Genomic DNA, 56,348 nt, shown 5'->3' on the forward strand with positions numbered 1-56,348 from the left:
CGCCTCAAACAGCTTTACGCGGAGCTGAGCCTGGAGAATCAGGTCATTAAGGAGGTGTTGCGAAAAAAGTAACCACCCCCACGGCCCGGCGCGACGTAGCCCACTACGCCCGCGGGCGGGGGCTGAGCCAACGCCAGGCGTGTACGCTCGTGAGCCTGGCCCGCAACAGCTATGCCCCGCCACCTGGTGGGGGCCATGGGGGCATCCAGCCCGCCGATGCGGACCTGGTGGGCCACTTGCAGGCCTTGGTCACGCGCCACAGCGGCTGGGGCTTTTGGAAGTATTACTACCGGTTGCGCAAGCAGGGCGTACTGGTCAATCACAAGCGCTTATGGCGTATCTATCAGGCCATGAGCTTACAGCTAGGCAAGCGGCGCAAAAAGAAACGCCTGCCCGAGCGGATCAAGCGACCCTTGCAAGTTCCCCCACAGCCCAATGTCTGCTGGTCGCTCGACTTCATGAGCGATGCCTTAACCGATGGCCGCCGCTTCCGCACCCTCAACGTGGTGGAAGACTGGAACCGGGAAGTGCTCGGTATCGAGGTTGATTTCTCGCTGCCCGCTGTGCGCGTTGTGGCCCTGCTCACAACGCTGGTTAGTCACTATGGCTTGCCCGCCCGGATTCGGGTGGACAACGGCCCCGAGCTTGTCAGCCAGGTCTTGCAGACCTGGTGCCAGGACCACCAGATTGAGCTGCACTGGATTCAACCCGCCAGTCCGACCCAAAACGCCTATATTGAACGCTTTAACGGCTCGTTTCGCCGCGAACTGCTCAATGCCTACCTCTTCACCAGCCTGCGTCAGGTGCGGGAACAGTGCCAGAGCTGGCAGTATGATTACAATCACCTGCGGCCCCATGAGACCCTTAACTTCTTAACTCCCATTGAGTTTCGTCAAGCTGCCTGACCTCTACTTTTGACTGGCTCACTTACAGGGGGAGTCTACACGTGCGCGTGAAAACCAGGGCTAGGGCAGTACAGGCAACGGGCGCAGCTAGGTAGCCTATGCGACCTAGCTGCGCCCGATAATAGTATGTGGCTAGCTACGACGGTCAGCAACAGTAATTCTGCCAGCCCTAGCGGGGTATACCATTGCGCAACAGTTGGCATAGAGCGTGCATGCTAGTGGTCTGACAACTTAGTTTCGTCAGTTTTTTTGAATAATTCTGCGTACCTGTTTTTCAATTTATCGCGGGCCTTTTCGGTGGTGAAGGACCAATTGACTTTGACCGCTGCCGCATTTCGTTTGGTCTGCCAACACAGGGCTTCTTCTTCGAGGCGTTGCTGGGTGCCGATGCGGCGGTCGAGACACTGGCGGGAGAGGGCCGAAAACTCGATTTCGGCCATGTTGAGCCAGGAACCGTGCTTGGGCGTGAAGTGAAATTCGAGCCGGTGGCGCAGGTCGCGGGCCGTATCCAGGGGCAGGTGTTCGTAAAAGGCCCCGTAGGAATGGGTCGCGTAATTGTCTTGCACGAGCTTAATTTTCGAAGCATCGGGGTAGTGGGTTTGCACGAGCCAGTCCATGAACTGGGCGTAATCGGCCTTGGTTTTAGTCGTCGTGACCTGCAAATGGCGCTGGCCCGTGTCGAGGTTGTAAGCCAGCAGGACGTTGCAGACGCCTTGTCGCAGGTACTCCTGGTGTTCTTTGGCCGGGGCGTTGGGTTTGGGCGGCAGCGGCGTGCGCACGTGGTCGAGCAATTGGCAGGGCCGCTCGTCGAAGCACAAGCGCACCACGCCCGCTTCGGCCGGCTGCGCGTATACGTCGAGCACGTCTTCCAGATTGGCCAGGTACTCGCCCGTGATGGTGCCGATGCACCACATCTGTTTTAGCCAGGGTTTGAGCTGGCTTTTTTTAACACCTGGCGAATCGTTTCCTTGGAAACAGCCGGACCGTAGTCGAGGCAGACCAGGGTTTCGTTGAGCAGCGAGAGCGTCCAGCGGGCCGCACCGGCCGGCAAGTCGCTGCACGCCAGGCTGGTGATGCGCGCTTCCAAGGCCGGCGTTACCTTCGGCGGCTGCCCGCTGCGCGGGCGCTCTTCCAGCGCCTGGGCCAGCCCCCCGGCCAGGTAGCGGCCCTTGAGGCGGTAGTACTGGGTGGGGAAATGCCCCCTTCGGCCTGCACGGCGGCCGCCCCTTTGCCGCGACTCATGGCCAGCAGGGCCCGGGCGCGTGCGATTTTGCGGCTCTTGTGGGTGCCTTTTGTGACAATCGCCTGCAATTTAGCGGCATCGGCAGGCGGTAAGTTGACGGGTTTGGCGAGGCGGGGCATCAGCAAAAAACGGATGGTGTCCTCCCGTTACCGTTACAAACGGAATTAAGTTGTCAGACCACTAGAATGCTATGGGCAGAACAAGAATGTACAGGCTAAAAATGCTCAATAACTCACTGATGTTACGCAGTCAGAGTCGAGTTCTGCCCGTTTAATAAGCTTATGACGACTTGCACACTGGACCTGTCCACGGATTATTTGTTGAGTTTGCCGGGTCCGACGACGGCCACTGGCTTGTCGCGCTTGGTCGACGGGGCCTTGAGCCACGACCATATCACGCACTGGCTGAGCAGCACGGTGTGGGACCCGGCCGCTGTCTGGCGGCATGCCAAGCCGCTGATTCGGCAGGCCGAAGCCCGGCGGCTAGCCGAGGAATTTACGGTGCTCATCGTGGATGATTCCATCCTGGAAAAGGCCCACACCGATGCCAACAATTTGGTTTTCAACCACTAGGACTACAGCCATCGGCGCCACGTGAAGGGCCTGAATTTCGTCAGCCTGCGCTACCAGGCGGGGGAACTGGCCCTGCCACTGGCCGTCGAGCTGGTGCGCAAAACGGTCGCGGTCTACCAGGGCCAGACGCGGAAAACCAGCTACCAAAGCCCTTTTACCAAGAACGAATACCTCCAGCAGATGTTGCGCGTGGCCCAGCCACAAGTGGCTTACCGCTGCCTGCTGGCCGATAGTTGGTACGCCTCAGCCGAGAACATGACCCTGGTGCGGGCCCTGGGCCATCACTTCGTCTTTGCCCTCGAATCCTCCCGCACCGTGGCCCTGAGCGAAAGGGCGCGGATGCAAGGCTAGTTTCAAGCCGTGTAGACGCTGGCTTTTTCCGATGCGCAGCTGTTGCGCGTCTATTTGCGGGCCGTCAAAGAGGCGGTGCTCGTGAGCAGACAAGTCTTTACAAACCAAGACGGCAGCCAAGGGGTATTGTATCTGGTCAGCAGCGACACCGACTTGGACCAAGCCCAATTGACCACGATTTACCAAAGACGGTGGAAAGTGGAAAAATACCACAAGTCGCTCAAACAAAATGCATCGATGGGCAAAATGCTGACCACGCAGGCCAATCACTTTTTTGCCGTCCTGCTGGCTTATGGCAAACTCGAAGTACTCAAGCTCAAATGGGGCATCGGTCATTTTCGTCTCAAAGCCCAAGTCTACGCTGTCGGCGTAAAAGCCATGTTCCAGCAACTTGCCCAACTAAGTGCGTGACATCAGGTAGTAATGTACCGTGTTCCAGCATGGGAACTTGCTGGGCAAATCGCGCTAGCCACAGCCGTTTTTGAGTACGTATAAAATGCCGTTTACCACTTCCAACAAGGGCCATTTGCTGCGCCGACGCACGGTAATCAACGGTTCGGTGCGCTGCCAGTCTGCTAACCCCAAATCAGAGATTTATTTATTTATTCCCATTTATGATGACTGAAAGTATGTCATCGTAAATTTAATCTAAACAGCTTCTAAGTAAACTTGCGCTCGATGAGCTTGAGCAATTTACCAATGTGCTCTTCCTTGCGCGTCCAGTCGTAGCGCTGGGCGAGTTCATCGGTCAGGTAGGCGCGGGCCTGCTCGGCGGTGGCTAGTGCGTCGAGGTGTTGGACGGCAGCGTGATACTCCATGTTTTCGCCGTTGAACAACTCGTTGATGAAGCTGAAACGCTGATTGATGGAGATGGCGGCGCGTAACGTTTCAACCTTGGGGGCCGCGTACTCGGCGGGCCGGGCGGGCGTGGCGTGGGCGCGCAAGGTTTCGGCCAGTGGCTGGGTATCGCCCTGCGAAGCTTTTAATTTCTCGTAGAGCGGCACGTTGGGTGCGGGCGGTAGCGCAACGCTCTCGGCCGGTGGCTCGGTTGCCACCGGCGCCGCAGCGACGGGTGGGGCTGCGGTTGTGGGTACTGGCGGGGTGGCCACGGGTCCGTCCTCCAATAAGTCGGCGGTGGTAAGGGGTAGTAGGGTGCTTAGGGTTTCGACGAAGCGTTGCACGGCGTCATGGGCTCGGTAGTTGGCCGCGTGGTAAAGCTCGAAGCGGTGGCCCAAAAACTCCGCCGAGAAACCCTCGGTGGTGTCGGGTAGGTTGTCAACGAAGCCTTGGTAAAATTTTTTGTTAAGGTCGATGTAGCGCAAGTTATCGCGCAGGCTTGCTGGAGCAATGGGTTCCGGGCCGCTGAATAGCAGGTGCTGCGCCGCGGCAGCCGGGGCCGTGGCCAGACCTAGTGCCCCCGCAATGGCTTGGGCCAGCAGCGGCTCCAGGGCGGCGCGGTCGAGGCGGATGTGGCGCGAAAGCATATTCATTAGCTGCGCGAGGCTGGCCTGCACGGGCGCGGCGTCGAAATCAAAATACGGGCTGCGCAGGTGGGTGGCCTCGGCTTGCCACTGCGTGAGCAATTGGCGAAGTACCAGTAGGTTGAGCTGGCGTACGGGCGTGAAACGCAGCAGGGCGGGGCCGTCAAGCGTGGCGGCGGGCTGGGTGCCGAAGTGCTGGTCGCAAAGCCGGGCGGCGAGGCGGTGGCCGTACTGCGCGCACTTGGCGGGGCTATATTTGTCGTTCATTTCAGGCGAAGTTCAAGCGCCGAAAGTTAGGCACAAATGCCCCTGCTGACGATAGAGAACTTACCCGGTGCGGTACTGGAAGTATCCGCTGGAGCTACGCTGCTGGCCGCCCTGCACGGCGCGGGCTTCGATTGGATGCACGCTTGCGGGGGGCGCGGGCGCTGCACCAGCTGCCGGGTGCAGGTGCGTGCCGGAGGCGCGTGCCTGGGGCCCCCCACGGCGGCCGAGGTGCGCTACCGGACCGCGGGCCGCCTGGCGCCCGACGAGCGCCTGGCCTGCCAGGCGCGGCTGCTGGCGGGCGAGGTGCGCGGCCGGGTGCCGGTGGCCACGCAGTTACCCCACCAGCGCTACGACGGCTAGGGCAAGCGGCGGCTGGGGCCCCAGGGCCGTAATTTGTGCAACAAACCAGGGCGAGCGGCTTTTGCTTGTAATGCATTGTTTTTGCTTTAATTAATTGACTGCGTGTTTATTGAAACCAGAGTTGGCCCCCGGTTTACTGCCCCGCACCGGGGCTGGGTAGAAGTGGTATGCGGGTCCATGTTCTCGGGCAAAACCGAGGAGCTGATTCGCCGGCTCACCCGCGCCCGGATTGCCCGGCAGCGGGTTGAAATCTTTAAGCCGGCGCTCGACACCCGCTACCACACCCAGGATGTGGTGAGCCACAACGCTAACAGTATCCGCTCGACGCCGGTGGCGCTGCCCGACGAAATTTTGCTGCTGGCGGCGAGCTCCGACGTGGTGGGCATTGACGAGGCGCAGTTTTTCGACGCCTCGCTGGTGGACGTGTGCAAACAGCTAGCTGACCAAGGCACCCGCGTCATCGTGGCCGGGCTGGACATGGACTTTCTTGGCCGACCCTTTGGGCCCATACCTGCGCTGCTAGCCACGGCCGAATTCGTGACCAAGGTCCACGCCGTGTGCGTGTGCTGCGGCGAGCTGGCCGCGTACTCGTTCCGCATCGCGGCCAGCGAAAAACAGGTGCTGCTGGGCGAAACCGATTCGTACGAAGCCCGCTGCCGCCCGTGCTTTCTGTCGGGAATGCAGGAGCGGCCGGGGGCCCCAACGGCGGCGGCGCGCCCGCACTAAACCAGTGGGCCCGGCGTTGGCAACGGCGGCGGGCTTGCTCTAATTCACCGTTCCTGAGGCCCTGCCGTATGCCCCATTTCGCTCGTTTGCTGGTTGTGTTATTGCTGCTGGCCCCTTTGCTGGGGCCCCGGGGGGCGCGGGCCCAGAACACGGCCGGCTACGGCGACTGGCAGCTGCACCTGCCCACCAACCGCCCCCTGCACCTGGCCGATGCCGGCAACCGCGTGTATGTGGGCACGGAAAATGCCTTCTATTTCATTGATAAAACGCTGAATACCACCCAAACGCTCTCCAGCCGCGATGGCTTGAGCGACGTGGGTGTGGCGGCTTTGGTCTACGATTCGGTGGGCCACCAGACGGTGGTGGTGTACCGCAACAACAACGTGGACTTGCTGGGCGACAACGGCCAGGTGCGCAACCTGCCCGATATCCTGCGCAAGAGTATCCAGAGCGACCGCACCATCTACCAGGCGGTGGTGAGCGGGCGGCGGGCCTACTTATCCGCCGCGTTTGGGGTGGTGGTGCTGAACTTGGACCGGGTAGAGGTGAGCGATACCTACAGCGCCATTGGGCCCGCGGGCACGGCGGTGCGGGTGTACGCCACGGCCGTGGCTCACGATACGCTCTTTGCGGCCACGTCGGCGGGCTTGCAGGTAGCGCGCATGGCTGATAACCTGCTCGACTACCGCAGCTGGGCCGTGTACCAGCCGGTGCCGGTGGTGGCCAGCGGCTACGAAGCCTACCGCCAGTTGGCCACCCAGGGCCCCCACGTGTACGCCACGGTGGACAACGGCGGCGGCATCTATGTGTTTCGAGGGGCGGCCAACGCCTGGCAGCCCGTGGCCGCGCCCTACACAAACCGCGCCCGGCAGCTGCGCAGCTCGCTGCGCGGCCTGCTGCTGGCCGGCGATGCCTACGGCGTGTACCGCCGCGACGCCGCGGGGACGTTCCAACTGCTGGCTGGCTCGGCCGGCTCGGGCGATTACGTAACGGACGCGGTGTACTCGGCGCGCGACGGCAGCTACTACGTGGCCAATTACCTGGCCGGGGTGCAGCGGCTGCGCGCGGGCCAGGCCCCCGAAACCTTCGCCGCCAATGGCCCCGCCACCGGCTCGGCCTATAGCTTGCTGTCCGACGCTCATACGGGCATTACGGACGTTTTTACGGGCGGCTACACCGACCGATACTTGCCGTTTTTCCGCCGCGAGGGCTTTTATGAGTACACGGTGGGGCAGTGGATCAATATCAACGGGGCCCTGCCGGCGGTCATGTACCCCAACCCGTTTGACGTGGCGCGGGGCGCGCGCACGGCCGATGGCACGCTGTATGTGGCCAGCTACGGCAACGGCTTGCTGGAGTGGAAGGGCCCCGGCCAGTTCCGCACGTTCACGGAAGGCACGTCGGGCAGCCCGTTGCGCCGCACCATCGCCGCCAATGACCCCAGCTACATCAGCGTGCGCGTGACGGACCTAGTCCCCGATGCCACTGGCGGCGTGTGGGTAGCCAACCAGCACCGCCAAGTCGGCGTTTCGGGCCTGTTTCGTTTCGACCCCGCCGCGGCCACTTGGAGCGCCATTCCGTACTTCAACGGCTCGCAAAACCTGGACCGCCTGGCCATCGACAACCTTGGCCAGGTATGGGCCTCTGAAGCCCGGCAGGGTGGCGACGGCCTTTGGGTGGTCGACCCGAACACCAGCGCGACCCGCAAGTTTTCGCTGGCCACGGACCCCGCCACGGGCAGCGACGTGATTCTGCCCGCTATTTACGACGTGGTGAACGACCGGGCGGGGGCCGTGTGGGTGACCACGGCGGCGGGCGTGGCCGTGCTCGACGACCCCAGCGGGGCCCTGGCGGGTACCAGCACGTTCCGGCTGCCGGTGGTGCAGCGCGGCGAGGGCAGCCGGTTTCCGGTGCTCTACAGCGAAGTGGTGAAATCGGTGGCCGTGGACGGGGCCAACCGCAAGTGGTTTGGCACCGACAACGGCCTGTGGCTTTTCAGCGCCGACGGCAGTGAGGCCCTGCTGCACTTCACCACCGCCAACAGTCCGTTGCCCTCCAACCGCATCAACGACGTGGCCGTGAACGACAAAACTGGCGAAGTGTGGGTGGCTACCGATTCGGGCGTGCTGGCGTACCGCGGCGGGGCCACCGTCACGGAGGGCAAGCCCAGCTGCGCCCAGGTATTCCCAAACCCCGTGCGGCCCGATTTTGCGGGCCTGGTGGGCATCGGCGGGCTGGCCAACAACGCGCTGGTGAAAATTACTGACGTGGCCGGCCACCTCGTGTACGCCACCACGGCCACTGGTGGCACCGTCACCTGGAACCTGACCGACCCCGACGGCCGCCGCGTGCGCTCGGGCGTATACCTGGTGCTCACCTCCGATGCCAATGGCCAGAACGGCTGCGTGAGCAAAGTGGCCGTGCTATCGAAGTAGGGCCCCGCGTGGGGCCCCACGGCGGCCTTTCCTTTCACTACTTTTTCCGTCAAGCGCCATGCTGGTCAAAACCCGCGGCATCGTCCTCAGCTTCCTTAAATACCGCGAAACCAGCATCATTGCCCGCGTCTACACCGAGCAGCTGGGCTTGCAGAGCTACGTGGTGAACGGCGTGCGCAAATCCAAGCCGCCGGGGCGTATTGCCCTCTTTCAGCCCTTTACGCTGCTCGAATTGGTGGCCTACACGTCGGTTCGCGGGGGCCTCACGCGGCTGGCCGAGTTCCGCTGCGCCGAACCCTTCCAAACCCTGCCCTACGACGTGGCCAAGAGCAGCGTGGTGCTGTTCCTGTCTGAAGTGCTGGGCCGGGCCCTGCGCGAGGAGGAGGCCGACGCGCCGCTGTTTGCATTCCTGCACGACCACCTCCTGGCCTTCGACCGGGCCGCGGCGGGCAGCGAAAACTTTGCGCTGCACTTCCTGCTGGAACTGTCCACGTACCTGGGCTTCGGCACCGAATCGGGAGCTGAGCTGACCGACCAGGTGGCAATGGCCGGGCACGCGCCCACCGGCCGCACGGGCCCCACGGGTCCCGCTGTGCTGCACCTGCGCGAGTTTGCGGGCTACTTCGACGAGCTGCTGCACGGCCAGGGCCCCAGCACTATTCCCAACGGCCGCGTACGCCGCGAGCTGCTGAACGTGCTGCTGCGCTACTACCAGTTGCACGTCGAGCAGCTGGGCGAGATTAAATCGCTTGATATTCTCTCGCAGGTATTGGCCGAATAAGACGAGTAGTAGGCCACGAGGCCGTCATGCTGAGCGCAGCTGAAGCATCTTTTCCACATAACTGACCCAATTGATGGGTTTACCCAGCGGGAGAGATGCTCCGGCTGCACTCAGCATGACGGCCTCGTGGCCCATTAATACCCCCTTACTTCACGCCCACCAGCTCCACATCGAAGCGTAGCACGGCGTTGGGTGGGATGTCGGCCCCGGCGCCGCGGGCCCCGTAGCCCAGCGGCGAGGGGATGAGCAGCACGGCCTTGCTGCCCTTGGGCAGCGCCGCAATGGCCTGGTCCCAGCCCACGATGACCTGGCCCCGCCCCAGTGGGAATTCAATCGGCACGTTGCCATGCTGGGCCGAGGCATCGAACACTTTGCCCGTGGCCAGCACGCTGCCCTTGTAGAGTACGCTCACGGTCTGGCCTTTTTTGGGCAGGGCCCCCTTGCCGGTGCGGGTGAGAACATAGTAGGTGCCGCCGGGCGTTTTGCGGGCCACCAGCTTGTTCTTTTTAAGGTAGGCCTGAATCTGGGCGTTGTCCTTGAGAAGCTGCCTGGCCGAGGCGGCGGCGTCTGTTTTGACTTGCTCGGTGCGCAGTTTTTGCTCGCGGGCAGCCATCTCCTCGCGGCTTACCAGCTCGAAGGCGCGGGCCGATACCACCAGCACGTTGCCGGCCTGCTTGATGAAGGGCGGCACTGGCTGGCCCTGAAACGTTTTGGCGAACAGCGTATCGGCTGGCAGGCGGAACACGGCGCTGTCGCCGGGTAGCAGCAGGGCCACCGCTTCCTCCAGGGTGCCGCGGGGCGGTGTGGGCAGCAGCGGAAACGGCTGCGGCTTGGGTTGCAGGCGGCGGCTGCTCATCAGCACCGAATCGCGGCCGGTGCGGAACTCCAGGAACACGGTGAGGAGTTGGCCGGCGCGGCTGGCGTAGGGCGCGTCCGTCGGCACGGCCAGGGCCCGAGGGGTAAAGCGCCCGTCGGGGCCCTGGCGAAATAGCTGGTAATCAATGCCGCTGGCGGTACGGCCGGCGCTCGGCGCGCTTGGTACCTGGGCCTTAGCCCAATGACCGGTCAGCAGCGCGGCCGTCAAAATCATCCAAAAACGCATGGCGTAGCGATTAAATAAAGGGAGTAAAAAGAACAAAACGGCCCGCCGGGGCCCCAGCCTGAAACGAACGCACCCCGCCCCGCAGCAAGCGCGGAACGGGGTGCGCAGCAACCAGCGCCGCCGCCGCTAGGGCGAAACGGTCACGATTTGCATGTCGAACAGGATGGGGGTATTGCCTGGAATCGAGCCCGCGCCCGACGGCCCATAAGCCAAATACGACGGGATGAGCAACAGCTTGCGGTCGCCCTGACGCATGAGGGCCACTCCTTCCGACCACCCCGGAATTAGGCTGATGGCCCCCACGGTGTAGTCGAAGCTTTTGGACGGCGCGTTGTCGGAGGTGTCGAATACGGTGTTCTCCGTGGCGGCGCTCACAAACTTGCCGGTGTACTTCACGCTCAGCTTTTTCCCGGTGGCCACTTGCGGGCCCATGCCCGTGGCAAGCGTCACCAAGTACAGGCCCGAAGTGGTGCGCTGGTAGTCGGAGGCGATGTAGTTGTGCCGCTTCAGGTAATCCCGGATGGTGGTGTCGTCAACGGCGTTGACATCAACCACGTCGGCTTTGCTACAGCTCCACAGCGCCGGTAACGCGCACAGCAGGAGCAGGCACAACTGGATGGCCGGGAAGCGAAAACGGGCAAAAAACGATTTTAGTGACACTGTTGCTGAGGGAAGTACCAAGCTTATTTAACGTCTACCAGCTCCACGTCGAAGCGCAGCGGGGCGTTGGCCGGAATATCAGCCCCGGCGCCCTGCTGCCCGTAGGCCAGCGTCGACGGAATCAGGAACGTGGCCTTGCTGCCTTTGTTGAGCAGTGCCACGGCCTCGTCCCAGCCCGGAATCACTTTGCCCTGGCCGAGCGGAAACGAGAACCCTGGGTGTTTATCCGACGAATCGAACACCTTGCCGTCGAGCAGCATGCCGGTGTACTTCATGGTCACCGTCTGGCCTTGTTTGGCCAGGGGCCCCGCACCGGGCGCCGTCACGATGTAGTAGATGCCCGAAGGGGTCTTTTTCAGGCCCGCCAGGTTTTTGCTTTTGGCGTAGGCTTGCAGCGCGGCGTCGTCCTTTTTCAATTGGTCGCCGGCGAAGGCCATCATCTGGCGCTGCTGCTCGGCCATCATCTTCTGCTGCAAGTCCTGCTGCATGGTCATGGCGGCGGCCTGGTCGATGAGGCCGCGGGTGGCCACGTGCAGCACCACCACGTTGCCGGCTTTTTTGAGGAAGGGGGGCACAGGGCGGGCCGGGTTGGGGCCCTGGGGCTTGAAGAGCGAGTCGGCGTTGAAGCGGAACACGGCGCTGTCGCCGGGCATTAGTAAGGCAAACGCTTCCTCGGGGGTGCCCTTGCGCTTCACTTCCTGCAACGGCAGTGGCACCAGGGCGCCCTGGAACTTGGTGCGGGTGCTTTCCAGCACCGAGTCTTTGCCGGTGCGGGTGTCGATGTAGGCGGTCAGGAACTTACCCACCCGGTTCTTGTAGGTCGGGTCGGCGTCGCCGCTGATGTCGCGCCGCTCGTACTTGCTGCCGACTTTTTTATAGATTTTGTACTCGATGCCCGATTTCGTTTTGGCGAAGTCGCCGCCACCGAGCTTATTGCAGGCCGCGGTGGAGAATAAAAGGCCCAGCAAGCCGGCCCCCAGGGCCAGGTGCCGCCCAGAGCGGAAGGAAGAACGCATGAACGTGCTAAAGGATGAGGAAAAACAAAGTTGGGGCAACCGGTGGAAGCGCAAAGGTAAGCGCGGGCTAGGCTACGGGCGGCGCGGCGGCCACGGGCTCGCTCACCAGCTGCTCCTTGTGCTGGGGCAGCAGGCCCAGAAAGCGCTCAACGGTGGGCCCCAGGGGCAGGTAGCTGATGCCGCCGGCGGCGTTGTGGTGGCCGCCGCCCTCGAAGTGCTGGCGCGAAAAGTCGCTCACCGAAAAATCGCCCACCGAGCGGAAGGAAATCTTCACGGCCGAGCCGCGGTCGATAAAAATGGCGGCGAATACGATGCCCTCGATGCTGAGCGCGTAGTTCACTAAGCCCTCGGTGTCGCCGGTTTTGCTGTCGTAGGCGCGCAGCTCATCGCGGGTGATGGCGATGTAAGCAGTATTGAATTCGCGGTTGACGACCAGCTTTTCCTTGAGCACGAAGCCCAGGAAGCGCAGCCGAATCTCGGAGTGCGAGTCGTAGATGCGGCGGTGCACGGCCGAGAGGTCGACGCCGGCGCTCAGCAGCTCGGCGATGATGAGGTGCACGTTGCGCGAGGTGCTGGGGTGGCGGAACGAGCCCGTATCGGTCATGATGCCCGCGTACAGGGCCTCGCCCATGGCCCTGGTTATCTGGGCCTGGTCGCCCAGGTCGCGGATGATTTCAAAGATCAGCTCGGCCGTGGCCGCCGCCTTGGGGTTCGAGAAGCTGATGTCGGCAAACGCCTCGGGTTGCTGGTGATGGTCGATGAGCACCTTCGTGCCGGGGGCATTGCGCACGTATTCCCCCAGCTCGTTGATGCGGGTCAGGCAGCTGAAATCGAGGCAGAAGATGACTTCGGCGCGTTGCACCAGGTCGCGTACCTGGTGGTCGTTCTGGCGCTTGTCGTACACCACCACCTCGTCGTTGCCGCCCATCCAGTTCAGGAAGGCCGGGTAATCGGAGGGCGTGACCACGGTGACGTGGTGGCCGTGCTGCTTGAGGTAGGCCGCCCAGGCAAGCGACGAGCCGAGGGCGTCGGCGTCGGGTTTGTGGTGGGTGGTGATGAAAACTTGGCGGGGCTGCGCGAGCAGCGCCTGTAGTTCGGCAAGGGGGGTGGTCATCGACAACGTAAGAAGCCTGGGAATCAACTAAGGGCCGGGCCCTCGGGGCCAAGTGGGCGGCAAAAGTCGGAAGAAATCCGTTCCCAACAGCCAAAGTCCCCCCGAAGGTTCGCTGCGGCTGGCCCAACGGGGGCCCGCCCGGGCCGGCGCGCCGCCCGGGTTGTGGTTACTTTTGTGCCCTCAACCGTTTCATTTACTCTTTTACCACACCCCTCCCGCCCCATGGCCACCAACCGCACATTCACAATGATTAAGCCCGACGCCGTTCTGGAAAACCACATCGGCGGCATTCTGGGCATGATGGAGGCCGGCGGCTTCCGCGTCGTGGAGCTCCAGAAAATTGCCTTGACGGCCGAGCGCGCCGGCGAATTCTACGCCGTGCATAAGGAGCGCCCCTTCTACCAGGACTTGGTGAAGTACATGTCGAGCGGCCCAATTGTGGCCGCCGTACTAGAGAAAGACAACGCCGTAGCCGACTTCCGCACCCTCATCGGGGCCACCAACCCTGCTCAGGCCGCCGAAGGCACCATCCGGAAGAAGTACGCCAAGAGCATCGAAGCCAACGCCGTGCACGGCTCCGACTCCGACGAGAACGCCCAAATCGAAGCCGACTTCTTCTTCGGTAAATAGTTTGCCGGAGCCCCTGGCTTTGCCGTTGGCTTCCGGTAGTTGCCGAGCCCCTAGACCAACAAAAAACCCGCGTTGCACGCTGCAACGCGGGTTTTTTGTTGTACTGAAAATAGACTTTTTTTGTACTAAATATGTATTGACGAGCTTATCTCGTACGACCGAAATCCGGTGCGGGCTCGTTCCGCTGCTTCGCCAGCAAAGGCGACATTTGCAACGGATGAGCAGCGTGTTGGGAAAAGGGCCGGCCTGCTACGCTTGTTCAACGGAAAGTAACCCAGCGGGCACGCTTTCGGTGGGTTGCGGCTCGTGTTCGTGTTTGAACAGAAAGAAGAATAACACGGCGATGCCCAGCGCGTACAGCGCAAACGTCAGCCAGATGCCGTGCCAGTCTTTAGCCCCGTCGGCGTAGGTAAAGTATTTCTGAATCATCACGCCGCTGAGCGAACTGCCCAGTACGGCCCCGAACCCGTTGGTCATCATCATAAACAGGCCCTGGGCACTGGCCCGCATGGTAGGGTCGGCTTGGTTTTCGACGAATAGCGAGCCGGAAATATTAAAAAAGTCGAAAGCCATACCGTACACGATGCACGATAAAACAATCATCCACAGGCCGGTGCCGGGGTCGCCATAGGCAAACAGACCGAAGCGCAGCACCCAGGCTACCATGCTGAACAGCATCACCTGCTTAATGCCGAAACGCTTGAAGAAGAAGGGAATGGCCAGGATGAACAGCGTCTCCGAAATCTGGGAGATGGACATGATGATGGCCGGGTACCGCACTGCCAGCGTGTTTTTGTAGGCGGGCGCAGTGGCGAAGTCGTGCAAAAAGGTGTCGCCGTAGGCATTGGTGAGCTGCAACGCCCCGCCCAGCAGCAGGGCGAAGCCAAAGAATACCGCCATTTTGCGGTCTTTGAGCAGCGTGAATGACCGCAGTCCCAGGGAATCGACCAGGCTTTTGCTCGGGCCACTGCCCAGTTGCGGCGGGCACTTAGGCAGCGTGAAAGAGTACAGGCCCAACAAAAAGGAGGCCGCCGACGCAACGTAAAACTGGTTTGCGGACGTTTCGAAGTGCAGCAGGCTGACGGTCCAGAGCGCCACGACGAACCCAATGGTGCCCCAGACACGGATGGGTGGGTAGTCCTTGAGCACGTCCCGTCCTTCTCTTTTGAGCGCCGAGTAGGCCACGGCAATCGACAGCGCCAGGGTGGGCATGTAGCAAATCATGTTCAGCAGCATCACCCAAAACATAGTCGAAGGATTATCGACCAGGGGCACGGTGAAAAGCACCACGCCGCCCAGCAGGTGCAGCACGCCGTAGAGCTTCTCGGCGTTCACCCATTTATCGGCGACGATGCCCATCAGCGAGGGCATGAAGATGGCAGCAATGCCCATCGTGGAAAAGATGGCGCCGAACTGCGCCCCCGACCAGTGCTTGGTTTGAAACCAGTACGCCCCAATGGTTATCAGCCACGAACCCCAGATGAAAAACTGGAGAAAACTCATCACGATAAGGCGCAGCTTGGTGGTCATGCGGAGTAAATCAAAAGAAATAGGGAAGTCCTTTGCGCCTAAAGTTACATTATAAATAAGACAGGCCTAGCGGCAGCTGGCGGCCGGGGCCCTGCCGGACAACCGGCCGCCAGCCGCCGGCCCGGTCGCCGGGCACCCGGCTGGGCCGACCATAAAAAGAGCCCCTCCGCAGCGTGCGGAAGGGCTCTGGTCGTGTTTTGCACGGCTCGTGCTTACGCGGCCGCGAAGCGCTTGTTCACCTCGTCCCAGTTGATGAGGTTGAAAAAAGCGGCGACGTAGTCGGGCCGGCGGTTTTGGTACTTCAGGTAGTAGGCGTGCTCCCACACGTCGAGGCCCAAAATGGGCATGCCCTTGCAGCCGGTGTCGGGCATCAGCGGGTTGTCCTGGTTGGGCGTCGAGCAGATTTGCAGCGAGCCGTCGGCCTGCTTGCACAGCCAGGCCCAGCCCGAGCCAAAGCGCGTGGTGGCGGCTTTGGTGAATTCTTCCTTGAACTTCTCGTAGCTACCGAACGCTTTGGTGATGGCCTCGGCCACCGCCCCGGTGGGCTGTCCGCCGCCGTTAGGCGAGAGGACGGTCCAGAACAGCGAGTGGTTCCAGTGGCCGCCGCCGTTGTTGCGCACCGCGGGCGGCGCGGCCGCAATGTTGTGCAAAATCTCTTCAATGGATTGGCTCTCCATCGCTGTGCCGGCAATGGCAGCGTTCAGGTTCGTAACGTAGGCCTGGTGGTGCTTCGTGTAGTGAATCTCCATCGTTTGTGCGTCAAACGTGGGTTCCAGCGCGTCGTAGGCGTAGGGCAGCTTGGGCAGTTCGAAAGCCATAGTTGAAAAGGGTAAAGTGAAAGAAAATGCACCGCTACAACCGCCAACTGCCCCGTGGGGTTGCCGGCAGCGCGGCGGCCAAAGGTAGCCTTATCTACGCTTGGCGCGGAAAAACGACTGAATTAATGCGGCGCACTCGGGGCCCCGCACGCCGCCGCGCAGCTCGGTGCGCGGGTGCAGCAGGGGCCCGTGCCGCCGAAACCCGGTTTTCAGCTCTTCAGCTCCGTACACCACGGCCCGCAGCTGGGCCCAGGCGCTAGCCCCGGCGCACATCACGCAGGGCTCCACGGTCACGTAGAGGGTGCAATCGGCCAGGTATTTATTGCCCAGGTGGTTGGCGGCGGCCGTCAGGGCCAGCATCTCGGCGTGGGCTGTCACGTCGCGCAGGCGCTCAGTCTGGTTGTGGCCCCGGCCAATAATTTTGTTTTCCAGCACCACCACCGCCCCGATGGGAATTTCGCCGGCCGCCAGCGCCGCGCGGGCTTCTTGCAGGGCCTGGGCCATGAAGTCGTCGTCGGTCATGGCGCGCAAGGTTTCGCAAGGTAAAAATAGGTTTCGCGGAGGAAGCCTCAACCGGGACCCCGGGGGCCCTACTTCAATACGATGGCTCCCATCACGGCCTGGGCCACGGGCTGCCACTGCGCCTGCTCGGCGGCCGGCGCGTCGAAGGTGAAGATGTACATCTGGTCCTTCACCACCGTGTACTGCACGGCCTGGTACTTGCGGATGGATGCTAGCTGGTCGCCGCGCCGCGTGTCGGCCACCGTCGAAACGAACTCAAGCGACACAAAATCGTGGCCGTGCACCTGGCGCACTTCCTGCTTGCTAAATTCCACCTTCGAGTACAGGCGCTGGATGCTGGCCTTGTAAATCTGGAGCAGCACGTTGTAGTCGGGCGTCTGGAAATCGGTGGGCCGCACGGCCACGCTGAAGTTGACGCGGCCGTTGGGGCTGCTGTACACGGCCAGCGGCTTGCGGGCGGCGGGGTACTTGGCGGCGATGCCGTCGTCGGGCAGGGGTGCGAAGCCCTCGGGCACGCCCACCGTCAGGCCGGGCAGCTTGGTGGTAACGAGCTTGGGGCCCGGCGCAAAACCGGCCAGGCCCAGCACGAGCAGCAGCAGCGAAAATAGTCTCATGAACAAAAAATAAGCCGCCGAAAACTACTGGCGCACCGTGGGGTACTTCACGCGCACCTTCTTCCAGTACACATAGTTGCCGGTTTTTGCCTCAACCAGGTACGTGCCGGCCGGAATTTTGCCTAGCTCCACGGGGGCCCCGGTGTTGGTGGCAGGGTTGAGCGGGGTGGTGTAGACGACGCGGTTTTTGTAGTCCGTCATCGTGAGCACGCCCGGCTTGGTGAACTGCTGGGTGAAGCTGAGCATGATGCTCGGCGAGTTGGGCTTGGGGAAAATATCGATGCCCGAGAGCGTTTCTATGCGCTTCACGGGGCCGTCGAGGGTTACGGTGCCGGGGGTGCCCTTGGTTTTTATTACCACGGCGTCGTCCTTGGCTCTGGTCTTAACTTTGGTTTGGGCATGGGCCGCGCCGGCCGCCAGCAGGGCCCCAGTGAGGGCGAGAACGGAGAGGAATTTCATTGGAGCGAGAAGTTGAAAGAACAAAAGAACGTAGATACTGCGGCTCTTTGCACCTAACGTGCCAAAGTAGGGCCCCGGCCGAAAGCGAAACGGCCCGTTTTGCGCCGCCGGGTTAGGCCCTAACTTTGCCCTGCTGCGTGCCAGCGCGTTTGGTGGCGAAAGATTCGGCCCCGGGGCCCTAGATTGATAAAGTGACAACCGTCAACTGATAATAAACCAAGATGCTACGAACCCATACCTGCGGCGAATTGCGCGCCGAACACATTGGCCAAACCGTCACGCTCTGCGGCTGGGTGCAGCGCACCCGCGACAAGGGCGGAATTGCCTGGGTGGACCTGCGCGACCGGTACGGCCTCACGCAGCTGGCCCTGGAAGAAGGTGTGGAAACAGATGCTGTGCGCGAGCAGGCGCGCCACCTAGGCCGCGAATACGTGGTGCAGGTGACCGGCCAAGTGGCCGAGCGCTACTCCAAAAACGACAAGTTGCCCACCGGTGATATTGAAATCCGGGTCGAAAAACTCGACGTACTTAACCCCGCCAAGCTGCCGCCCTTCCTGATTGAGGACGACACCGACGGCGGCGACGACCTGCGGATGAAGTACCGCTACCTCGACCTGCGCCGCAACCCCGTGCGCAACAACCTGATGCTGCGCCACCGCATGGCCCAGGCCGTGCGCCGCTACCTCGACGGCCAAGACTTCATCGAAGTCGAAACCCCGGTGCTCATCAAAAGTACGCCCGAGGGGGCCCGCGATTTTGTGGTGCCCTCGCGCATGAACCCCGGCGAGTTCTACGCCCTGCCGCAGTCGCCCCAAACCTTCAAGCAGCTGCTGATGGTGTCGGGCTTCGACCGCTACTTCCAGATTGTGAAGTGCTTCCGCGACGAAGACCTGCGCGCCGACCGCCAGCCTGAGTTCACGCAGATTGACTGCGAGATGTCCTTCGTGACCCAGGAAGACATCCTGAACACCTTCGAGGGCCTGGTACGCTACCTGTTCAAGGAAATCAAAAACCTCGATTTCCCCACCGTGCCCCGCATGACCTACGCCGACGCCATGCGCGACTACGGCAACGACAAGCCCGACACGCGCTTCGAAATGAAGTTCGTGGACCTGACCGATACGGTAAAGGGCCAGGGCTTCCCGGTGTTCGATAACGCCGAGGTGGTGCTGGGCATCAACGCCATCACCTGCGCCGCCTATACCCGCAAGCAGCTCGACGAGCTGACCGACTTCGTGAAGCGCCCGCAAATCGGGGCCACCGGCCTCATCTACGCCCGCGTGGAAGCCGACGGCCTGGTGAAATCGTCGGTCGACAAGTTCTACTCGCAGGACGAGCTGCGCAAGTGGAGCACCGCCCTGAACGCCAACCCCGGCGACCTGCTGCTGTTGCTGGCGGGCCCCGAGGTCAAAACCCGCAAGGCCCTGAGCGAGCTGCGCCTCGAAATGGGCCAGCGCCTGGGCCTGCGCGCCAAAGACACGTTCTCGCCGCTGTGGGTGGTCGATTTCCCGTTGCTCGAATTCCTCGAAGAGGAGGGCCGCTACTTCGCCATGCACCACCCCTTCACCTCGCCCAAGCCCGACGACCTGGCTCTGCTCGACAACCCCGCCACTATCGGCCAGGCCCGCGCCAATGCCTACGACCTGGTAATCAACGGCGTGGAAGTGGGCGGCGGCTCCATCCGCATCCACGACCGGGCGGTGCAAGCCCGCATGTTCGGCCTACTCGGCTTCTCGCCCGAAGAGGCCCAGGCCCAGTTCGGTTTCCTGCTCGACGCCTTCGAGTACGGGGCCCCGCCTCACGGCGGCATCGCCTTCGGCTTCGACCGCCTCTGCTCCCTCTTCGGCGGGGCCGACTCCATCCGCGACTTCATTGCCTTCCCCAAAAACAACTCCGGCCGCGACGTGATGATTGACTCGCCCTCGCCCATCTCCGGGGCCCAGTTGAAGGAGCTGAGCATTAAAACGGACGTGGTAGCAAAGTAGCTTTTGCTGAAACGACAGAAACGGCGACTGATACTTCAGTCGCCGTTTCTGTTTTATTATTAGGCTTAATTGAACTTGATCAAATTTTTGAATCTTTCTCCATTAGTAAATAGAATATCATCATTTATAATTAATAAATTAATGCTTTCTGGGTTTCACTTCATAACTTCCTTAATACTTCGCCCTTTTTGTTCAGTAAAATCCGTTTTAAATTCTATGTCCTGCACAAGTCCCGATTTAAATAGATGAGGAGAATTTATATTGTACATAAATAGTGGACTATTATGTCAGAGTGCGGCTCAACTAAATCTAAAATATAAAACTTATAATAAAGAGCCTGTATGTCTTTACCAGAATCGTTTTTTAGACCGATAGTCATTAAATAATGCTGACTAGAATGACCTTTAAAAAAAAATCTAGCCTTTTTTGATTGAAGCTTAGAGATTCAAAATTAACAAAAAGGAAATTTTCTTGGGATTTACTGTTATGCGAATACTTGATAGTATCAAACCCAGATAGTAATAAAATGACAAGTATTGCAATAAAAATTCGCTTGGTCATATCGAAAATTGTGACAGGAATGGATATTTTTTTAGTTACAATCTCAAATATAAATAGTTGTGGCTTAATAATTTTTGTAATATTCATACCCTTTCGCCTCGACTGTGCCGGCCAACACGCCGGTACTCACGAGTAGGCCGCGTAGTACCATGCCTAGCCTACCGAGCACCTGCAAACTGCCGCCTACCTCAACAGTGTGGCTTACGGCTATGACCTCGACAACCCGCTCCGGCTGGACTGTGCCGCTTTTGCTATGCGTCAGCATACCCGCAGCAATGGGTAACTAATTTAATACAGGGGAATCAGTCGCCGCCTTTTTCGTGTCACTGGCCTTGCGGAGTAGGCGGTTCGCCGGGTTATTAGAAAAAAAGCCTAAGGCTGAAAATCCATTGAAAACTTTACGCAGTAAGTATGGGCAGTTCTCCATTAAAAAGCTTACCAACCGTGCCTAAGTTCTCTGTTCTTGCTACCATTATTTTTTGGGTGATGTTGAGCACTTCGCTCATGCGCTTAGAGCTTACCGCATCGCCAGCGCATAAGCAGCGTACAATTACTTCCCACTCGGTAAAAATCGGTATTGCTACGAATGCGAAAATTAATTACTCTCGCTCTAACAACTACAAACAGGGCCCAGGCCGTGCTGGTTGGTAATTAAATACAATGTGCCTTTAACGCAAAAGCGCCGCGTCCTCAGGACGCGGCGCTTTTATTTATTCAGGGCTGACGAGCTAGAAGTTCCGCTCGCCCGTTTCGCGCTTGCCTAGCATCACCGAGCCGACCATGGCGGCCAGCAGAAGAATGGAGGCCAACTCAAAGGGTAGCTGGTACTGCTGAAATAATACTATACCTAACTTATCAACCATGCCAATTTGTGAGTTGAAAGTAGCGGGGTCATAGCTGGCGGGCTCCACGTTGCGCATGGCAGCTACCATTATCAGCAGCAACATGCCACCGGCGAGGGTGGCGGCTGCTTTGGCTAATAACGGTTTTTGGGGCTCGGTGGCGTTGTTCAGGTTCAGGAACATGATGACGAACAGGAACAGCACCATAATGGCCCCGGCGTACACGATGATATTCACGGCGGCCAGGAACTGCGCGTTTAGCAGTAGGTAGTGGCCCGAAAGCGTGAAGAACGTGAGGATGAGGAACAACACGCTGTGCACCGGGTTTTTAGCCAGCACCACGCCCAGCGCGCTCAACAGGGCCACAAACGTAAGGAAGAAAAATAGGGACATACAATAGGGCGAAGCTGCCGCTTGGCGTAAGGAGGGAAAAGCGGGCCCTAGGCCAGTTGGGTGCGCAATTTATCGGCCTGCTCGGCCGTGAGCTGGATGCCACGCTTAGAGCGGGTTTCCGGCGACACGGGCTCCACCAGCCGGTCTTTGCCGTAGATGAACTCGTCGCGCTCGAAGCGTGGCGGCGCCATTTTGTCGGCCTGAAGATACACGGCCGCCTTCGGGCAAGCCTCTTCGCAGAGGCCGCAGAAGATGCAGCGCAACATGTTGATTTCGTAGCTGACGGCGTATTTTTCCTCGCGGTAGAGGTTCTGCTCGCCCTTTTTGCGCTCGCCGGCCACCATCGTAATGGCCTCGGCGGGGCAGGCCACGGCGCACAGGCCGCAGGCCGTGCACCGCTCGCGGCCCTGCTCGTCGCGCTTCAGCACGTGCAGGCCCCGGAACACGGGCGAGAACGGCCGCGTCTCCTCCGGATAGCGGATGGTAGCCTTCTTGGTGAAGAAGTGGCGCAGCGTGATGCTCAAGCCCTGGAAAATAGCTGGCAGGTAAGCCCGCTCGGCGAGCGTCATGGGCTTTTTTTCCAGAATTTTAGCGCGGTTGCTGAGGGATTGCATAAATTGAAGGAAGAAACTAAAATTACGGGGCCCTATTTAATAATGCCGAACGTAATCAGGCTGCCCGTGAGCAGGATGTTGAAGATGGCAAGGGGAATGAGAATCGTCCAGCCCAGGCGCATCAGCTGGTCGTAGCGGAAGCGCGGCAGCGTCCACCGCACCCACATGAAGAAAAAGATAAAGGCAAAAATCTTAGCAAACAGCCCCACCGCGCCCAGCACGGTGATGATGTTCTGCGCCGTAACCAATTCCAGGCCGCGCGACGAGGCAAGCCAGTCGCGGAATTCGTACTGGAACGGGAAGTTAAACCCGCCGAAGTACAACACGCTCATCACAGCCGACACCACGAAGATGTTGATGTACTCCGAGAACAGGTACAGGCCCAGTTTCATCGAGCTATACTCAGTGTGGTAGCCGCCCACTAACTCGGTTTCGCACTCGGGCAGATCGAAAGGCGTCCGGTTGGTTTCAGCGAACGCGCAGACCAGGAAAATGATGAAGCCCAGTGGCTGTTTCATGATGTTCCAGTTAAAGATGTCTCGCCACACAAAGGGTGCGTCCGAAGCTTGCTGGAAGGTGATTTCGCGTAGCGACAGCGTGCCCGAAATCATCAGCACGGCGATGAGCGCCAGGCCCATGGCCAGCTCGTAGCTAATATTCTGCGAAGCGGCGCGAATGGCCCCTAGCAGCGAAAACTTGTTGTTCGAAGCCCAGCCGCCAATCATAACGCCGTACACGCCCAGCGACACAACGCCGAATATGTAGAGCATTCCCACATTGATTTCGATGCCCTGCAAGTGCACTACCGTGCTGCCAAACTGCACCGCGTTGCCAAACGGAATTACGGCCGATGACATCAGGGCCGTGGTCATGGCCAGGCAAGGCCCGAAGGTGAACAAAGCTTTGCTGGCCCCGCCTGGAAAAAATTCTTCCTTCGTAAACATTTTCACGGCGTCGGCCAAGGGCTGGGCCAGGCCGTAGGGGCCCGCGCGGTCGGGGCCCACCCGGTCCTGCATAAAGGCGGCAATCACGCGCTCGGCGTAGGTGCAGTAAGTGGCAATCAGCAGCGAAAGGCCGAAGATGACCAGGATGACGAGGCCTTGCCAGCCCAGGGTTTCAAAAGTCATGTCTTTAATTGTTTATTGGTTAATGATTAAATCGTTGATTGCAATTATGCTCAACAATTTAATTACTAAGCCATTTAGCCGTTCAAGCCGCCTAGTTTCAGCGGTGGGTTTTGCTGAAGGTCGCGGATGGTGCTCTCGGGCAAATCGGCAATGATCTGCGGGTTTACCACTGGCAGTTCGTAGTGGCCTTGCGAGATAACCGAAGAGCGGTCGACGTGCGCGGGGCCCTCTAATACCCAATCGGCCGTTTCTTTTTTATCGAAGCGGCACTCGTTGCAAATCCACTCTTTCACTTCGCCGTACTCGTCCTTGCGGGCCGTTACGCGCATCACATCTTTACCCTTGTACCAGAGCGTTACGTGGCCGTTGCACTTCTCGTGGCTGCATTCACGGTGCGCGCTCATGGGCTTTGTGAACCACACGCGCTGCTTGAAGCGGAATGTTTTGTCGGTCAGGGCCCCCACGGGGCACACGTCGATGACGTTGCCGCTGAAGTCGTTGTCAATAATTTTGTCGATGTATGTGCCAATTTCCGAAGCATCGCCCCGGCCTAGTACACCGTGCACGCGGCCATCGGTAAGCTGGTCGGCGGTGTACACGCAGCGGTAGCACAGGATGCAGCGCGTCATGTGCAACTGCACATAGGGCCCGATGTCGATCTTCTCGAACGTGCGGCGCTCCTCTTCATAGCGCGTGGTGCTCACGCCGTGCTCGAAGGCGAAGTTTTGCAAGTCGCACTCGCCGGCCTGGTCGCACACCGGGCAATCGAGCGGATGGTTGATGAGTAGCATTTCCACGATGCCCTTGCGCACATCGAGCACCTGCTGGCTGGTCGTGTTTTCCACCACCATGCCATCCTGTACCGGCGTAATGCACGAGGCCACCAGCTTGGGCATGGGGCGCGGGTCCTTCGCCGAGCCGGCGGCTACGCGCACCAAACAGGCGCGACACTTGCCGCCGCTGCCCTTCAGCGGGGTGTAGTAGCACATGGCGGGCGGCACCACACCGCCCCCAATTTTGCGGGCTGCGTTGAGGATGGTGGTGCCATCGGGCACTTCCACTTCAATGCCGTCGAACGTAATTTTAGCCATTGGATATCAGGTTAAAACAGTAGCTGCCGGGCGGCTCTGGGGCCAGCCCGGCGGTTTTACTTTAGGCTAGCACGCCCGCGCCCCGATACACGGCCCCCGGCTGGGTGGCCTCGTGCGGATGCTTCACGTGCCACTCAAATTCGTCGCGAAAGTGGCGCACGGCGGCGGCCACTGGCCAGGCCGCAGCTTCGCCCAGCGGGCAGATGGTGTTGCCCTCAATCTGCTTGGCCACGCTCACCACCAAGTCAATGTCGTGCATTGAGCCATGGCCGTGCTCCAGGCGGTGCAGCACTTTCTCCAGCCAGCCGGTGCCTTCGCGGCAGGGCGAGCACTGGCCGCAGCTTTCATGGTGGTAAAAGCGGGAGAAATTCCAGGTATTCTTCACGATGCACGTGGTTTCGTCCATCGCGATGAAGCCGCCCGAGCCCAGCATGGTGCCCGTTACAAAGCCGCCATCGCTGAGCGACTCATAAGTCATCAGGCGGTTCTCGCCGGCCGCGGTCTTCAGGATTAGCTCCTTAGGCAGAATCGGCACTGACGAGCCGCCGGCCACCACGGCCTTCAGCTCGCGGCCTTTCCAGATGCCGCCGCAGTACTCGTCGGAGTAGATAAATTCCTCCACCGGCAGACCTAACTCCAGCTCGTAGATGCCGGGCTTATTTAGGTGGCCGCAGGCCGAAAACAGTTTGGTACCCGTGCTTTTGCCCACGCCCAACTTCGCATATTCATCGCCTCCTTCATTAAGGATGGGCACCACCGAGGCAATACTTTCCACGTTGTTCACCACGGTAGGGCGGGCGTAGAGGCCCTGCACAGCCGGAAATGGCGGCTTGTTGCGCGGGTTGCCGCGCTTACCTTCCAACGATTCCAGCAAAGCGGTTTCCTCGCCGCAGATGTAGGCGCCGGCGCCCGGGTGCACGTGCAAATCAAGCGAATAGCCCGAGCCCAGGATGTTTTCTCCCAGGAAACCCGCGGCGTAAGCCTCGGCAATGGCCTTTTCCAAAATGCGCAACACGTACAGCAACTCGCCGCGGATGTAGATGTAGCTCGTCCGGGCCCCCAGAGCGTAGCTGCCCGCAATCATGCCCTCAATGAGCAGGTGCGGCAACTTCGACATCAGGTAACGGTCCTTAAAGGTGCCGGGCTCCGATTCGTCGGCGTTGCAGACGAGGTAGCGCGGTACGCCTTCTGGCTTGGCTAAAAAGCTCCACTTCAGGCCGGTGGGGAAGCCGGCACCGCCGCGTCCGCGCAGGCCCGATTTCTTTACCTCATCCACCACCTCATCGGGGGTCATAGTTTTCAGGGCTTTTTCCACGGCGCGGTAGCCGCCGTGCTTGCGGTACACCTCAAAGGTCTCGATGCCTTCGACGTTAATGTGTTCAGTTAAGAGCTTGCGTCCCATAGGATTGAAAGTGGATAGCGGGCGATGGGTCTAGTAAATTATTGCTGTTGCTGCGAGTGCACCTCGCCCAGCATTTCCCACGGCAAAATGGGCCGGTGAATCTGGGCGCGCAGGTCGTTGAGCATGGCATCTACCGCCTCGGTTGTGTCGAGGCTTTCGTAGTACTGCTCACGCACCTGCACCACGGGGGCGAAGCCGCAGGCGGCCAGGCATTCCACTTCCTTCAATGTGAAATTGCCATCGGGCGAAGTTTCGCCCACTTTCGCGCCGGTGATGCGCTCCAGGTTGGCCGTCAACTCGTCGGAGCCGCGCAGCATGCAGGGCCCCGTGCGGCAGATTTCCAGCACGTGCCTGCCCACGGGCTTGAGGTTGTACATGGTGTAGAAAGTAGCTACTTCGTACACCTCAATCGGGCGGATGCCCAACGTTTCAGCTACCAGGTCCTGCACTTCAGGGCTGACCCAGCCACCAAACTCGGCCTGCGCAATGTGCAAAACCGGTAACAGCACCGATTTGCTACGGTCGGCAGGGTAGTGGGTAAGCAAGCGCTCGATTTCCGTCTGCCCGGCGGGCGAGAATTGCAGCTTGGATGGGGCAGTTGTGGGGGCCATATCAATCAAAATCAATCAGAAACTAAGCGTCCAACTCGCCGGCAATCACGTTCATTGACGACAGAATCACGATGGCGTCGGAGAGCGTCGTACCTACGGCCATCTCCGGATACGCTTGGTAGTAAATAAAGCACGGGCGGCGAAAGTGCAACCGGTAGGGCGTGCGCCCACCGTCCGACACCAAGTAAAATCCCAGCTCGCCGTTGCCGCCTTCCACCGAATGGTACACTTCGCCCACGGGGGCGTCGATTTCGCCCATCACAATTTTGAAGTGGTAGATCAGGGCCTCCATATTCTTGTACACTTCCTGCTTGGGGGGCAGGTAGTAGTGCGGCGCATCGGCGTGGTAGGGCCCCTCAGGCAACCTATCGAGCGCTTGGTTGATGATGCGCAGGCTCTGCCAAATCTCCTCGTTGCGCACCATGAAGCGGTCGTACGTGTCGCCGTTGGTACCCACCGGTATATCGAACTCGAAGTCTTCGTACGACGAGTACGGGTTCATCACCCGTACGTCGTAGTCGACGCCCGCCGCTCGCAGGTTAGGGCCCGTAAAGCCGTAGCTCAGCGCTTTTTCGGCCGAGATGGGCCCCACGTTCACCACCCGGTCCATGAAGATGCGGTTGCGGTTAAACATGGATTCGAACTCCTTCATAATGGCCGGGAAGGACTTCAGCCAGGCCCGCAGCTTCTCAATGGCCACCGGCGTGAAGTCGCGTTCCATGCCGCCCACGCGGCCCATGTTGGTGGTGAGGCGGGCCCCGCACACCTCTTCGTAAATCTCGTAAATCTTCTCCCGCTCCTGAAACAAGTACAGGAAGCCGGTGAAGGCCCCTGTGTCCACGCCCAGGATGGAGTTACAGATGAGATGATCGGAAATGCGAGCCAATTCCATCATAATCACCCGCATGTACTGGGCGCGCTTGGGCACGGTTACGCCCAGCATTTTCTCTACCGTCATGTGCCAGCCCAAGTTATTGATGGGGCTGGAGCAGTAGTTCATCCGGTCGGTCAGGGTCGTAATCTGATAGAACGGGCGGCGTTCAGCAATTTTCTCGAACGCGCGGTGGATGTAGCCAATGGTGGGCACGCCCGACACAATCCGCTCGCCATCCATCTGCAGGATGTTCTGGAAAATGCCGTGCGTAGCCGGGTGCGTGGGCCCCAGGTTCAGGGTCGTCAGCTCCTGGTTGAAGTCGTTGTGCATGGGCAGCAAGATTTTATCTTGCTGCTCCCGCGCTTCTTCAATGATGTGGTGGGTGCCTTCCAGCGTGTCGTTTACTGCCATGATGTAAAAATCAGGGGCCTAGCGGCCGAAAAACAGGTCGGTTTTATCTTCGCGGGTACCATCTTCCAACGGGTACTCCTTGCGCATGGGGAAGTAGTCCATATCCTCCACGTTCAGGATGCGCATCAAGTTGGGATGGCCCGTAAAGATGACGCCGTAAAAGTCGTAAGTTTCGCGCTCCATCCAGTTGGCCGTCAGATAAATATCGCTCATTGTAGGCACCACCGGGTCGGCCACCGGGAAGAAAATCTTGAGCCGCAGGCGGATGTTTTGCGTGAGGCTATGTAGGTGGTAAATTATACCCAACTCCTGGCCCGCATTCTCGGGGTAGTTGATGCCACACATGGTGGTGAGGAAGTGCAAAGCAATTTCCTCGTCCTGCTGCAACCCGGCGATGATGCCGTGAATGCGCTCCCGCGTAGTAGTGGCCGTGAGCAAACCGTACGACTCCGACACGTCGGTGAAAGCATCTTCGCCAAACAGGGTGTGTAGGCGTGCCAACAAGCGGGCGTTTTGCACCTTAATAGGGTCGTCGGCGACGGCGGGGGCTACGGGAGCGGCAGAATCTTGGGGCGTCATGCGGTAACCTACTTGATGTTGTAAGAAGCGAGCAGGGCCTCGTACTCGGGCGAATTGCGGCGGCGAAGAGATTCGTTTTTGGCTAGGTCCTGCACACGCATCAGGCCGTCGAGCACCTGCTCGGGGCGGGGCGGGCAGCCGGGCACGTACACGTCGACCGGGATGATACGGTCGATGCCTTGCAGCACCGAGTATGAATCGAAAATGCCGCCCGACGAGGCGCAAGCGCCCATGGCCATTACCCAGCGGGGCTCGGCCATCTGCTCGTACACTTGCTTCACGATGGGGGCCATTTTCTTGGCGATGGTGCCCATCACCATCAGCAGATCGGCCTGGCGGGGCGAAAAGCTGGGGCGCTCCGAGCCGAAGCGGGAGATGTCGTAGTGCGAGCCCATGGTGGCCATGAACTCGATGCCGCAGCACGAGGTGGCGAAGGGCAGCGGCCACAGCGAGTTGGCGCGGGCGATGCCGACCACCTTCTCCAGCGAGGTGGCGAAGAAGCCAGCGCCTTCCACGCCCTCGGGGGCCTCAACTGTTTTTATTTCCGGAACGCGAGTGTCCATAATCGTCAAAATATCAAGTGGAAAGGCCCGCAGGCCCACTTTCCCAACACCGCCCGGCGCACAAAAGTTTGAGTGATTTAGGCTTCGTTCCAGCGCAGGATGCCCTTTTTGATGACGTAGCCAAAACCGGCCATCAGCAGGGTGATGAACACGAGCATCTCAACGAAGCCGGCCGTGCCCAGGGCCCTAAAGTTCACAGCCCAAGGGTACATAAAGATAACCTCCACATCGAACAGCACGAACAGGATGGCCGTGAGGAAGTACTTCACCGAAATAGGCGTGCGGGCGTTGCCTACGCTTTCGATGCCGCACTCGAAGGCTTCGTCCTTCACCTTCGACTTGCGCCGGGGCCCGATGAGGTGCGAGGTGATCATGGCGAAGGCCACGAACGCAACGGCTAAGCCAAACTGAATGACGATGGGCAGGTAGTCGGAGGGCTGGTAGCCAGCGGCGGGAAGCACTAGGAACATGGCAGTCAGGGAGAAAGGAAAACGCGGTGTAAGCGCTATTGAGCAAAGGTAGCGCCTACGGGTTTGGGGCGCAAAATTGGTACTTGAACACCTAAAATGCGGGTGAATCCCCAAAAGTGGGGGCTGTCAAATCCCCTTTAATCGGGCAGCGCAGTAAAGCGCATGGTGGCCACGTTCGCTTTGGCTTCTACTACTATACGCAAGTGGTTCACTGGGTCAGTCCACGCATTGTCAGACTCCGAAGGGTAAAGCGAGTCGCAGTTGTTGATGAAAATACCCAGGAATGGCTCTACGGGCCCCGATACAGTTGTGGTAGTGACCTGCTCTTCCGCGGAAACGGTAGCGGCGGTGAAATAGGAGACGATGACGAGGCCGTTATGCCGATCAGCGAATTGAACGTAGGGCTGCCCACTGCCAGTAGTGCCTTGTTTCCAGGCCCCCAGTGTCGGAGTACTTTGGTAAAGGGCGCGCAGCGAAACCGGTGTCAGACCTAAAGTAGACTGGGCACGGGCCGTTACGGTCAAAAATAAAAATAAGAAAACGAGAATAATTGCTGCAAATACATTGTGCTGCATGTAGCTAAGCTATGCGTTTGGCGTAGGTTCCACAATGAGTTGGTCCAAAGGGGAAGAGAAATTCGATTAGTCAACCTGGCAAACTGAAATAAGTAGTTTGGTGGGATTGATTATGCAAAAAGATGGTCATGCTGAGCTTATCGAAGTATTGCTACCACTTCGTTAAACGATTGGTTTAGTGAGCGGTAGAGGTGATTCGACAAGCTTAGCATGACGTGCTAAAAATTTAAACCAATTCTACCAAACCACTTACCAGTCAATCCCAGTAGTGCTGTTTTTTAAATCCGGCGCCGCGTTGAAGCGCTGCTCTCAGTAACGAAAGCAGCGCTTCAACGCGGCGTCAGATTTTTTATAGTCCCTTGTCGCGGTTCAAATCTTCGTGCGGCAGGGCCCCGAGGAAGGGGTAGCGGTAGTCGGTCACGGGTACGAAGGTTTCCTTGATGGCGCGGGGCGACACCCAGCGTAGCAGGTTCAGGATGGAGCCGGCCTTGTCGTTGGTGCCCGAGGCGCGGGCCCCGCCGAAGGGCTGCTGGCCCACCACGGCCCCGGTGGGCTTGTCGTTGATGTAGAAGTTGCCGGCGGCGTTCACCAGGCGCTGGCTGGCGAGGTCGATGGCGTAGCGGTCTTGCGAGAAAATGGCGCCGGTGAGGGCGTAGGGCGAGGTGCTGTCCACGAGGTCGAGGGCGGCCTCGAACTGCTCGGCGTCGTACACGTGCACCGTCACGATGGGCCCGAACAGCTCGTCGCACATCGTCACGTATTTCGGGTCTTTGGCCACGATGACGGTGGGGGCCACGAAGTAGCCCTTCGACTTGTCGTAGGTGCCGCCGGCCACCACGTCCGCGTCCGGGTCGGCGTGGGCCCCGTCGATGTAACGGGCCAGCTTGTCGAACGATACCTCGCTGATGACGGCGTTCACGAAGTTGCCAAAGTCCTCCGCGTCACCCATTTTAACGGTGGCGAGGTCTTCCTTCACATAGCCCAGGATTTCATCGGCCAGGTTTGAGGGCAGGTACACCCGCGAGGCGGCCGAGCACTTCTGGCCTTGGTACTCGAAGGCGCCGCGGGTGATGGCCGTGGCCACCGCCTTTGCCTGGGCTGAAGGGTGGGCGAGGATAAAATCCTTGCCGCCGGTTTCGCCCACGATGCGCGGGTAGGACTTGTAGCGGGAGATATTCTGCCCGATTTCCTGCCAGATAGTTTGGAACACTTTGGTCGAGCCGGTGAAGTGGATACCGGCAAAGTCGCGGTGCTTGAAGATGACGTCGCCGGCCACGGGGCCGTCCACGTAAATCAGGTTGATGACGCCGTCGGGCACACCGGCCTCCTTGAACAGCTCCATCAGCACCTGGGCCGAATAAATTTGCGGGTAAGCGGGCTTCCACACCACCACGTTGCCCATCAGGGCCGCCGAGGCGGGCAGGTTGGCAGCAATGGAGGTGAAGTTGAACGGCGTGAGGGCGAATACGAAGCCTTCCAACGGGCGGTGCTCCAGGCGGTTCCACATGCCGGGCGAGCTGATGGGCTGCTGCCCGTACAACTCCTGCATGAAGGCCACGTTGAAGCGGAAAAAGTCAATCAGCTCGCAGGCCGCGTCAATCTCGGCCTGGAAAGCGTTCTTGCTCTGGCCCAGCATGGTAGTGGCGTTGATGCGGGCGCGGTAGGGCCCCGCGAGCAGGTCGGCGGCTTTGAGGAAGATGGCGGCGCGCTGCTCCCAGGCCAGGGCGGCCCAAGCCGGGCGGGCAGCCAGCGCCGCGTCGATGGCCTGCGTCACGTGGCCGGCGTCGCCCTCGTGGAAGTGGGCCAGCACGTGCTGGTGGTCGTGGGGCGGGCTCAGGGGCAGGCGGCGGCCGGTGCGTACTTCCTGCCCGCCGATGTACATCGGGATGTCGCGCTCCTGCTGCTTCAACTCCTTGAGCATTTTGATCAACTCTAACCGCTCGGGCGAGTTGGGCGCGTAGCCCTTCACGGGCTCGTTGAGGGGCGTCGGAACGTTGAAAAAGCCGTTGGCCATGGTTGGAGCGTTTGAGAGACGGGTGGATGGGGAGCCGCAAAGGTAGCGGGGCCCCGCCGGCCGGCTACAAAAACGCCCGCAACTCGTCTAAGCTGCTAATTTCGTAGGTCACCTGCGCGAAGTGGCGGCGCTTGGCGGGGTTGAAATACACTTGGTCGATGCCCGCGTTGTGGGCCCCCAGCACGTCGCACTCCAGGTTGTCGCCAATCATCAGGCTCTCCGGGGCCCCCGCGCCGGCCGCTTGCAGGGCGTGGGCAAACATGCGCGGGTCGGGCTTGAGGTGGCCGCTGTGCTCGGAAGTAATAATTTGGTCGAAGTACTGCGTCAGGTTCGACGAGGCCAGCTTGCGGTACTGCATGTCCTCGGACCCGTTGGTAATCAGGTGCAGCGTGTACTTGCCGCGCAGGTAATCCAGCGTTTCGTGGGTGTGCGGAAACACGGCCGACTTCTCGGGTAGAATGTCGGTGAACTCGTCTGATAGGGTGGGGGGCACGTCGGCCGCGGCCACGCCCAGCTTGGCCAGCGTGCGCACGAAGCGCACCTCGCGCAACTGCGTTTGCGTCACCTTGTTGGCCTGGTACAGGCGCCACAGGGCGTGGTTCACGTTGCTGTACACGCGCTTGAACGCGGGCAAGTCGAAGGTGCCGTGGCGGGCCAGCGCGTGCCGGTCGTAGAGCGTAGCCAGTGTCTCGTCGGCGTTGGTTTCAAAGTCCCACAGCGTGTGGTCAAGGTCAAAAAACAGGTGCCGGTAGGCCATGCGTAGGAGTCTTAAGTAAGTAGTCAGAATTAAGTAGCAAGACCGTAAAGGCGTGATGAGCAAGTGTCAGCATAGTTCTCACTACTCATTACTTTTATCTTATTATTTATTAGCTGATTAGTAGTGACGTAACGAGGCGGCCCCCGCCCAAGTGTTCGCGCACGATGGTGGCGCAGTCGGTGGGCTGCACATCGCCGTAGATTACGCCGTCGGGGTACACCACGAGGGCCGCCCCGGGGCCCTTCTTGCAGTGCTTGCAGCGGTCGAGGCAGTCGCACTCCTGCACGGCGTTGCGCTGCTTTTCGCCGTCGGCGGTCCGCACGGTCTTCAGGTCCTGGTCCTTAAGGGCGTGCTTCAGGGCCTTGGCCACGTCGCGGCCCACGCTACCTTTTTGGTTGGTGCAAACAAATATTTGGTGTGCGTAAACCATTAACTACCTGAATTTCGAGTAATGCTGAACGAACTACCGCGGCGGGGTCCCGCCGGTCCAGTGCCGGTTTTGAAGCTTATAAGCAGCTAACTCACGATTCGACCACAGGGTTTGGTAAATGCGCTGGTCTTGCAGCAGCTGCGGGTCGCGGGCCATGAACTCCAGGAGCTGCAACACCAGGTCCAGGGCTTCATCCTTCAGGAAGTAGAACATCCAGTTGTCGAGGCGGCGCACGCTCACTAGGTCGGCGGCTTTTAAGTACGCCAGCTGGCGCGAGGTCTTGGTTTGGGTGAAATCAAGTACCTGTTCGAGGTCGGCCACCACCATTTCGCGGTTTCGCCAGAGCAAGTGCAGTATGCGCACACGGCTTTCGTCGCCGAAGGCTTTAAATATTTGCTGACCGAACGCAACCGTGAAATGTTTCAAGCGCATCTGGTGTTTGGAAGCCGGTGCTTGCCGTAAGTTTCCTATTGTCCGAAGGTAAGGCTTGCCCGGCCTTACCGGTTGTATCTTTGCTTACTAGCCCGCCCACTCATGTCCGATACCAGCCGCCCCCGGGGGTTCTCGTTTACGCTTGCCGCCGTGCTAGCGGTTCTGCTGCTGCTACTGGCCGCGCCCGGGGCCCAGGCCCAGGGCAAGCGCAAGATAATTCAGTTTACCGGCATTGTGGCCAGCGGCGACAGCCTGCTGGGCGTGCCTGGGGCTACGGTATACGTGCCCAAGGCCGGCCGTGGCACGGCCACAAACATCTACGGCTACTTTTCGATGGCCGTGCTGGCCGGCGACAGCATCGTGATTCGCTCGTTGGGCTACGCCACCCAGCGGGTCATCATCCCCGCCGACTATCAGCGCCAGAGTTACTCGGTGGTGGTGCAGTTGCAGGAAGATGCTACCCTTTTGCCCGAGGTGCGGGTGTTTCCGTACGCCACTGAGCGCGAGTTTAAGGCCGCGTTCTTGGCCATGGCCATCCCGAGCGGGAGCCGCACGCCGGGGGCCGACGCCCTCAATGAGCAGACCATGCGCCGCATTTTTAACACGCTGCCCATGAGCTCCTCGGCGACCTACCGCCAAACTATGAGCTTGCAGCAGCAGAACAACCAGGCCCGCATGGGCCTGGGCCAGTCGCTGCAAGCCAACAACCCGCTCACCAATCCCTTCAGCTGGCTCCAGTTCATCAAGCAAGTGAAGAACGGCGAGTTCAAGAAGAAAGAGGGCGTCGACTATTAAAGGTCGTTTGGGCCCCTAGGCAGTTGGTTGCCAGGCTGTTCGGTAATCCCTGGGCCACTTTTGGGGTTAAAGCAAGGATTTGCCAATTGCTTATTCCTATTCTATAGATATGGACACTAATCTTCCGTTTTCTGATAAGCCGCGGGTCGTCATTGTGGGCTGTGGCTTTGGGGGCCTCCAGCTGGCTAAAGACCTGGCCAACGCGCCGGTGCAAGTGGTGGTGGTCGACCGCAACAACTACCACAACTTCCAGCCCCTGCTGTACCAAGTGGCTACGGGGGCCCTGGAGGCCGACAGCATCGCTTACCCGGTGCGCAAAATCTTTGCAGGCCAGCGCAATTTCCTTTTCCGTTTGGCCGACGTGACGGGCGTGGAATCGGCTACCAACACGCTGCACACCAGCGTGGGCGAGATTCGCTACGATTACCTCGTGCTGGCCACTGGCTCGCTCACCAACTTCTTCGGCATTGAGAGCATTGAGCGCAACGCCATGCAAATCAAGAGTATCCCGAATGCCCTGAACCTGCGCAGCTTCATCTTCCAGAACTTTGAGAAGGCCCTGCTCACCGCCGACGCGGCCGAGCGCCAGGCCCTGATGAACATTGTGGTGGTGGGCGGGGGCCCCACAGGCGTCGAAATCAGCGGCTCGCTGGCCGAGATGCGCAAGCACGTGCTGCCCAAAGATTACCCCGAGCTGGACTTGGGCAAGATGCAGATTTTCCTGGTGGAGGCTGGGCCGGCGCTGCTGGGGCCCATGTCGCCGGCGTCGCAGGCCGATGCTGGCCGCTACCTCCACGAGCTGGGCGTGCAGGTGCAGCTCAATACGTCGGTGAAGCGGTTTGAGGACAGCAAGGCGTACTATTCCGACACCGAGTTCATCCCGACCGAGAACCTGATTTGGGCGGCCGGTGTGAACGGCGCCACCCTGCCCGGCCTACCCGACGCCGTGGTGACCCGCAACAAGCGCGTGACCGTGAACCAGTGGAACCAGGTGGAAGGCCTGGCTAACGTGTTTGCCATCGGCGACGTGGCCAACCTCGTTACCGACGAGATGCCCAAGGGCATGCCCATGCTGGCCCCCGTGGCCCAGCAGCAAGCCTCAGTGCTGGCCAAGAACCTGGTACGTCTCACCAAAGGCGAAGCGCCCCAGCCGTTCGAGTACACCAACAAAGGTGTGATGGCCATCGTGGCCCGCAACAAAGCAGTGGTGGACCTGCCCAAGGGGGTGCACTTCAACGGCTTTTTTGGCTGGCTGACGTGGCTGTTCGTGCACCTGATGACGCTGGTGGGCTTCCGCAACAAAGTGGTGGCCTTTGTGGATTGGGCGTTCAGCTACTTCAGTTCCGACCAGGCTCTGCGCCTCATCATCCGCCCCTTCAAGCGCCGCGACATGCGCGACGACCAGGGTAAGCGCACCGCCGAGCACCTCACTGCCACGGCCGAGTATAACCCGGGGCCCCCAGCCATTCAGGAGGCGTAGAGAAAAACAGATTCAGGATTTGCCATAAGGCCGTCATGCTGAGCGCAGCCGAAGCGTCCCTCCCGTAGCAGTAATTAGTTGCGCAGCGAGAGAGATGCTTCGGCTGCGCTCAGCATGACGGCCTTGCGTTATTGCTGGCTAACCATTAGCTTTTTAGGCCCCCGCCACCACCACTTGCAAGGCGTCGGGCGAGAGGTATTCCTGGGCCAGGCGCTGGAGGATGGGGGCGTCGGCGGCGTCGATTTGCTGTACGAACTGGGTGTAGTAATCGGCGGGCAGGTGCATCAGCACCACGTTGCGGTACTTATCGGCCTGCTCGAACACTGTGGACAAGTCATTGGCAAACTTGCCGAGGGTGTAGTTTTTTACCGTTTCCAGCTCGTCGGCCGGAATGAGCTCTTCCTGCAAGCGGCGCAGCTCGCGCTGGATTTCGGCCACGGCCAGCGGGGCGCTGTCACCCTTCACATCGGTGCCGATGATGAGGGCTGTGGCCTGCTCGCGGTTGGTGACGCCGGCCGAAATGCCGTAGGTCAAGCCCTTGTCTTCGCGGATGTTGCGCATCAGCCGCGAGCCGAAATAGCCGCCCAGTACCTTGACCAGCAGGTTCAGCTGGTGGGTTTCGGGGTGGCGTGGGTTGGGCCAGGGCCGCCCGATGCGCAGCGAGGCCTGCAAGCTGCCGGATACCGTCACGTAGTCGTGCCCGGGCTGGAACGGCGCCAGGGCCCCGGCGGCAGCCAGCGTGGGGGCCCCGGTGGGGCCCTGGCCAAACGTGTCGGCCACCAGCTGCCGGTACCCGTCTATATCGCCGCATAAAAATATTTCGGCCCCGCCCAGTGGATAGGCCGCTTGGTGGAAGGCCAGCACATCGGCGCAGGTAAGGGCCAGAAAAGCGTCTTCGTTGAACAGCTGGCCGTAGGGGTGGGCCGCGCCGAACAGGTGCTCGTTGAGGCGCTCGGAGGCACGGTAGCTGGCCTTGCGGCGCTCCACCTGCACGTTTTGCACGGTGCGGGTTTTCAGCTGGATTAGCTCCTGCTCCGGAAAAGTGGGCTGCGTGAGCACCTCGTGCACCAGTGGCAGCAGTGTGGGCAGGTGCCGCGTGAGGCAATACAGCGTAAGCATGGCGCGGTCGGGGCCCGACTCGCAGTCGAGCGACGCGCCGTAGAAGGCTACTTCGTCGGCAATTTGGCGGGCGGTGCGGGTGGCGGTGCCTTCGAGCAGCATCCGGGCCGTGAGCAGGGCCAGGCTGGGCTTGGGCTCGGCAATTTTGCCGGCGGGCAGTACCACTTGCAGGCGCACTACGGGCTGGGCATCGTTGGCCAGCACGTGGAGGCGGGCGGCGTTGGGCAAGGGCATTACCTCCGCTGTGGGCAGGGCCACGCGGGCCAGGGGCTGCAAAGGGGGGGCAACGGTACGGTCGAGCATGTTGGGAAAAAGCAAAAAAGACGGATAGAGAAGGGAAAAGCCAAACGGCGGCGCAAAAGTTAAAGGGAAGCGCCAAAAAGCCGCGGCCGAATGGGCGGGCTTTCTGGCGCTTCCCTTCATCTACGCGAAACCGCGAAAAAAACGAGTCTAGTTATTGGGCGGGGTGCCACTGGTGCCGCCGGCGTCGCCGGCGAAGGCTTCGGAGAGCTTGTTGAAGTTGAAATGCAGCGACACGCGGATGGTTTGGGACAGCGGGTTGGCCTGCGAGTTGGGCACGAGAAAGGCCCCGTCGATGCCAAACACCTGGTAGCGCACGCCCAGGCCGAAGCTGGCGTACTGGCGGGCCCCCTTGTCGGGGTTCTCGTAGAAGTAGCCGGCGCGGGCGTACAATAAGTCGTTGTAGCTGTACTCCAGGCCCCCCGACAGGTTGATTTCCTGCAATTCCTCCTTGAAACCACCCGGCGCATCGGAGAACGAGCCCAGGGCCGCGCTGATGATGGATTTTTGGGCCCGGGCGTTATTTTCGGCCTTGATGCGGTCCCGCTGGGCGGTTTGGGCTGCACCGGTGCCGGGCAGCAGGTCCTCGTAGTAGGGCGAGGGCACCAGCAGCTTGCTCACGTCGATGGCCAGCGTAATCTTGTTGTACTGGTCGATTTGGCGGGTCAGGGCGGTGCCCAGCTTCAGGGTGGTGGGCAGGAAGCTGGCGTTCACCGGGTCGGTATAAGTCATCTTATTACCGATGTTGCTGATGGTGGCCCCGAACCCGATGTTGTAGAGGCCCGTCCCGATGCTCGCATCCTTGTTGTAATAGGCCCCCACGTCGACGGCGGCGGCGTTGCCGGGCCGGGCGTCGGGGATGCTGCCGCCGGTGAGGTTGGAGCGGATGTAGCGGGCCGACACGCCCAGGCCGAAGTTCTCGCTCAGCTTCTGGCCGTACGACACGGTAAGGGCGTACTCCTTGGGGTTGAAAGTGGCGCCTTCGATGTTGTTGGCGTCGCGGTACTGAATCTGGCCCAGGTCGAAGTACAGCAGCGAGGCCGAGAGGGCCGACCGCTCGGCTACCTTGGCATAGCCCGAGAGGTACGAGATGCCCATGTCGTCGGTGATGCTGCGCAGCCACGGCGTGTACGAAGGCGACACCGAGTATTTGTACGGCACAAACCCCAGCTTGCCCGGGTTGTAGAACGCCGCGTTGGCATCGGGCGAGAGGGCCACCCCAGCCTCGCCCAGCGCCGCCGAGCGCGAGTCGGGGCTGAGGGTGAGGATGGGCACGGCTGTGGTAATGGTTTTAGAGAAATTCTGGGCGTGGGCCGCGGTGGCGCCACCCAACAGGGCCGCGAGCAGCGCCAGGCGCCGGGAGGTAAGGGGAGTAGGAAGTTGCATAAAGCGAATAGGAATGGGCCACGAAACCGGCCACAAAGGAAGCGGTTTAAATTGTATTAATTGAGGATGACCAATTTTTCAAATTTGGAAGCCGTAGCGTGGTCCCGCTGGGCCCGCACGTTCACCCGGTACACGTACACGCCGCGCGCCAGCTGGTCGTTGAATTCGTCGCGCCCGTCCCAGCTGATGCTTTTCTGGTGCGGTTCGCTGTTGACGACGGTAGCAGTGAGGGTACGCACGAGCCGGCCCGACACGGTAAAGATTTGCACCTGCACGTCGAGGTCGTCGCCCTCGCGGTTCTGATCGAAGTGAAACGTAGTAGCACTAGCAAACGGATTGGGGTAGTTGAGCACGTGCGACAGCGCCAGCTGCTCGGTGCGGGCCACCACAAACTCAATCTCGCGCTCCGTGGAGTTGTTGTAGGTGTCCCAGGCCTTCAGTTTCAGGGTGTGGGGCCCCACCGCCAGGTTCTTGTAGAGGTACTTCACCTGCCCCGACCGGAAGTTATCGACCTTGCCCACGTAGGCGTCGTTGAGCACCGTGAGGCCGGCGGCGTTGCCGTCGAGCACGGCCGTAATCTCGTGCCCGATGCCCGCGCCGGTGGTGTTGATGCCCGAGTTGTCGCTCAGGTTGGCCAGCAGCGTGGTATTTTGTCCCGTGAGGCCCCCAAAGGCAAATGTTTCGCTGTCCATGAACAGGGCCACAGCGGGCGGTACCGTGTCGCGGGCCGTGCCGGTGGCCGCGCCGCCCACCGGCGCCGCCAGGCGGCCGGTGGCGTCGGTGCCCTTGCCGCCGTCGGCGCTGGGGCTGAAGGCGTAGAGGCTCACCTTGCCGGGGCCCACATTGTAGCTGATGTCCCTCGGCACCACGAAGCGCAGGCTGAACTGTCCGTTCGTCACGGTGGCCTGGCCGCTGTAAATCACGCTTTCCTGCACTTGCACGGGCCGGGGCCCGTCGGCGGCGTTGTTGGCTACCTTGTTGCCCAGCGTCAGCACCGTGGCGGGCTTGTCGTACACCGTCACTTGGGCAGTGCCGTTGAAGCCGCTGTTTAGGGCCCCGGCGTTCAGTACGCGGCCGTGCAGACGCACGGGGCTCAGGGCCTGGAGGGTAGGCGGCGCGGCCCCGCCGCCCACGTATTGCTTGTTGAGGCTGTCGAGCTGCACCGTTTGCTGCGGGTAGGCCAGCGTCATGCTGGGGTCGCCGAGCAGGGTGTAGTTGCGGTTGTTGAGCACGCTGGCTTGGCCGGGGCCCGGGTAGGCGTTTTTGGCCAGCATGGTCACGGTGCCCATGGCGGGCATTTTGCCGCTGGGCAGGGGCTGGAACACGTTGTTATAGAAGGCCGCGTTGAGCCCGTAGTTCTGGCCCGCCTCCACCACGCGGGTGGTTGTGAACAGCCCGATGGCCCCGCCACCGTTGGCATTGTCGGTGAGCACCTGCTCGCCGGCCGACGTGAAATCGGGGTTGTCGTAGGTGCTCAGGTCGCAGGTGCCGGTCACCATGAAGGCCAGCTTGACGCTGTTTCGCAGAGCCAGGGCGGTGGCGTTGGTGAAAATCTGGTCGTTCGATAAGCCCGTGGGGCCCCCGTGGCCGAGGTAGTTTATCAGCAGCGAGCCGCCCTCAAACGACTCGTCCACGGCCTTGTTCATCTCGGGCGAGCGCAGGCCGGCCGCCCCCGACACCTGCGGGTACAGGTCGAGGTACACCTTATGCACGTTGTAGGCCGGGTAGTTGGCCTGGATGCCGGCGGCCAGCGGCTCCGAGCCGCCGCCCACAAACAGGTCGCCGTTGCCATCGTCGGCCCACAGCGACAGGCGGTTGCGCCACTTGCCGAAGCTGGCCGGGGCGTCGTAGGCAATCAGCTTATCCACCATCAGGCGGGCGTTGTCGGCGTTGGCGGGGCTGCCTTTGGGGGCTCGCACCGGCAGGCGGCCCACCCCCACGTCCTGCACCTCGGTGCCGGTCGGGTTCTCCGACAACTCGCCCTCGTTGTCGTCGAGCAGCGCGTAATAGTCTTCGGATGAATAGGTTACTGTGCTGCCGTAGAAGGCCGTTAGTGACTCGCGCGACTCGTAGGTGGGGACGTAGTTCTGGTTGGCGCGGTCGAAGTCGGCGTCGGAGCGGAACGGGGCCCGGCTGGCCCACCACGCGGGCTCTTGGCTCTTGTCGTTGTATGGGCTCGATTTATAGTCGAACGACGCATCGCCGAACAGCAGCAAATACTGGAGCTTGCCCGCCGGGGCCCGGTCGTACACCTGCTTCATGAAGTCGCGGATGGCCGTGGCGTCCTGCCCGCCCGAGCCAAACTCGTTGTACACTTCCTTAGTCGTGGCCACGGCCACCTTCAGGCCGTCGTGGGTGCGGCGGTGGTCGGCCAGCCGGTTAGCCTGTTCGCGGAAGGCCGGGTAGGTCACAATCACCAAATCGTAGCTGCCGTCGAGGGCATGCAAGTCCTGGTTGGGCACTTTGCCGAAGGTTCGTGGCTTGGCAAACGCGCCGTCGGGCTGGAAGGCCACGTACTCGCGCAGCGTGTCGGTGGCGGCCGCAAACGTGCCGGCCGCATCCAGGGCCTGGGCCACGGCGTGGCGCGGGTTGGTCACGTCCCACACCGCGGTGGCGGCGGTGGTGCCAGCCAGCGCGAAGCGCGTCACGGCCCCGGGCCCCACGCTGGCCAGCGACCGGAATTCCAGCGCCGGCCCGCTCAGCGTGAGGCGGCGCTGGGCGTTGATTTCCAGGTAATCAAGGTAGCCCACGCCGGTGCCCGATAGGCTGTTGAAGGTCAGGCCCACGCTGAGGTTGGCGGCCGGTGCGGCGGGCAGCACCACGGGCAGCGTGGGCGTAGCCACGTTGGCCACCGCGTAGTAGGCCTGTCCGTTCACGGGGGCCACCTGCACGGTGCCAATGGCCGCGCCGTTCAGCATGGCGGTGAACTGGCTGCCGCTGAGGTCGGTGGCCGCCAGGACCAGCGTGACCTGGGCCGTGGAGCCGGGCACGAGGTCGGGCAGGCTGGCCGGGAAGTCAACCGTGCGCGTCAGCACCGACTGCGGCGAGAAGCTTTCGCCCAGCCACTGCCGGCCCGAGCGCAGCAAATTCACCAAGTCGTGTTCGTAGAAAGCCCGCTCGTCGAACGTGCTGACGGTGCGCGTGGCCGCCGTACCCGGGGCCCCCGCCGTGGCTACGCGCTGCGGGGCCCGGGCCGCGGCCTGGGTGGTCAGGAAGTAGTAGGCCGTGTCGCAGTAGAAGTTGTTACGGTGCCGGAACCGGCCGTTTTCGGCGTACCAGGTGTGGGGCCCCGGCGCGTAGAACAGCAGGTATTCGTCAGCATCAAACGAATTATCGGCGTTGCCCACGAAGCGCACCGCGTTTTCCACCAGGTCGTCGGGGCGGTAGGTGAGGTTGGGCTGTGGGAGCAGGCCTGCCGCGTTGCCGTAGAGACGCAGGGCTTTGGGGTCGGTGGTGGCGGGGTTGAAGCCCAGCGTTTTCAGCGTGGCTTGGTCTATTTTATATACGCCGTTGGTCGGCACGCCCAGCTTGTACCAGTCGCCAGCGGCCAGCACCGAGTGAGCCGCGTGGGCCCGGGCCGTGCCGCCGCTGCCGCCGCGCGCGGCGCGGGGCTCGGCCAAAGAATAGCTAAAATCGAACGATACCAGCCGCTCGGGCTGGCCGGTTTGGGGGTTGCGGCGGGCGGGGCGCAAGCTAAAGCGTGTGACGGGTAATTTAGCCTCGGTGCCCGTGCTGAGCTGCACTTCCGGCGCGGCCGGCAGCTTGCTGGCATCCAGCAGCTTGGCGTCGGCCGCCGAAAACGCCTCGTACACCGGGTTCAGCAGCTCGCCCTGGCGCACGTCGCCGGTCAGCCGCTGGCTGAAAACCCCGATTTGCTCGTCAAACGCCGCGTAGGCCCCCGCGAAGGTGGGCACCCGCTGCTGGGCCCGGCCGGTGCGGCTGGGCACCTCGGCGTAGCCACCCCAGCGCAGCACCACGTGGGCCGTGGCGGGGCCCTGCGCCCGCGCCGCCGGGGGGGCCGTCCATCCCAATCCTACAAGCAGCAGCAAGAGAAAAAATCGCGGCATAGAATAACGGCTAATGGGCCGGGCGGTTCCGGGATGCGGCCCCAACACCGAAGGCTAGTGTAGGGTTTGGCCCGTGGCCGGGGCCCTAACTGAAAGCGGCTGTTTTTATTGTGAAGCGGCGGCCGGCCCTCACATCCGCCGGGGCCCCACCACCGACAGGCCCACGTAGAGCAGCACCACCAGCGGCACGGCGGCCGCGTGCAGCCACAGTCCCAGCGCCGCTGCCAGCAGCAAAAATAGGTAGCGCTGCCGGTTGCCCACCAGGCCGAAGCTTTTGAATTTCAGCGCGAACAGCGGCAGCTCGGCCACCAGCAGGCCCGAGAGCAGCAACGTAAGGCCCAGCAGTACCCAGGGGTTCAAAACCAGCCCCGTGGCGGTGGTGGGCTCGCCCGCGTGGGCCGCCAGGATGAGGGGCAGCGAGGCCACCACCAGCGTGCTGGCCGGGGTGGGCAAGCCAATGAAGGAGTTGGTCTGCCGGGTATCGTTGTTGAACTTGGCCAGCCGCAGCGCCGAAAAAATGGTGATGGTAAACGCCGCGAATGGCAGGTACTGGAGCCCGCTCGCCAGCGGGGCAGCGGCGGGCCCTGATAATCCCAAAGCGCTGATTATTAATTGAAATAGCATGGCCCCCGGCACCACCCCGAACGATACCATGTCGGCCAGTGAATCTAAATCTTTGCCGATGGGAGAAGACACGCGCAGGGCCCGCGCCACCAGCCCATCAAGAAAATCGGCCACCGCGGCCAGGCCCACAAAGTAGGCCCCCACCACCAAGTTATGCAGGCCGGGGTTGAAGATGAATGTCAGCGCCAGGCACCCGCACAGTAAGTTCAGGCAAGTGAGGGCGTTGGGGAGATGCTTTTTCAAAGGGAGACGAAGCGTTGTTTGGAAGCCATTTGCGTTGGCTGAAGAGTGCTTTATATTGTCATGCTGAGCGTAGTCGAAGCATCTCTATCACGGCAGTGATTAAAATAATTAGTCAGCGGACGAGATGCTTCGACAAGCTCAGCATAACCGGTTTTATTAACTCAAACACCTTAATAATCAACAGAATACGGCCGCGGGCCGCCAATATCTTCTACACCAGGTACGGGTTGCCTTGCCGCTCGGCGCCGATGGTAGTGCTGGGGCCGTGGCCGGGGTGCACCACTGTGGCATCGGGCAGCGTGAGCAGCTCGGTATCGATGCTGCGCAGCAGGGTTTTGAGGTCGCCGCCGGGCAGGTCGGTGCGGCCGATGCTGCGCTGAAACAGCACGTCGCCGCCCACCACCTGGCCGCTGGGCGCGTGGTAAAATACCACATGGCCCGGCGCGTGGCCCGGCGTGAAGCGCACTTCCAGCTCCGTTTCGCCGAAGCGTACAGGCGTGCCGGCCGCCAGGGTCCCGGTGGGCGTGGCGGCCTGGTAGGCCCCGAAGCCGTAGGGCCCCGCGTAGCTGGCCACGGCGGCCAGCGTGGGCCGGTCGAGGTCGTGCACGAGCAGGGGCGTGCCGGGCCACGTGCGCAGCACGTAGGCGCAGCCCAGCACGTGGTCGATGTGGGCGTGGGTGAGCAGCACGGCGGCCACGGCCAGGTGGTTGTCGTCGATGTACTGCTTCAGCTCGGCCTGCTCGGCCACGGTGTAGCAGCCGGGGTCCACGATGACGCAGGCGCGGGTGGCCTCATCGGTGAGGACGTAGGTATTTTCGGAAAAGCCGTTGAAGGTGAAAGTCTTGAGGAGCATGGGAAATGCGAAGAAGAAGAAAAAGCCGCCCGGCCGCCGCCCGGCCGCCGCCCGCAACGGCCCGGCAAAGTACGGCAGCGCTTCGGCGTTTCTCCCCGCCGGCCGTACCTTGCTGCTATGACGGATTGCGACTTTTTGGTGGTGGGCCACGGCCTAGCGGGCGCCACATTGGCCGATGAGCTGCAACGCCGCGGCCACCGCGTGCTGGTGTACGACGCCGGCCGGCCCGATTCGGCCTCGCGCGTGGCCGCCGGCCTCGTCAACCCCGTGGCCGGCCGGCGCTTCGCCCTAGCTTGGCGCGCCGACGAGCTTATTCCCTACGCCACTACCTATTATAGGGCCCTGGAGGCCCGGCTCGGGCAGGATTTTTACACCGCCGCGCCCATCTTTAAGGTATTCGGCTCGGAGGAAGAGCAGGCCGCCCTGGTGGCTCGCAGTGCCAAGCAGCCCTGGGGCGATTTCGTGGCTGAAATCCTCACCCACGACCCCGGTCTGCCCGGCGTGCTGGCCCCCCACGGCGGGGCCTGGTTGCGCCACGGCGGCTATTTGGCGGTGGCCGAGCTGCTGGCCGCGCTGGCCGCCGAAGGCGAAGCCGCTGGCTGGCTGCGGCGCGAAGCTTTTGACTGGGCCCGGCTCGTTAGCATCCCGGCCAGCGCGGGGCCGGCTTTTGTGTACAACGGTGCCGTGCGGGCGCGCCACGTAGTGTGCTGTGAAGGGGCCGAAGCCGTTCACAACCCGTATTTTAACTGGCTACCCCTTACCCCCAACCAGGGCGAGGTACTGGACGTAGAATGCACCGGCCTGGAGGCTGGGCAAGTGCTCAACCGGGGCGTCTACGTAGTGCCGCTGGGGGCGGGGCGCTTCCGCGTGGGGGCCACCTACCGCTGGCCGCCCTTTGCCGAGGGCCCCACAGCCGACGGCCGCGCCGAACTGGCCACCCGCCTGGGGGCCCTCACCAGCGCGCCGTTTGCGGTGGTGGGGCAGCGGGCGGGAGTGCGGCCCGCCGTGCGCGACCGCAAGCCGCTGCTGGGGCCCCACCCCGCGGTGCCGGGCCTCAGCTTCTGCGGGGGCTACGGCTCGAAGGGCGTGGTGCTGGCCCCGCGGCTGGCGGCGCTGATGGCCGACTGGCTGGCTGGGCAGGCTGACCTTTGGCCCGAAGTGAGCCTGGCCCGCTACGGGGCCCTGTGGCCAGCCCCGGTGGCAGCCCCGGAAATTTAGCTTTTACAGCGGACTAATTTCCGCCTTTGTTCGTTCGCTGACTATGACAAACATTACCTTGGTAAGGAAAGCGGTGCGGGGCGCGTGCGCACTGGTGTTTTTGTTGGCCGCGGGGGCCCCGGCGCGGGCCCAAACGGCGCAGGAGCAGTTCGGGCGGGTGCGCATTCAGTACCGCGACTTTCACTGGCAGCAGTATTCCACCCAGAACTTCACGGTGATGTTTTACGACGGCAACGAGCCCGCCGCCCGCCGCGCCGTGGACTACGCTGAGAAAGAGTTGCAGCGCGTCACGGCCCTCATCGGGTACTACCCCTACGCCAAAACTACCATCATGCTCTACAACTCGGTGGGCGACCTCCGGCAGAGCAACGTGGGCCTCGACCCCAACCCCGAAACGGTGGCCGGCGGCGACGCGCCCCTGGCCCGCATGAGCAAGGTGCAAATCGCCTTCACCGGCCTGCAAACCGACTATAAGCGTGAAATTAGCTTTCAGCTCACGCAGGTACTGCTGAACGACATGATGTACGGCGGCTCGCTGCGCGAAGTGCTGCAAAGCAGCTACTTGCTGCAACTGCCCGACTGGTTCATCAGCGGGGCCGCGGCCTACGCCGCCGAGGGCTGGAGCGTGGACATGGACGGCTACATGCGCGACATGACGCGGCTGTACCCCAACGGCAACCGCACGGCGCCGTTCTTCATCCGCGATGCGCGCCTGGCCGGCCATAGCGTCTGGAACTACATTGCCGAGCGCTACGGATACACCAGTATCCAGAACATCCTGAACCTGACGCGTATCACGCGCGACGCGGAAGTGGGCATCAGCTCGTCGCTGAACGTGCCATATAAAGTATTTATGCGCGACTGGCTGGCTTACTACCGGTCCCTGAACGCGCAGCCGGCCACCGCCGCACTGGCCCTGCCCGACGCCAAGTTCCAGGTGGGCAGCCGCAACCGTCGGGCCACCATCTACTCGCAGCCCGTGTTCAGCCCCAACGGCCAGCAGCTGGCCTACGCCGTGAACGAGCTGGGCCGCTACCGCGTGGTGGTGGCCCGCCGCGATGGCAGCCACCGCAACACCGTGGCCCGCGGCGGCTACAAAACCCCCGACCAGCAAGTGGAAAACCGCCTGCCGGTGCTGGCCTGGCGCGGCAACACCCAGGTGGCCGTGGCCGAAATGGCCCAGGGCGCCATGACGCTGCACCTGCGCGAGGCCACCGGCAACAACATGCTCGTCCGCCTACGCACGCTGGTGACGTTCCGGCGGCCGGCCTCACTGTTTAGTACCTACGACCAGGTGCTGAGCATGAACTACTCGGCCGATGGCAAGGCGCTGGTGTTTAGCGCCGTGCGCGGTGGTCAGAACGATTTGTACGTGCTGCGGGCCGGTAGCCGCCAGGCCGAGCAGCTCACCAACGACCTGTTCGACGACGCGCAGCCGGTGTTCATGCCCGACGGCAAGAGCATTGCTTTCAGCTCGAACCGCTACCTCGATTCGCTGGGGCAGTCGCGCCCGGCTACGTTCCCCAACGTAGTGAACAACTTCGACTTGTTCCTCTACCACCTCGACGGGCGCACCCTACCGGTGGAGCTACTGGCCAGCACTATCTCTAACGAAACCCGCCCCCGGGCCCTGTCCGACGACCAGCTCCTGTACCTGGGCGAGGAGAGCGGCGTGCGCAGCCTCTACCGCTACACCATTTCGACCAAGCAGCGCGACCGCCTGACGAGCTTTCTGCCCAACATCAGCGACTTCGACTACAGCCCCACCACCACGGCCCTGGCCATGGTGGCCCCCGTGCAGGCGCGCGACGTACTCTACGCCTACCCCAAGTTTGAGCTGCCCACGGCCCAGCCCGCCACCAAAACCGCCCGCCAGAAAACCTTGGAAGACCGCTCGGCGGCCCCCGTGGCCGCCGCAGCTAAAGCTGCGGCCCGGGCCACTGCGGCGTCGGCGGATACCGCCAGGGCCCCCGGCACGCGCCGGGCCCGCCGCAAGGCCAGCGATGCGGTGAACACCAACGACTACGTGTTTGAGGAGGATGAGCCGGCGCGGCCCGTGGCGCGCGCCGCCCGCCGCCCCGTGAACAAGGTGCTGCCCGAAGTGCCCCAGGTGACGGGGCCCTACCGCTACGATACGCGGTTCATGGCCGACAACATCACCACCTCGGTGAAGTGGGACCCGCTGCTGGGCGTCGGCTTGCAGTTCCGGGCCCACCTGAACGACTTACTGGAAAACCAGCGCATCGACGCCGGCCTGTTTGGGCTCTTCGACCTGCGCACCAGCAACATCAATGCCTCCTATACCAACCTCACCCACCGCGTCGACTGGACGATTGCCTACCAGAAGCAGGCGTATTTCTTTGATCTGCAAGATGGCAGCCGCTTTCGCTACGGCCGGCACGAGGCGGCTGTCACGTTTGCCTACCCGCTCACCCACAACCTGAGCCTGCGCGCTGGCCCGCGCTACGAAAACCTCAACCGCACCCTCTCCAACAGCTTCTCCAACGCCCTGGATAACAACCAGAACTACGTGGGCTACAAGGCCGAGCTGGTGTTCGACAATTCCATTGCTACCGGCGTGAACATGCTGCGCGGCACCCGCATGAAGGTGGCCTTGCAGCAGCTGCGGGGCATTAACAACGCGGCCCTCAACTTCGGTAAGCTCACCGTGGACCTGCGCCACTACCAGAAAATACACCGCTCCATCATTTGGGCCAACCGGGCCAGCTACGGGCAATTTTTCGGGCCCAATCCCCAGTATTTTCGCCTGGGCGGCATGGACAACTGGTTTTTCCCGAATTACAAAGACGACCGGGTGCTATTTCAGCCCAACGTGCCGGTACCCGACCCCAGCCAAATCTTCAACCAGCAGTTCGTGACCAACTTGCGGGGCTTTAACTATAGTACCCGCATTGGCTCGCGCTACCTGCTGCTCAACAGTGAGTTGCGGGTGCCCATTGTGCAGTACCTATCGCGGCGGCCCATCTACTCGGCCTTCCTGCGCAACCTCCAGTTCACGGGCTTCGTGGACGCGGGCACGGCCTACTCGGGCGGCAATCCGCTCACGGTGGACAACTCGAACAACACCGTGAAATTTGGTGGCAACGGCAACCCGTTCTCGGGCACCGTCACCAACTTCAGCAACCCGCTGCTGGTGGGTTACGGCGTGGGCGTGCGCACCACGCTCTTCGGCTTCTATGGCAAGGGCGACGTGGCCTGGGGTCGCGAAAACTACACCACTAACCCGCCCAAGTTCTACTTCACGCTAGGCTACGACTTCTAGCATTACCGCCGCCATCGAACAATTATCCCAAGGGGCCCCACTGAGCAATCGGTGGGGCCCCTTGGCTATTGGAAGCGGAAATTTTGGGCTGAAAAAGCTGGGAAAGCTTAGGAAAGCGCAACGCAATGCTGCGAAACGATAATAATATAGGCTAAGTAGGCCGGGTAAATTAGTTTGCATTATCGGCACATCTTTCGGCCATGAGTCGTGTCAGCACTCCCCAGCAGCTGAAGCTGCCCAAGCGGCGCTGGCATCCTTGTACAAGAAGAGTTCGAGTCATACCCTGCGGCAGCGTTGCCAACTGGTACTGCTCAAAGCCACGGGCCGTACTTCGAAGGAGGTCGGCGACGTGGTCGGGCTCTGCCAGGTCAGCGTCAATAGTTGGGTGAAGCGTTACCAGGAAGAAGGTATTGTGGACCTGAAACCAAGCCAGGGCGCGGACGCAAGGCGTTGCTCTCCGTCACTACGGACGAGGAAGCCGTCCGGGAGACGGTCGAAACCAATCACCAGCGCATTGCCTTTGCCAGGGTGGAGTGGGAAAGCCAGCGGGCGGCGGGGGCCCCGGCCGTGTGCCGCGACACGTTCCGTGCTTTTTTAAACGTCTTGGTGGCCGATACCAGCGTACCCGCCGCCGCCCGGCCAAGGGCCCAGACCTGCTGCACTACACCGAAACGTACGCCCGCTTAGCACAAGGCGAGGCCTTGGCCGAGGCGTGCGGATTGACCCTTTTTTACGGCGATGATTCGCACGTCTCTCAGGAAGGCTACGTGCCCTGCGGCTGGCAATTCCCCGACGAAGATGTGTTTGTACCCATTCAAAAATGCTCTCGCCTTAACTGCTGGGGCCTCTTCAGCCGCGATAACCAGTGCCACTGGGCTAAAACCGCCACAACATCACGGCCGCTTTTGTGGCCGAAAAAGCAGATGCTCTTTCGCTGCAAATCACGGGTCCAACGGTTATTGTCCTGGACTACTCTACCCTACTAAAAATCGGGCATAAAAACGGGAAGGCCCGACCTTTGGAGTTCCTCAACTACCAAATGCGCTCCTTCCCGTGAAGCAACGCCTCGTGGTCAAAATTACGACCCTTTTACATTCGGTCCCGCTGGTGCGGAACCTGGCCCGCAAAAAGTTCGTGGCCCGCTTCGTGCTCGGCCTCTTTAAAAGCCGAAATGTGCAATTCTGCGAGGTGGCGCAGCACCTCAACGACGGCGTGAAACTGGCCTCGAACGAGACGCGCATCCAAGACTTTTTCCGCGAAGCCGACCTGGATTACGTCGCCTTGGCCGTGTTGCTCGTCGGCCTCTTGCCGGGCACGGGCAAGCTGCGCCTGTGCATCGACCGCACGGAGTGGGACTTCGGCCGCTGCCAGGTCAACATCCTGCTCGTGACGGTGGGCCGGGGCGATTGCCACTGGCCCTTGTGCTGGGAGTTGCTCGACAACCGCAGCGGCAACTCCGGCACCGCCGACCGCACGGCGCTACTGGATTTTTGCCTGCGGGTGCTGGGCCCCGACCGCGTGGGGCTGGTAGTGGGCGACCGCGAGTTTGTGGGCCATGCCTGGTTCAAATACCTCAAAGACAAGGGCATATTATTCGTCATGCGTCTGCCCAAGCACCACCTGCTCACCGACCCCCAAGGCCGTCGTCACGCCGTGGCCGACTGGGGCCTGCGGCCAGGCCAGTGCCGCCAGTTGCCCGTGTGCCAAGTCGACGGGGTTTGGGGCGGGGCGCAGGTCACGGCCTTGGCCGGGGGCGAGTACCTCTTCCTCTTCGGCACGGCCAACCCGGCTTTTTTGGGCCAGTTCTATCGCAAGCGCTGGACGATTGAGGCTTGTTTCCAGAACCTGAAAGGGCGGGGCTTTGCCTTGCGGGCCACGCACCTGCGTTGCCGGGACAAACTCAAAAAACTCGTGGGCCTGGTGAGTTTGGCCTACGCGCTTTGCGTGAGCGTGGGCACCCGCCTGCACGAAAAAGTGCAACCCATCCCCCAGAAGAACAACGGCTACAAACGCGCCAGTTTTGGCCGCCACGGCCTCAACGCCCTGCGCCAGTACACGCGGCCCGGCCGCAGCACCGACCCGGTATTTACCGCCAACATGAATGCTGTGTTCCGATGGATTATCAATCAACTAACTCATTATAAAGTAACTAAAATAGTAGGGTAGAGTAGTCCTGGACAACGCCCGTATCCACACGGCTTATCTCATCCGGCAACGGCGCGGCATCTGGGCGCAACGCGACCTGCATTTGTTCTTTCTGCCGCCTTATTCGCCCCACCTCAACATTGCCGAAACCGTGTGGCGGCATCTAAAAGGGGGATGGCTCCAACCCCAGGACTACGCCCAGGCCGACGACCTCGCCTACGCCACCAATCGCTGCCTCGCAAATTTCGGAACCCAGCTCACCATCGCGTCTAGCCCGTTTAATGCAAACTAATTTACCCGGACTACTTAAATCTGCCATTCCTTAACTGCTGCGGCCTCGCCCGTTGTGTGCGCCTGCGCCCGGGGCGAAATCCAGTAGCAGTTTACGCTGGCCCCGGGCACCAAAGATGTGGGCCGGCCGTAGTATGTTCGCGGCCATGTGGAAACCGCTGTTACTCCTATGCCTGCTGGCCCGCGCCGCCGCCGCCCAGACCACGCTGCCGCTGGATTCCGTATCGGGCAAGGTGACTTACACGGGTGTAGTGCAAGTGCCCGGGGCCAGCGCCGCCGAACTTTATAGCCGGGGGCGGGAATGGTTCGCCTACACCTTTGGCTCGTCTAAGACGGTGTTGGAGATGGATGATTACGAAGCTGGCAAGCTCATCGGGCGCGCCTATGCGCAGTTTGACTTTGCGGCCGGCATTGGGCGGCCGCAGCCGTGGGCCCTGTGGCGCAAGATCAAGGTGGAAGTGAAGGAGGGCAAATACCGCTACACCATCAGCGACTTTGTACTTGGCGGCCCTATTTCCCAACCGGACGCAAGCACTCACCCGCTAGAATCCTGGCTGGCTCCCACCATTGCCCGCGGCAAGCGGCCGGGCAATATGGTACTCTCGGTTATTGCGGGCGCAGATGCAACCGGCAAGCAGGAGGCAGCCTCATTACAAGCAGCAATGGGCAAGAAACCCGGCGGCGACTTTTAGCTGCCCAGCGTCGTCAGGCTGCGCGCCCGGGCCACCCGGCCCTGCTGCACGGCAATGGCCCGCACGGCCACGCTCACCGGCTGCTGGGCAATGGCCGCGGCGAGCTGCTGGTAATCAAATGCCGGGACAGCTCCCAGGGCCCGCGCCACCAGGCCGCCGTCCGCTTGCCCGCCGCGCTGCTGAGGCAGGCCCGGGGCGGAGGAAGCGCCGCCAGCCAGCACGTTCAAATAGGAAAGTGCCGGGGCGAACTGCTGCACGGCCGGGGCCGACATAACCACTTCCCCAAGTGTAAGCATTGCGGGCACCATGTCGGTGTTGCCCACGCCGGGCACAAGGCCGCCCATATTGAAGCCGAGAATCTTCGCGGCGCTAGCGGCGGCGCCTGAGATTGCCAGCGCGTCGGTAGCGACCTGATAAATTAGTCCTAGCTCAAGCCCTGTGCGCCCCGGCCACGGCGGCACTCACGGCTTCTTCCCCGACAATGCCCGGATTCAGGCCGGCTTCATTGGCTACGGCCCCGGCTTTGCCGCCGGCAAGGTGGTACCCCAGATGGCCCTGCAAGATGTGGCCCCCATCACGGCCCAGTTGCTGGGCCTGTCGTTTAATCCCTCCCAGAGCCTACTGCCCGCGCAAGTGGTGCAGTAGGGCTCCGGCGGGGTGACTAACGCAGTTGGGCCGCCCGGGGCCCCGGGCGGCCCAACTGCGTTAGTCGCAAATTGCTGTACCCCGGCGCCCGGCGCGGGTCGTATCTTTGCGGCCCGAAACCAACCCGCTGCTCGTGCCGCTGCTCCGCGAAATTTCTACTCTGCTCGCCAAAGACTTCCGCTTGGAGTGGCGGCAGCGGGCGGCGCTGGGCGGGCTGCTGCTGTACGTGGGCAGCACGGTGTTCGTGTGCTTTCTGAGCTTCAGCCTGCGCGGCGGACAGCCCCCGGCCCCGGCCTGGAACGCCCTGTTCTGGGTGATTTTGCTGTTTGCGGCTATCAACGCTGTGGCCAAGGGCTTCATGCAGGAGAGCCCCGGCCAGCGCCTGTACTACTACACGCTGGTGGGGCCCCAGGCCATCATTTTGGCCAAAATGCTCTACAACGCGCTGCTGCTGCTGGGCGTGGGGCTGTTGGCCCTGTTCCTCTACACCATCTTTTTGGGTAATCCCATCCAGGACCTGGCCCTGTTCGTGGCCAACTTGTTGCTGGGGGCCCTGGGCTTTGCCACCACGCTCACGCTCGTCTCGGGCATTGCGGCCAAGGCGGGCGGCAATGGCGCTACTTTAATGGCGGTGCTCGGCTTTCCGGTAATGATTCCGATGCTTTTGTTGTTAATCAAAGTCAGCAAGAACGCGCTCGACGGCCTCGACCGCGGCCTGAGCCAGCAAGCCATCATCACGCTGCTGGCCCTGAACGTGATTGTGGCGGCGGTGTCGTACTTGTTGTTTCCGTTTTTGTGGCGTGGCTGATAGGCGTTATTGGTTGTTACATACTTGGTTTATAACAAATTAACAACCGAAAACGAACATCTAACAACTAATTTTTATGAGCAAAGCAACGTTAGGAATTATCATCTCCCTGGTCAGCGTCGTCGTGATGGTGGGCGGCGTGTGGGGCGGGCAGCGGCTGATTGAGTCGCGGGGTGCCTCGGCATGGAAGTGGCTAGCCGTGGTGCTCATTGTGGGCTCGGCTATTGCGGGGCTGCTCATTCCAGTGCCGCGCCTGCCCATCGTGAACGAGAGCGTGCGCAACCTGTTTTTCCACGTGCCTATGTGGTTCGGGATGATCATGGTGATGCTCGTGTCCATCGTGTACTCAATGCAGTACCTGCGGCGGCCCTCGGCCCGGCTGGATATTCTGGCCCACGAAGCGGCCAAGACCGGTATTTTGCTGGGTGTGCTGGGCCTGGCCACTGGTAGCCTGTGGGCCCGCTACACTTGGGGCGCTTGGTGGACGCCCGACCCGCGCCTGAACGCCGCCGCCGTGGCCCTCCTTATATACGGAGCTTATCTGGTGCTGCGCGGCTCGTTCCGCGACGACCAGCAGCGGGCGCGCGTATCGGCCATCTACAACATTTTCGCGTTTGCCGCAGCCATTCCGCTGCTGTTCATTTTGCCCCGCATTTCGGGCAATAGCTTGCACCCGGGCCAGACCGGTAACCCGGGTTTTAATAAGTACGACCTCGACAGCACCATGCGGCCGGTATTCTACGCCGCCGTTATCGGCTGGATTCTGTTCTCCTTTTGGCTTACCCAGGTCAGCAGCCGCCTGACGCTGCTCCAACACCAACACGATGACCAATAAGTTTTTGCGCTACTTCGTTGCCGTCTGCGGCGTGTTTCAATTGGTGCTGGGCACCGCCGCCCACGCCTGGGCCCAAGTACCCGGGGGCCCCGAAGTACCGGCCATGGCCGACGACTTGCGGGCCAGCGGCAAAATTTACGTGGTGGTGGCCGCGGTAGTCATCATTATCGCCGGCCTGCTCGTCTACCTTATCGCCCTCGACCGCAAGGTGAGCCGCTTGGAGAAGCGGGCCGCCGTAGAGGGCGGATTTAATCGGTAGGAGCGGATTCTTTTACCCTTTTTTGGTTGTTACAGTCATGTCCTTCCAAGCTAAGCGCTAACCACGCCCGAAGCCTTTGCTAGGGCCCTGCCGCCCGTTAGCCCCGAAAAAATTCTTTTTAAATTCGTTAAAATCAGCTAAATCCTCCGGTTCGTGAAGAAGACTCATATTTTCATCATTGCTATCATTGCTGTTGCGGCGGGCATCATCCTCAGCACCACGGCCGATGCCAGCGTGTACGTGCTTTTCGGCGAAGCCCGCCAGCGTGCGGCCGAGGGCAACGCCACCAAAGTGCACGTGGTGGGCCGCCTGCCCCGCGACGGTCAGAACCACCCCATGGGCCTGCAATACGACCCAATGGTGGACCCCAACTACTTCGCCTTCACCCTCATGGACTCGACGCACGTATCGCAGCGCGTGGTGTACAACAACCCTAAGCCGCAGGACTTTGAAACGTCGGAGCAGGTCGTCATCACCGGGGCCATGCACAACGGCACCTTCGTAGCCGACAACATCCTGTTGAAATGCCCCAGTAAATACGTGAAGAAAGAGTTGAAGGGCGCTGAAGTGGCAAGCAAGTAGTCTTTGCGCGCCCGCTCCGAAAATCGTAGCCGCCCTGCTTTCCGTTGCCTCTGGCCGCGGGGGGTGGGGCGGCTGGTTTTTTGGGGCTTGGTGCTGGCCGGTCGGGGCCCCGGGGCCCTGGCCCAGGTGGCCAACGACAACATTGAAAACCGCCGCCGGCTGGCGCTGAACAAAACTGTAACCTCCAGCACCGCGGGCTGCACCGTGCAGCGCGGCTGCGTGGACGAGCGCCTGACCGGCCAGTGCATCCAGTACCACAACGACCAGTGGTTTGAGTTCATACCGCCCACGGCGGGCCGCTACTTCGTGAACATCGGCGGGCAGCGGTGCCGCGACGTGCGCGGCGTACAACTGGTGGTGCTGACGGGGCAGCCGTGCCAGCCGGCTACCTACCACGTGCTCAGCTGCACCTCGCTGGGCACACAGGACGACGTATTTGTGGCCGTGGAGCTGCAAGCCGGCCAGCCGTACTTGCTGGACGTGGACGGGTACTTACAGGATTTCTGCACGTTCACGCTGCAAGTGAGTGGCTGGGCGGTGGGCGTGCCCGCGGTGCTGCCGTTGCCCGCACCCGCCGGGGCCCTGCCCGCCACCAGCCGTGTGGTGCAAGTGGCGTGGGCCCTGCCCGATTCGTTGGCTGGGGCCCCCAGCTGCCGGGTGCTGCGCCGCGAGCAGCGCGCCTTCCGCAGCACCGAGCGCCGCCGGGTGCCAGTGGCCCGCAACAGCTACGGCGGCCGCCCCGCCGCCTACACCGTGGCCGACACGCTGCCTGGGCCGGGCCTGTACCAGGTGGTGGCCGATGCCGCGTCCGACGGCGCCTCGCCGCCAACGTTAGTGAAGCAGTTCTGGGTGTCGTACAGCCAGTTGAACCCTATGTTGGGGCCCCTGGCCGCGGGGCCCCACTTGGTGCTGCCGCTGCAAAACTACCCGCGCAAGGCCACGCTCTCGGTGCTGATAACGGACCCGGTGAGCGGTCGAATTCTGTTAAATAAACAGCTGGTTAACCAACTAAACGACCCAAAAGCGGGTTGGATAGATACGCAGTCGTGGCAAGCCGCTGGCATCAAAAAAGTAGAGGTTGCCATCACCTGCCGCCCGGCGCGTGGCCGGTTTTTCACCGACCATTTGCTACTAGCGGTGCCGCTGCCGGTAGCGCCGTAAATTTGCCCGATATTCTGATTTATATGAACTTACTCGTTGGAGATATTGGCCACCTGAGCGTCATCGTGGCGTTTGTGGCGGCCGTGGTTGCGGCTTATGCCTACTTCCAGGCGACGCAGGGCCGGGCCCTGGGCGACGTGGACCCGAGCTGGCAGCGCCTGGGCCGCGGCGCGTTTTTCGTGCACGGCGCGGCGGTGCTGGCCGTGGTGGGGTGTTTGTTCGACATCATCTACCATCACCGCTAC

55 protein-coding genes and 2 pseudogenes (2 of these 57 only partly in view) are annotated in these 56,348 nt (G+C 61.5%); 24 read left to right on the forward strand and 33 right to left on the reverse strand.

Features of this window, described 5'->3' with window-relative positions; translation table 11 throughout:
- Window positions 1-905 (forward strand): IS3 family transposase gene (locus tag DDQ68_RS18720; RefSeq protein ID WP_109657662.1). Its coding sequence is split into 2 segments (ribosomal slippage): window positions 1-58 and window positions 58-905, totalling 1,098 coding nucleotides (it extends 192 nt beyond the left edge of the window); the frame shifts between segments, so codons are not numbered across the junction.
- A gap of 215 nt (window positions 906-1,120) precedes the next feature.
- Here the strand turns inward: DDQ68_RS18720 and DDQ68_RS18725 are convergent.
- Window positions 1,121-1,819, reverse strand: coding sequence for an IS630 family transposase (locus tag DDQ68_RS18725; RefSeq protein WP_109657663.1), 699 nt, complete (start codon window positions 1,817-1,819; stop codon window positions 1,121-1,123).
- A gap of 5 nt (window positions 1,820-1,824) precedes the next feature.
- The gene (locus tag DDQ68_RS24470) at window positions 1,825-2,217 is read right to left on the reverse strand and encodes a helix-turn-helix domain-containing protein (protein WP_109657664.1); all 393 of its coding nucleotides are present in this window, start codon (window positions 2,215-2,217) and stop codon (window positions 1,825-1,827) included.
- 212 nt (window positions 2,218-2,429) lie between these two features.
- On the opposite strand from DDQ68_RS24470, the pseudogene DDQ68_RS25035 reads away from it, so the two are divergent.
- A pseudogene (locus tag DDQ68_RS25035) lies at window positions 2,430-3,482 on the forward strand (IS701 family transposase).
- Window positions 3,483-3,730: 248 nt separating this feature from the next.
- On the opposite strand, the gene DDQ68_RS18755 reads toward DDQ68_RS25035, so the two are convergent.
- Window positions 3,731-4,819, reverse strand: coding sequence for a DUF8457 domain-containing protein (locus DDQ68_RS18755; RefSeq protein ID WP_109657669.1), 1,089 nt, complete (start codon window positions 4,817-4,819; stop codon window positions 3,731-3,733).
- Window positions 4,820-4,855: 36 nt separating this feature from the next.
- Between DDQ68_RS18755 and DDQ68_RS18760 the strand changes: the two genes are divergently transcribed.
- The 4 genes from DDQ68_RS18760 to recO all read left to right on the forward strand — a co-directional run bounded on the left by DDQ68_RS18760 (window position 4,856) and on the right by recO (window position 9,121).
- Window positions 4,856-5,179, forward strand: a complete 324-nt coding sequence (locus DDQ68_RS18760; protein ID WP_109657670.1) for a 2Fe-2S iron-sulfur cluster-binding protein — start codon at window positions 4,856-4,858, stop codon at window positions 5,177-5,179.
- Window positions 5,180-5,281: 102 nt separating this feature from the next.
- Entirely contained in the window at window positions 5,282-5,905 is a 624-nt protein-coding gene (locus DDQ68_RS18765) for a thymidine kinase (protein WP_109657671.1), read from the forward strand.
- A gap of 68 nt (window positions 5,906-5,973) precedes the next feature.
- Window positions 5,974-8,340 carry a type IX secretion system anionic LPS delivery protein PorZ gene (porZ, locus tag DDQ68_RS18770; RefSeq protein WP_162550248.1) on the forward strand — a complete coding sequence of 789 codons (2,367 nt, stop codon included), beginning with the start codon at window positions 5,974-5,976 and terminating at the stop codon, window positions 8,338-8,340.
- A gap of 58 nt (window positions 8,341-8,398) precedes the next feature.
- A complete protein-coding gene (gene recO, locus DDQ68_RS18775) occupies window positions 8,399-9,121 on the forward strand; it encodes a DNA repair protein RecO (protein WP_109657673.1) in 723 nt (240 codons plus the stop codon).
- A 145-nt stretch (window positions 9,122-9,266) separates the two neighbouring features.
- Here recO and DDQ68_RS18780 read toward each other — a convergent pair whose 3' ends face one another.
- The 4 genes from DDQ68_RS18780 to DDQ68_RS18795 all read right to left on the reverse strand — a co-directional run bounded on the left by DDQ68_RS18780 (window position 9,267) and on the right by DDQ68_RS18795 (window position 13,013).
- Window positions 9,267-10,223: an FKBP-type peptidyl-prolyl cis-trans isomerase gene (locus tag DDQ68_RS18780; RefSeq protein ID WP_109657674.1), complete on the reverse strand. Its 957-nt coding sequence runs from the start codon at window positions 10,221-10,223 to the stop codon at window positions 9,267-9,269.
- Window positions 10,224-10,349: 126 nt separating this feature from the next.
- Window positions 10,350-10,883 (reverse strand): FKBP-type peptidyl-prolyl cis-trans isomerase, encoded by a 534-nt coding sequence (locus DDQ68_RS18785; RefSeq protein WP_109657675.1) that lies wholly within the window; start codon window positions 10,881-10,883, stop codon window positions 10,350-10,352.
- 23 nt (window positions 10,884-10,906) lie between these two features.
- Window positions 10,907-11,899, reverse strand: coding sequence for an FKBP-type peptidyl-prolyl cis-trans isomerase (locus DDQ68_RS18790; protein WP_109657676.1), 993 nt, complete (start codon window positions 11,897-11,899; stop codon window positions 10,907-10,909).
- A 67-nt stretch (window positions 11,900-11,966) separates the two neighbouring features.
- Window positions 11,967-13,013 (reverse strand): DHH family phosphoesterase, encoded by a 1,047-nt coding sequence (locus DDQ68_RS18795; protein WP_109657677.1) that lies wholly within the window; start codon window positions 13,011-13,013, stop codon window positions 11,967-11,969.
- 222 nt (window positions 13,014-13,235) lie between these two features.
- Between DDQ68_RS18795 and DDQ68_RS18800 the strand changes: the two genes are divergently transcribed.
- Entirely contained in the window at window positions 13,236-13,643 is a 408-nt protein-coding gene (locus tag DDQ68_RS18800) for a nucleoside-diphosphate kinase (RefSeq protein WP_070744741.1), read from the forward strand.
- A gap of 249 nt (window positions 13,644-13,892) precedes the next feature.
- Here DDQ68_RS18800 and DDQ68_RS18805 read toward each other — a convergent pair whose 3' ends face one another.
- The 5 genes from DDQ68_RS18805 to DDQ68_RS18825 form a co-directional block, all read right to left on the reverse strand.
- Window positions 13,893-15,173, reverse strand: coding sequence for a nucleoside permease (locus DDQ68_RS18805; protein WP_109657678.1), 1,281 nt, complete (start codon window positions 15,171-15,173; stop codon window positions 13,893-13,895).
- Between the two features lie 212 nt (window positions 15,174-15,385).
- Complete coding sequence (locus DDQ68_RS18810) at window positions 15,386-15,991, reverse strand: superoxide dismutase (protein ID WP_109657679.1); 606 nt, start codon at window positions 15,989-15,991, stop codon at window positions 15,386-15,388.
- 90 nt (window positions 15,992-16,081) lie between these two features.
- A complete protein-coding gene (locus DDQ68_RS18815; protein WP_109657680.1) occupies window positions 16,082-16,513 on the reverse strand; it encodes a nucleoside deaminase in 432 nt (143 codons plus the stop codon).
- 68 nt (window positions 16,514-16,581) lie between these two features.
- Window positions 16,582-17,127: a hypothetical protein gene (locus tag DDQ68_RS18820; RefSeq protein ID WP_109657681.1), complete on the reverse strand. Its 546-nt coding sequence runs from the start codon at window positions 17,125-17,127 to the stop codon at window positions 16,582-16,584.
- A gap of 24 nt (window positions 17,128-17,151) precedes the next feature.
- A complete protein-coding gene (locus DDQ68_RS18825; RefSeq protein ID WP_109657682.1) occupies window positions 17,152-17,586 on the reverse strand; it encodes a T9SS type A sorting domain-containing protein in 435 nt (144 codons plus the stop codon).
- 221 nt (window positions 17,587-17,807) lie between these two features.
- Between DDQ68_RS18825 and aspS the strand changes: the two genes are divergently transcribed.
- The gene (gene aspS, locus DDQ68_RS18830; protein ID WP_109657683.1) at window positions 17,808-19,571 is read left to right on the forward strand and encodes an aspartate--tRNA ligase; all 1,764 of its coding nucleotides are present in this window, start codon (window positions 17,808-17,810) and stop codon (window positions 19,569-19,571) included.
- Window positions 19,572-20,860: 1,289 nt separating this feature from the next.
- Here aspS and DDQ68_RS18840 read toward each other — a convergent pair.
- From DDQ68_RS18840 to DDQ68_RS18910, 15 genes are all read right to left on the reverse strand, one after another.
- Complete coding sequence (locus tag DDQ68_RS18840) at window positions 20,861-21,367, reverse strand: NADH-quinone oxidoreductase subunit J family protein (protein WP_109657685.1); 507 nt, start codon at window positions 21,365-21,367, stop codon at window positions 20,861-20,863.
- 47 nt (window positions 21,368-21,414) lie between these two features.
- A complete protein-coding gene (locus DDQ68_RS18845) occupies window positions 21,415-21,981 on the reverse strand; it encodes a NuoI/complex I 23 kDa subunit family protein (protein WP_109657686.1) in 567 nt (188 codons plus the stop codon).
- A 32-nt stretch (window positions 21,982-22,013) separates the two neighbouring features.
- On the reverse strand, window positions 22,014-23,108 hold the full coding sequence (nuoH, locus tag DDQ68_RS18850) for an NADH-quinone oxidoreductase subunit NuoH (RefSeq protein ID WP_109657687.1): 1,095 nt from the start codon (window positions 23,106-23,108) through the stop codon (window positions 22,014-22,016).
- 74 nt (window positions 23,109-23,182) lie between these two features.
- Complete coding sequence (locus DDQ68_RS18855; RefSeq protein WP_109657688.1) at window positions 23,183-24,199, reverse strand: NADH-quinone oxidoreductase subunit G; 1,017 nt, start codon at window positions 24,197-24,199, stop codon at window positions 23,183-23,185.
- 61 nt (window positions 24,200-24,260) lie between these two features.
- The gene (nuoF, locus tag DDQ68_RS18860) at window positions 24,261-25,601 is read right to left on the reverse strand and encodes an NADH-quinone oxidoreductase subunit NuoF (RefSeq protein ID WP_109657689.1); all 1,341 of its coding nucleotides are present in this window, start codon (window positions 25,599-25,601) and stop codon (window positions 24,261-24,263) included.
- A 38-nt stretch (window positions 25,602-25,639) separates the two neighbouring features.
- Window positions 25,640-26,212 carry an NADH-quinone oxidoreductase subunit NuoE family protein gene (locus tag DDQ68_RS18865; protein ID WP_109658514.1) on the reverse strand — a complete coding sequence of 191 codons (573 nt, stop codon included), beginning with the start codon at window positions 26,210-26,212 and terminating at the stop codon, window positions 25,640-25,642.
- Window positions 26,213-26,234: 22 nt separating this feature from the next.
- Window positions 26,235-27,416, reverse strand: coding sequence for an NADH-quinone oxidoreductase subunit D (locus DDQ68_RS18870; RefSeq protein WP_109658515.1), 1,182 nt, complete (start codon window positions 27,414-27,416; stop codon window positions 26,235-26,237).
- Between the two features lie 99 nt (window positions 27,417-27,515).
- Window positions 27,516-28,076 carry an NADH-quinone oxidoreductase subunit C gene (locus DDQ68_RS18875; protein WP_109657690.1) on the reverse strand — a complete coding sequence of 187 codons (561 nt, stop codon included), beginning with the start codon at window positions 28,074-28,076 and terminating at the stop codon, window positions 27,516-27,518.
- Window positions 28,077-28,084: 8 nt separating this feature from the next.
- Window positions 28,085-28,639 (reverse strand): NADH-quinone oxidoreductase subunit B, encoded by a 555-nt coding sequence (locus DDQ68_RS18880; protein ID WP_109657691.1) that lies wholly within the window; start codon window positions 28,637-28,639, stop codon window positions 28,085-28,087.
- Between the two features lie 77 nt (window positions 28,640-28,716).
- Window positions 28,717-29,109, reverse strand: coding sequence for an NADH-quinone oxidoreductase subunit A (locus DDQ68_RS18885; RefSeq protein WP_109657692.1), 393 nt, complete (start codon window positions 29,107-29,109; stop codon window positions 28,717-28,719).
- Window positions 29,110-29,246: 137 nt separating this feature from the next.
- A complete protein-coding gene (locus DDQ68_RS18890; RefSeq protein WP_109657693.1) occupies window positions 29,247-29,684 on the reverse strand; it encodes a hypothetical protein in 438 nt (145 codons plus the stop codon).
- 349 nt (window positions 29,685-30,033) lie between these two features.
- A complete protein-coding gene (pruA, locus tag DDQ68_RS18895) occupies window positions 30,034-31,698 on the reverse strand; it encodes an L-glutamate gamma-semialdehyde dehydrogenase (RefSeq protein WP_109657694.1) in 1,665 nt (554 codons plus the stop codon).
- 64 nt (window positions 31,699-31,762) lie between these two features.
- Complete coding sequence (locus DDQ68_RS18900) at window positions 31,763-32,455, reverse strand: YjjG family noncanonical pyrimidine nucleotidase (protein ID WP_109657695.1); 693 nt, start codon at window positions 32,453-32,455, stop codon at window positions 31,763-31,765.
- Window positions 32,456-32,564: 109 nt separating this feature from the next.
- On the reverse strand, window positions 32,565-32,885 hold the full coding sequence (locus DDQ68_RS18905; RefSeq protein WP_109657696.1) for a (2Fe-2S) ferredoxin domain-containing protein: 321 nt from the start codon (window positions 32,883-32,885) through the stop codon (window positions 32,565-32,567).
- A 33-nt stretch (window positions 32,886-32,918) separates the two neighbouring features.
- Window positions 32,919-33,317, reverse strand: coding sequence for an ArsR/SmtB family transcription factor (locus tag DDQ68_RS18910; protein WP_109657697.1), 399 nt, complete (start codon window positions 33,315-33,317; stop codon window positions 32,919-32,921).
- A 102-nt stretch (window positions 33,318-33,419) separates the two neighbouring features.
- On the opposite strand from DDQ68_RS18910, the gene DDQ68_RS18915 reads away from it, so the two are divergent.
- Complete coding sequence (locus DDQ68_RS18915) at window positions 33,420-34,112, forward strand: carboxypeptidase-like regulatory domain-containing protein (protein ID WP_109657698.1); 693 nt, start codon at window positions 33,420-33,422, stop codon at window positions 34,110-34,112.
- A gap of 109 nt (window positions 34,113-34,221) precedes the next feature.
- Window positions 34,222-35,592, forward strand: coding sequence for an NAD(P)/FAD-dependent oxidoreductase (locus DDQ68_RS18920; RefSeq protein WP_109657699.1), 1,371 nt, complete (start codon window positions 34,222-34,224; stop codon window positions 35,590-35,592).
- A gap of 153 nt (window positions 35,593-35,745) precedes the next feature.
- Here the strand turns inward: DDQ68_RS18920 and DDQ68_RS18925 are convergent, their stop codons facing one another.
- The 5 genes from DDQ68_RS18925 to DDQ68_RS18945 all read right to left on the reverse strand — a co-directional run bounded on the left by DDQ68_RS18925 (window position 35,746) and on the right by DDQ68_RS18945 (window position 44,184).
- Window positions 35,746-37,029, reverse strand: a complete 1,284-nt coding sequence (locus DDQ68_RS18925; protein ID WP_211320175.1) for a M16 family metallopeptidase — start codon at window positions 37,027-37,029, stop codon at window positions 35,746-35,748.
- A gap of 132 nt (window positions 37,030-37,161) precedes the next feature.
- Window positions 37,162-38,397: a type IX secretion system outer membrane channel protein PorV gene (gene porV, locus DDQ68_RS18930; protein ID WP_109657701.1), complete on the reverse strand. Its 1,236-nt coding sequence runs from the start codon at window positions 38,395-38,397 to the stop codon at window positions 37,162-37,164.
- 56 nt (window positions 38,398-38,453) lie between these two features.
- Complete coding sequence (gene porU, locus DDQ68_RS18935) at window positions 38,454-42,464, reverse strand: type IX secretion system sortase PorU (protein WP_109657702.1); 4,011 nt, start codon at window positions 42,462-42,464, stop codon at window positions 38,454-38,456.
- Window positions 42,465-42,593: 129 nt separating this feature from the next.
- Window positions 42,594-43,331 (reverse strand): CDP-alcohol phosphatidyltransferase family protein, encoded by a 738-nt coding sequence (locus DDQ68_RS18940; protein ID WP_109657703.1) that lies wholly within the window; start codon window positions 43,329-43,331, stop codon window positions 42,594-42,596.
- Window positions 43,332-43,542: 211 nt separating this feature from the next.
- Entirely contained in the window at window positions 43,543-44,184 is a 642-nt protein-coding gene (locus tag DDQ68_RS18945; RefSeq protein ID WP_109658516.1) for an MBL fold metallo-hydrolase, read from the reverse strand.
- A gap of 117 nt (window positions 44,185-44,301) precedes the next feature.
- Here DDQ68_RS18945 and DDQ68_RS18950 point away from each other — a divergent pair, with 117 nt between their 5' ends.
- From DDQ68_RS18950 to DDQ68_RS18975, 7 genes and pseudogenes are all read left to right on the forward strand, one after another.
- A complete protein-coding gene (locus tag DDQ68_RS18950) occupies window positions 44,302-45,402 on the forward strand; it encodes an NAD(P)/FAD-dependent oxidoreductase (protein WP_109657704.1) in 1,101 nt (366 codons plus the stop codon).
- A gap of 43 nt (window positions 45,403-45,445) precedes the next feature.
- A complete protein-coding gene (locus DDQ68_RS18955; RefSeq protein ID WP_109657705.1) occupies window positions 45,446-48,685 on the forward strand; it encodes a PD40 domain-containing protein in 3,240 nt (1,079 codons plus the stop codon).
- Between the two features lie 256 nt (window positions 48,686-48,941).
- Window positions 48,942-49,064, forward strand: a pseudogene (locus DDQ68_RS24865) (hypothetical protein); the annotation flags it as partial.
- A 71-nt stretch (window positions 49,065-49,135) separates the two neighbouring features.
- Entirely contained in the window at window positions 49,136-49,372 is a 237-nt protein-coding gene (locus tag DDQ68_RS24025) for a hypothetical protein (RefSeq protein WP_245897112.1), read from the forward strand.
- 366 nt (window positions 49,373-49,738) lie between these two features.
- Window positions 49,739-50,851, forward strand: coding sequence for a transposase (locus DDQ68_RS18965; RefSeq protein WP_109656069.1), 1,113 nt, complete (start codon window positions 49,739-49,741; stop codon window positions 50,849-50,851).
- Window positions 50,852-50,909: 58 nt separating this feature from the next.
- Entirely contained in the window at window positions 50,910-51,122 is a 213-nt protein-coding gene (locus DDQ68_RS18970; RefSeq protein WP_245897455.1) for a transposase, read from the forward strand.
- Window positions 51,123-51,267: 145 nt separating this feature from the next.
- Complete coding sequence (locus DDQ68_RS18975; RefSeq protein WP_162550251.1) at window positions 51,268-51,813, forward strand: DUF4468 domain-containing protein; 546 nt, start codon at window positions 51,268-51,270, stop codon at window positions 51,811-51,813.
- Here DDQ68_RS18975 and DDQ68_RS18980 read toward each other — a convergent pair.
- Entirely contained in the window at window positions 51,810-52,157 is a 348-nt protein-coding gene (locus tag DDQ68_RS18980) for a hypothetical protein (RefSeq protein ID WP_162549651.1), read from the reverse strand. The two genes, DDQ68_RS18975 and DDQ68_RS18980, sit on opposite strands and share 4 nt — an antisense overlap.
- Window positions 52,158-52,251: 94 nt before the next feature.
- Between DDQ68_RS18980 and DDQ68_RS18985 the strand changes: the two genes are divergently transcribed.
- From DDQ68_RS18985 to ccsA (DDQ68_RS19015), 7 genes are all read left to right on the forward strand, one after another.
- On the forward strand, window positions 52,252-52,458 hold the full coding sequence (locus tag DDQ68_RS18985; RefSeq protein ID WP_109657710.1) for a hypothetical protein: 207 nt from the start codon (window positions 52,252-52,254) through the stop codon (window positions 52,456-52,458).
- A gap of 106 nt (window positions 52,459-52,564) precedes the next feature.
- Window positions 52,565-53,266, forward strand: a complete 702-nt coding sequence (locus tag DDQ68_RS18990) for a heme exporter protein CcmB (protein WP_245897113.1) — start codon at window positions 52,565-52,567, stop codon at window positions 53,264-53,266.
- Window positions 53,267-53,342: 76 nt separating this feature from the next.
- Window positions 53,343-54,101, forward strand: coding sequence for a cytochrome c biogenesis protein CcsA (ccsA, locus tag DDQ68_RS18995; protein WP_342767415.1), 759 nt, complete (start codon window positions 53,343-53,345; stop codon window positions 54,099-54,101).
- Window positions 54,091-54,360, forward strand: a complete 270-nt coding sequence (locus tag DDQ68_RS19000) for a CcmD family protein (protein WP_109657711.1) — start codon at window positions 54,091-54,093, stop codon at window positions 54,358-54,360. Before ccsA (DDQ68_RS18995) ends, DDQ68_RS19000 begins: the two co-directional genes overlap by 11 nt.
- Before the next feature lie 153 nt (window positions 54,361-54,513).
- Window positions 54,514-54,942: a cytochrome c maturation protein CcmE domain-containing protein gene (locus DDQ68_RS19005; RefSeq protein ID WP_109657712.1), complete on the forward strand. Its 429-nt coding sequence runs from the start codon at window positions 54,514-54,516 to the stop codon at window positions 54,940-54,942.
- An 87-nt stretch (window positions 54,943-55,029) separates the two neighbouring features.
- The gene (locus DDQ68_RS19010; protein ID WP_109657713.1) at window positions 55,030-56,103 is read left to right on the forward strand and encodes a hypothetical protein; all 1,074 of its coding nucleotides are present in this window, start codon (window positions 55,030-55,032) and stop codon (window positions 56,101-56,103) included.
- Between the two features lie 23 nt (window positions 56,104-56,126).
- Window positions 56,127-56,348: the 5' end (the start) of a cytochrome c biogenesis protein CcsA gene (gene ccsA / locus DDQ68_RS19015; RefSeq protein WP_109658519.1), read on the forward strand. 2,370 nt of this gene lie beyond the right edge of the window; 222 of the gene's 2,592 nt are visible here — the first part of the coding sequence; the start codon lies at window positions 56,127-56,129; the stop codon falls past the right edge of the window.

This window comes from Hymenobacter nivis, assembly GCF_003149515.1.
GTDB classification, from domain to species: domain Bacteria; phylum Bacteroidota; class Bacteroidia; order Cytophagales; family Hymenobacteraceae; genus Hymenobacter; species Hymenobacter nivis.

Bases quoted from the DNA above. Each gene is read 5' to 3' on its own strand.
- DDQ68_RS18955 (WP_109657705.1), top strand. From the start codon at position 45,446: ATGACAAACATTACCTTGGTAAGGAAAGCGGTGCGGGGCGCGTGCGCA.
- DDQ68_RS18760 (WP_109657670.1), top strand. From the start codon at position 4,856: ATGCCCCTGCTGACGATAGAGAACTTACCCGGTGCGGTACTGGAAGTA.
- DDQ68_RS18870 (WP_109658515.1), bottom strand. From the start codon at position 27,416: ATGCACAACGACTTCAACCAGGAGCTGACGACCCTGAACCTGGGGCCC.
- DDQ68_RS18920 (WP_109657699.1), top strand. From the start codon at position 34,222: ATGGACACTAATCTTCCGTTTTCTGATAAGCCGCGGGTCGTCATTGTG.
- DDQ68_RS18865 (WP_109658514.1), bottom strand. From the start codon at position 26,212: ATGGCCCCCACAACTGCCCCATCCAAGCTGCAATTCTCGCCCGCCGGG.
- DDQ68_RS18820 (WP_109657681.1), bottom strand. From the start codon at position 17,127: ATGAGACTATTTTCGCTGCTGCTGCTCGTGCTGGGCCTGGCCGGTTTT.
- DDQ68_RS18795 (WP_109657677.1), bottom strand. From the start codon at position 13,013: ATGACCACCCCCCTTGCCGAACTACAGGCGCTGCTCGCGCAGCCCCGC.
- nuoH (WP_109657687.1), bottom strand. From the start codon at position 23,108: ATGACTTTTGAAACCCTGGGCTGGCAAGGCCTCGTCATCCTGGTCATC.
- nuoF (WP_109657689.1), bottom strand. From the start codon at position 25,601: ATGGGACGCAAGCTCTTAACTGAACACATTAACGTCGAAGGCATCGAG.
- DDQ68_RS18950 (WP_109657704.1), top strand. From the start codon at position 44,302: ATGACGGATTGCGACTTTTTGGTGGTGGGCCACGGCCTAGCGGGCGCC.
- DDQ68_RS18790 (WP_109657676.1), bottom strand. From the start codon at position 11,899: ATGCGTTCTTCCTTCCGCTCTGGGCGGCACCTGGCCCTGGGGGCCGGC.
- porZ (WP_162550248.1), top strand. From the start codon at position 5,974: ATGCCCCATTTCGCTCGTTTGCTGGTTGTGTTATTGCTGCTGGCCCCT.
- pruA (WP_109657694.1), bottom strand. From the start codon at position 31,698: ATGGCCAACGGCTTTTTCAACGTTCCGACGCCCCTCAACGAGCCCGTG.
- porU (WP_109657702.1), bottom strand. From the start codon at position 42,464: ATGCCGCGATTTTTTCTCTTGCTGCTGCTTGTAGGATTGGGATGGACG.
- DDQ68_RS18800 (WP_070744741.1), top strand. From the start codon at position 13,236: ATGGCCACCAACCGCACATTCACAATGATTAAGCCCGACGCCGTTCTG.
- DDQ68_RS18910 (WP_109657697.1), bottom strand. From the start codon at position 33,317: ATGCGCTTGAAACATTTCACGGTTGCGTTCGGTCAGCAAATATTTAAA.
- DDQ68_RS18815 (WP_109657680.1), bottom strand. From the start codon at position 16,513: ATGACCGACGACGACTTCATGGCCCAGGCCCTGCAAGAAGCCCGCGCG.
- ccsA (WP_342767415.1), top strand. From the start codon at position 53,343: ATGAGCAAAGCAACGTTAGGAATTATCATCTCCCTGGTCAGCGTCGTC.
- DDQ68_RS18890 (WP_109657693.1), bottom strand. From the start codon at position 29,684: ATGCAGCACAATGTATTTGCAGCAATTATTCTCGTTTTCTTATTTTTA.
- aspS (WP_109657683.1), top strand. From the start codon at position 17,808: ATGCTACGAACCCATACCTGCGGCGAATTGCGCGCCGAACACATTGGC.
- DDQ68_RS18725 (WP_109657663.1), bottom strand. From the start codon at position 1,819: ATGTGGTGCATCGGCACCATCACGGGCGAGTACCTGGCCAATCTGGAA.
- DDQ68_RS18845 (WP_109657686.1), bottom strand. From the start codon at position 21,981: ATGCAATCCCTCAGCAACCGCGCTAAAATTCTGGAAAAAAAGCCCATG.
- DDQ68_RS18880 (WP_109657691.1), bottom strand. From the start codon at position 28,639: ATGGACACTCGCGTTCCGGAAATAAAAACAGTTGAGGCCCCCGAGGGC.
- DDQ68_RS18840 (WP_109657685.1), bottom strand. From the start codon at position 21,367: ATGTCCCTATTTTTCTTCCTTACGTTTGTGGCCCTGTTGAGCGCGCTG.
- DDQ68_RS18755 (WP_109657669.1), bottom strand. From the start codon at position 4,819: ATGAACGACAAATATAGCCCCGCCAAGTGCGCGCAGTACGGCCACCGC.
- DDQ68_RS18875 (WP_109657690.1), bottom strand. From the start codon at position 28,076: ATGACGCCCCAAGATTCTGCCGCTCCCGTAGCCCCCGCCGTCGCCGAC.
- recO (WP_109657673.1), top strand. From the start codon at position 8,399: ATGCTGGTCAAAACCCGCGGCATCGTCCTCAGCTTCCTTAAATACCGC.
- DDQ68_RS18945 (WP_109658516.1), bottom strand. From the start codon at position 44,184: ATGCTCCTCAAGACTTTCACCTTCAACGGCTTTTCCGAAAATACCTAC.
- DDQ68_RS18980 (WP_162549651.1), bottom strand. From the start codon at position 52,157: ATGGGCGGCCTTGTGCCCGGCGTGGGCAACACCGACATGGTGCCCGCA.
- DDQ68_RS18885 (WP_109657692.1), bottom strand. From the start codon at position 29,109: ATGTTCCTAGTGCTTCCCGCCGCTGGCTACCAGCCCTCCGACTACCTG.
- porV (WP_109657701.1), bottom strand. From the start codon at position 38,397: ATGCAACTTCCTACTCCCCTTACCTCCCGGCGCCTGGCGCTGCTCGCG.
- DDQ68_RS19000 (WP_109657711.1), top strand. From the start codon at position 54,091: ATGACCAATAAGTTTTTGCGCTACTTCGTTGCCGTCTGCGGCGTGTTT.
- DDQ68_RS18975 (WP_162550251.1), top strand. From the start codon at position 51,268: ATGTGGAAACCGCTGTTACTCCTATGCCTGCTGGCCCGCGCCGCCGCC.
- DDQ68_RS18780 (WP_109657674.1), bottom strand. From the start codon at position 10,223: ATGCGTTTTTGGATGATTTTGACGGCCGCGCTGCTGACCGGTCATTGG.
- DDQ68_RS18825 (WP_109657682.1), bottom strand. From the start codon at position 17,586: ATGAAATTCCTCTCCGTTCTCGCCCTCACTGGGGCCCTGCTGGCGGCC.
- DDQ68_RS18915 (WP_109657698.1), top strand. From the start codon at position 33,420: ATGTCCGATACCAGCCGCCCCCGGGGGTTCTCGTTTACGCTTGCCGCC.
- DDQ68_RS18810 (WP_109657679.1), bottom strand. From the start codon at position 15,991: ATGGCTTTCGAACTGCCCAAGCTGCCCTACGCCTACGACGCGCTGGAA.
- DDQ68_RS18855 (WP_109657688.1), bottom strand. From the start codon at position 24,199: ATGGCTAAAATTACGTTCGACGGCATTGAAGTGGAAGTGCCCGATGGC.
- DDQ68_RS18900 (WP_109657695.1), bottom strand. From the start codon at position 32,455: ATGGCCTACCGGCACCTGTTTTTTGACCTTGACCACACGCTGTGGGAC.
- DDQ68_RS18805 (WP_109657678.1), bottom strand. From the start codon at position 15,173: ATGACCACCAAGCTGCGCCTTATCGTGATGAGTTTTCTCCAGTTTTTC.
- DDQ68_RS18905 (WP_109657696.1), bottom strand. From the start codon at position 32,885: ATGGTTTACGCACACCAAATATTTGTTTGCACCAACCAAAAAGGTAGC.